A 57671-nucleotide genomic window follows, 5' to 3' on the forward strand; every position below is an offset into this window, starting at 1 on the left:
ATGCACACAATGAACAAAACTGCTGAATCAGTATGGGCTAACTGTCTTTTATTTATAAAAGACAACATCCAGGAGCAAGCTTACAAAACTTGGTTTGAGCCTATCAAAGCGGTAGAGCTTACTGATAGCGCGTTGTACATTCAAGTTCCCTCAAAATTCTTTTACGAATGGCTTGAAGAACATTATGTTAAACTACTTAAGGTAGCACTACAAAAAGAACTGGGAAAAAGTGCTAAGTTACTATATAAAATCAAAATGGAAAACCCTTACGGGAATAAACTTCCATTTACACAACAAATACCAAGTGCAGATAAAGCTCCTGTAAAAACACAGGAGATTGACGTACCTGTACAACAAAAAAATCCAGAATTAAAAAATCCATTTATAATTCCTGGAATACGTAACATTAAAATTGACTCTCAACTAAACTCTAATTATAGTTTTGACAATTTCCTTGAAGGCGACTCTAACCGCCTTGCAAGAAGCGCAGGAATAGCAGTAGCAAACAAACCAGGAGGAACTTCATTCAATCCTTTATTAATTTTTGGAGGCGTTGGATTAGGTAAAACACACCTAGCCCACGCTATAGGTGTTGAGATAAAAGAAAAACATCCAGAAAAAACGGTTTTGTATATCTCAGCCGAGATATTCACACAGCAATATATTGACTCCGTTAAGAAAAACACTCGTAATGATTTTATACACTTTTATCAACTGATTGATGTTTTAATTATTGACGACGTTCAATTCTTATCAGGCAAAGCAGGTACACAAGATGTTTTCTTCCACATCTTTAACTACCTTCATCAGAATGGCAAACAAGTCATTTTAACTTCTGATAAAGCTCCCGTAGATATGCAAGATATCGAACAACGTTTACTATCTCGTTTCAAATGGGGATTATCAGCAGAACTTAATCAACCAGATTACGAAACCCGCGTAGCAATCGTAAAAAGCATCTTATTCCGTGATGGGGTTGAAATGCCAGAAGACATTATAGAATACGTTGCTCGAAATATAAAATCAAATGTAAGAGAATTAGAAGGAGCAATTATTTCTTTAATAGCTCAGTCTTCATTCAACAAAAAAGAAGTTACTATTGATTTAGCAAAACAGGTAGTTGAGAAGTTTGTAAAAAATGTAAAAAGAGAAATCTCTATAGACTATATCCAAAAAGTAGTATCTGACTATTTCCAGTTAGATGTTGCTACGTTACAATCCACAACGCGTAAACGCCATGTTGTACAAGCACGTCAGTTAGCTATGTTTTTTGCTAAGAAGTACACAAAAGCTTCTTTAGCTAATATTGGCTCACAAATTGGAGATCGTGACCATGCCACCGTGTTACACGCTTGCAAAACAGTTGATAACTTGCTCACAACAGACAAACAATTTAAAAAGTTCGTAGACGACATCAACAAAAAACTTTCATTATAATGTCTCAAAAAATCTTGATGGTATGCCTGGGGAATATTTGCCGTTCCCCATTGGCTGAAGGAATCTTAAAATCTAAATTACCCAACACTTACCTAATAGATTCTGCTGGAACTGGCGGATGGCATGCTGGAGAGCAACCTGATAAACGTTCTATACAAACGGCTCGAAATAAAGGAATTGACATCAGTCAACAAAGGGCTCGAAAATTTCAAAAATTAGATTTTGAAATTTTTGATTACATATTTGTCATGGACAATCAAAATTACAAAGACATCATTAATCAAGCTACGACAGAAAATCAAAAAAACAAAGTACAATTAATTTTAGATGAAATTTTTCCTAACGAAAAAGTAGACGTACCAGACCCCTACTATGGCGGACAAGAAGGTTTTGAACAAGTTTTTAACTTACTTGAGCAAGCCTGTCAGAGTATTGCTGATAAATTATTACTAAAAAAGAGCTTCTAAAAGCCCTTAAACACCATTACAAACACAAACAAAAGGATTAAAAAACCTATTGCAATACTTCTACCTATTTCTTTTATTCTATCTTTGTCCATAATAAAAATACATTTTCAACAAAAGAATATAAAATCTATGAAACCAACAACTTTTCTTGGAAAATTATATCTAATACCAACAACTTTAGGCGAAATAAATCCTGAAGATGTTTTGCCTTATACTGTTAAAAGAAGTATTGATTTTATAAACCATTATATTGTTGAAAACGAAAAAACAGCTCGTCGATTTATTAAAGCAATACACCCAGAAAAAAAACAACCTGAACTTATCATTAACACTCTAAATAAGCATACACAAGAATCCGATCATATTACTTTTATTCAACCTTTGTTAAATGGTCAAAATATTGGACTAATGAGCGAAGCTGGATGCCCTGGCGTAGCAGATCCTGGTGCAGCTATCGTAAAACTTGCTCACGAACGAGGTATACAAGTAATTCCTTTAGTTGGCCCCAGCTCTATCCTATTAGCCTTAATGGCATCAGGAATGAACGGACAAAGTTTTGCTTTTACGGTTATTTACCAATAGACAAAGGCGAAAAAAAACAGGCTCTAAAAACATTTGAAAAGTTATCCTTTGACAAAAAACAGTCACAATTATTCATAGAAACACCTTACAGAAATAACAAATTATTAGAAGATTTGATTCTAATTTTACACCCTAATACTAGTTTATGTATTGCAGCTGACATTACATTACCAACTGAGTATATAAAAACGCTAACTGTAAAGGAGTGGAAAAAACAAAAGGTCGATTTACACAACCGACCTTCTATCTTTATTATTCATAAATATTATTAGTTAAAAGGTATAATGATGGGCTTTTGCTTTTTTATTAGCTTCCACGCAGCTTGTATCATACCCCCCGAATTCTTTTAGATACTCTGCAACAGAAGTACCATAGCCATCTCTACATTTACGATTTCCATTAGTTCTTAAAAATCTTTTTACTGACCCCACTCCTCCTAAATGAGCAGCTGCTAAAATTCCTGATTCAGTAATTACAATACCTCGGATTTCCTGACCTGAATAATTAGCAATTTCCTGACGAAGTTCCCATTTATTTCTTGCCAAATTAGCTAGAAATGCTTTTTCTTGTAATTTTTTACTGCTTAAAAATTGCGCCTGATCTTCTATCCCTAAGGCAGCAAGTGTTTCTTTTCCAAATTGATATTTTCCTAGATAGCCTAATGAATTTACTATGTTGTAAATCCCTCGCGATTCTCTTACACCTATATCTTGTGTAAAACCTACAAAAGTCTTACCTGTAAAAGGCACATCAAAAAATCGCTGTTCTACTTCTACTTCCATTGGCACTGTGTACAGCTCTTTATTTTCAAAAGCATGCAACCAAGGATACATTTCTATTTTGAAAGGTCTAAAACCTGAACTCAAAAGAACGATTGAACCAAATAATCCAAAATAGAATATTTGTTTTTTTGTCATAAAAATAAATTTCTTTTTAACTAAGTGCAGTAAAAAAACACTACTTACACTATCATCGCCAAAAAATTAACCCGACAAATTTACAATTAAAAACAAAATACACAACAAAAAAGTTTGTTAACTTTTTGAATATTAACATCAAAGCTTATAAAGACTTCGTTTATTCCTAGCAATTATTTTCTAAATTATTTTTAGATAAAATCTTTTAATACCATTTAAACTTAAAATATACTGGATTAAAAAGTAAAATTCTCGATATGTTTTTTTTCATTTTAAAAGAACTCGAACAAACGGTTGAGTATATGATTGGAATCATCGTTAGTTCGAGCGCGAAGCGCATCGAAAACTAACACTAATTTTTATTGTTTTTATAGGATAGTGTCTAAATCAACATTATGTGATTTCTCCCTTTGATCGAAATGAACAAGATTGCTAACTTTTTGTACGGTCTCAAGGTTAAGAAGATATAATATACTTTTCTACCATTTATAAGAATATTTTTCCAATCAAGCTCATCATTGTTTTATATAAAAAATGCAACCTTATCAAAGATTGCATTTTAAAATTATATTATTCTAAAAATATTATAATCCTAACTTATTTACCCATTCTGCATATTTTTTTGCATTTGCTTGGTGTTCTTCATACGTAACTGCAAAATCATGATATCCTTTACGTTCTACACTAGCACAAAAATAGATATAATCGTGCTTTTCTGGGGATAAAACGGCATCAACTGCTGATATGTCTGGCATAGCAATAGGACCTGGGGGTAACCCAAGGTTTTTATAGGTATTATATGGAGAATTTACAAATAGCATATCTCCTTTTACTCGTTTTATTACTTGATCAAAATCATTCGTGTTTTTTTTGATGGCAAAAATAATGGTTGGATCTGCCTGCAAAGGCATTTCTAATTTTAATCGGTTTAGATAAACACCGGCTACTCTTGGCCGTTCATCTTCTTTTACTGATTCTTTGTGTACTATAGAAGCTAAGGTAATAACTTGTTCTGGAGTAAGTCCAAGGGATTTTGCTTTTTTCATACGATCTGAATCCCAAAACTTATGATATTCTTCTAGCATTTTATCTCTAAATTTCTCAGCTCCAATATTCCATTTTATTTCATAAGTGTTAGGTATAAAAATTCCCAAAACATTATCTGATGTTAATCCATTTTTTTTCAAGAAAACAGGGTCTTGTATAACACGCATAAGACTCAAACTATCGGCCTCTATTTGCCCCGCTACACGAGAAACTAATTTCTCAAGAACTTCTTGATTATTAAACGAGAGATTTAAAGGTATATTATGACGCAGGGCTGTCACAATCTGAAAACTTCCCATTCCTTTTTTTAGTAAGAAACGTCCTGGAAAAACGTTTTGATTGTAAGAACGTTTTTCTGCTATTAATTTAAAGTTTTCTATATCGACTACCTCAGGTGTCATAATTTTAATTACTTCTTCGTAAGTAGCTCCAGTTGGGATAAAGATATACTTTTCGTTTTCTTCAAATTTTGTATTGCTTGTAAAGGCTTTAATGCAAACAAAAACGACCAGCACTAACCCTACTAGTCCTAACCCTAAAAATACTTTTTTGTTCAAAATAATTCGATTTTAATAATTTGGATTGATTAATTGAAAAAGGAGTTCATCTTGATAGCTTCCATTTTGAAAAATCCAATCTTTTTTAACTCCTATTTTCTGGAAACCAAAATTAGTAAAAAGCTTTAAACTGGCTTCATTAGAACAACCAATATTTGCATATATTTGATGTAATTGTAAATGTGAGAATGCGTATTTAACTAATATCTGTAGTGCTTCACTTCCTAATCCTTTGTTCCTATGTTTTTTATTTTCTATCACTATTCCTACTCCTGCTCTATGATTTTTAGGATCATAATCAAATAAATCAATCAACCCTACTGGTTTATACACTCCTAACTCGCATATTGCCAAACGTAATTGCTTTGCTTGATAAATATCTTGATCTGCGTTTTCTAAGTATTGTTTAATCAAAAAACGAGAATAAGGGGTTTGTGTATTACTAACTTCCCATATTGTTTCTTCATTTTCGATTTTATAAATAAATGACAAGTCTTCTGGTTCAAGTGCTCTTAGAAATATTTTTTCTCCTTTTAATGTAATCATAAGTTGTTCTTAATAAAATGGCAATTAAAAATAGCAATATTCTATGTCAATGTGATAGTATTATAAAAATTGACTCTTTTTGATTCTTTTAAACACTAATTTCTCCTTGAAAAACAAATTGAGCAGCCCCTGTTAATTGTATGTTTTTATATCCATTTTCACTTTTTTGAAATGCAATTTGTAATTGCCCTCCTTCAACTTGGATTGCTATTGAATTTGACGTTGCTTTTCCTAAATGATACATTGCTAATGCTACTGCTGTAGCACCTGTACCACAAGAAAGGGTTTCATCTTCTACTCCTCGTTCATACGTTCGAATTGCGAAACTATTTTCTCCTTTTTGAATTACAAAATTAATATTACTTCCTTCTTGCCCATACAAATCGCTATAACGAATTTTTGCTCCTTCTTTTTTAACTTCTAGTTCTTTTAAATCTTCTACTTCTTGTACGTGATGAGGAGATCCTGTGTTTAAAAAAACATATCCTGATTGTACTTTTACGGATGCTACATCTATCATTTGAAGTGAAACAAGATTTTCTTCTGTTATTCTTGCATGATGAATACCATCTACGGCAACAAAGGTGGTTACGTCTTGAATTACCCCTATTTTTTTAGCAAATGCCACAAGACATCTACCTCCATTTCCACACATAGAACTCTCATTCCCATCTGCATTGTAATATACCATCTTAAAATCTGTCGATTTGTCACTTTCTAATAACATCAATCCGTCAGCACCTATTCCAAAACGTCTATCACAAAGGAATTTGATAAGTTTGGTATCATTTTTGGGAAAACTCAAATCACGGTTATCTAATATGATAAAATCGTTTCCCGTTCCTTGGTATTTGTAAAATATGTGTTTCATTTGTTAAGATTTATTTATTATAAGTTGTTTATAAATCGACTATTTTTATAATTTCCTTTATTCGCACTGATTTATGCAACTCATATCCGATTTCTTTATAACCTCACCAAAGATACAAATATTAATAGGAAGTTAAAGATTGTTAAACGAGCGTTAAAGCTAAAAAATTGAAATAAGAAAATTATATTTTTACATTTAAATAAAACAAAGAAATAGAAGATGCCATGAGAAAATTAAGTAGTTTATTTTTAATTTCATTATTAAGTGGTACAACCACTTTAGGAGGTTACAAATTGTTTTTTGAAAACACTTCTACAGCCTCTTCCTTATCTATTGCCCCAAATTACACAAGAGCTGTAAGTATGGGAGCTGAAAATATAGATTTTACATCGGCTGCAGAAAAAGCTGTTCATACTGTTGTACACGTAAAAAATAAAACGGTTTATAATTTGCCTTCTGATCCTTTTATGGAATTTTTCTACGGGCATAGAGGTGGTCAACAACAAACGCAGGTGGGAACGGGTTCTGGAGTAATTATTAGTAAAGATGGCTATATTGTAACAAACAATCATGTAATTCAAAATGCAACAGAACTAGAGGTTACTTTAAATAACAACAAAACGTATAAAGCAAAATTAGTTGGTACTGATAGTAAAATGGATATTGCTTTATTAAAAATTGAAGCTGAAGGCGATTTACCTACTGCTATTTTTGGTAATTCCGAGCAAATAAAAGTTGGCGAATGGGTTTTAGCTGTTGGAAACCCTTATAACCTAACATCTACCGTTACAGCAGGTATTGTATCTGCTAAAGCCCGTGATTTGAGTAACCAAGGAATTCAATCGTTTATTCAAACAGATGCGGCTGTAAATCCAGGTAATAGTGGTGGCGCATTAGTCAATACAAGAGGTGAACTAATAGGCATTAACACTATGATTTCATCCCCTACTGGAAGTTACACAGGATATTCTTTTGCTGTACCATCTAATCTAGCTCGCAAAATTGTAGAAGACCTAATGGAATACGGCAATGTACAAAGAGCTGTTTTAGGTATTGAGGGTAGAGAATTGAATACCACAGCAGCAAAAGAGGTTGGGTCTAAAGAAACAACGGGAGTATACGTTGCTAAAGTTTCAAAAGGCACTGGTGCTGAGAAAGCAGGTATAAAATCAGGCGATATAATCAAAAAATTAGACGATAAAACAATCAATACATTTGCTGATTTAACTGCTTATATTAATACCAAAAGACCTAATGAAGAAGTAAAGGTAGGTTTTGTAAGAGATGGTAACCTACAAACTACTGTTGTAAAATTAGTAAAAAAAGAGTTGATTAATTATGACCTAAAAGGCTTAGAATTAGAAGATTTAGATGCTCATGATAAGAAACGATTTCGCTTAAGTTATGGTGTAAAAATAAAAGAAGTTACAAATGAAGAACTAACCGATTATGCGGAACAACTAAAAGGTGGAATCATCTTAAAAGTAGACAACATAAAGGCTACCGATATAGAAACGGTTACACGAGTAATAGCAAAAAAGGGAGAAACTCAAAAAACTCAGATTGAAATGTTAACAAATACAGGAGAATTATTACGTTTCCTTTTGTAAATAGTCTTCTCTATTAACCATTGAAAACCAACGTTAAAACGTTGGTTTTTTTAATAAAAAAAATCAAAAAAAAGTTTAGCAAAAGATTTTAAATAAATACTTTTGCAGGGTCTAATTTTTATAAAAAGAAATGAGCAATACAACTTATGAAAAAGAGTTAGCTTTTCAAGCTGACAGAAGAAAAGCAGCGGTTGAGTTTATCAAAATTGTAAGTGATTTATGGTATGACAAGTCAATCGAAATGGTTCTATTCAGAAACCAACTACTAGATCGCAATGTAAGCGAAATCATGAATTTACATGATTATGCTGGAGAGTTCGTTCAAAAACCAATTAATATTTTTGATTCTGTAGAAATTTTAAGAGCTATTCAAGCATTAGATTTCCCCCCTTCTCGTTTAGATATTGGTAAATTAACTTATGAATTTCACTTGGAAGACAATAAGTATAACGATGCTACTAGCTTTGTGGTAGACAAATTGAAAGATGCTAAGGCTTCGGATGAAATTAAACCTAAAGATGTTGTTCTTTATGGATTTGGTCGTATTGGTCGTTTATTAGCACGCGAACTTTCTTCAAAAGTAGGAAAAGGTCAACAATTACGTTTACGAGCTATTGTAACACGTGATAAAAATGATGCTGTTTTATTAGAAAAACGCGCTTCTTTATTACGTTATGATTCGGTTCATGGTGATTTCCAAGGTTCTGTAGAAGCTGATGCTGATAATAACACGCTAATCATTAATGGTGTTCCAGTACATATTATTACAGCTAATTCTCCGGAAGAAATAGATTATACAAAATATGGCATTCAGGATGCCTTGGTAATTGATAATACAGGTGCATTTACAACAGAAGAAGCATTAAGTCGTCATTTAACTTCGGTAGGTGTAGAAAAAGTTTTGTTAACAGCCCCTGGAAAAGGAGTTCCAAACATTGTTCATGGAGTAAACCACGAAGCTTATAATCCAGATGAAGTTAAAATTTGGTCAGCTGCTTCTTGTACAACGAATGCTATTACCCCTGTATTAGCTGCTATTGAGGAAACATTAGGCGTAGAAAAAGGTCATATTGAAACAATTCATGCTTATACCAATGATCAAAACTTGGTAGATAATATGCACAAAAAATACCGTCGTGGTCGTTCTGCTGCATTAAATATGGTCATCACTGAAACAGGAGCTGGAAGTGCTGTTGCAAAAGCATTACCAAGTTTAGCAGGTAAATTAACTTCGAATGCAATTCGTGTACCAGTTCCAAATGGTTCATTGGTAGTATTAAACCTTGAAGTAGGAAAAGCTACGAATCGTGAAGAGCTAAACAGTATTATGAAAAAATATGCTTTAGAAGGCAAATTAGTAGAGCAAATCAAATATGAATTAAATAATGAGCTTGTTTCATCTGATATTGTAGGAACATCAGCTCCTTCTATTTTTGATAGCAACGCTACTATTGTTTCTGCAGATGGTAAAAATGTAGTAATGTATGTATGGTATGATAACGAATATGGTTATAGCCATCAAGTAATTCGTTTAGCTAAATATATTGCTAAAGTAAGACGTTATACTTATTATTAATAGACAAACAAACAGAAAGTATATAAAGCCGTTTCTAAAAGAAACGGCTTTTTTAATGCCATTTGGCTGATTATTATTATTTTAAAATTTTTTAAATTTGAAAATAGAATCAATCAAAAAAATAGAAAATGAAAAAATTATTATTTCTGAGCTTTTTTTTCTATTCTTTAATAGTAGAAGCTCAAAAAAACATTTCACCCCCAATTCCCAAATCATTTAATTTAGGAATAGTTGATGAAATTACATCTAGTATCTTAAATGAAAAAAGAATTCTTAACATTTATCTTCCACAGGGCTATAACAAACAAGAGCGTTATCCTGTGATTTATGTTTTAGACGGAAGTGCTGACGAAGATTTTATTCACATAGCAGGTTTAGTACAATACTTTACATTTCCTTGGATTGAACGTATTCCTAAATCTATAGTGGTAGGAATTGCTAATAAAGATCGCAAAAGAGATTTTACATCAATTCCGAATCAACAAATCGTGAGGGATCGTTATCCTACTTCAGGTGGATCTGATAAATTCATGGCGTTTATAGAAAATGAATTACAGCCTTATATCTCCAAAAATTACACCACAACCAATGAAAAAACTATTATTGGTCAATCTTTAGGTGGTCTTTTAGCTACTGAAATTTTATTTAAAAAACCACATTTATTTGATCAATACATTATTATTAGCCCTAGTTTGTGGTGGAATGACGGAGAACTTTTAAAATTAAATCCTGATGTGTTAAAGGAAAATTTCCAACAAAATAAGTCTATTTATATTGGTGTTGGAAAAGAAGGACTAGGTCCTATTTTTGATAACCATGTAATGGAAGTAGATGCTAATTTACTTTTTGATAAAATAAAATATGGTAAATCTAAAACTGTAAAAGTTGTTTTTGACTATTTACCAGAGGAAGATCATGCAACAGTAACACATCCTGCTGTATTTAATGCTTTTAAGCTACTATATCCTAAAAAGAATCATTAAGATGAATTTACAACCGCAATTAGAAAATGAAAACGTTTTGTTGGTCCCTCTACAAAAAGAAGATCTTGATATATTGTATCATGTGGCATCAGATCCTTTAATTTGGGAACAACATCCTAAAAAAAATCGTTATCAAATAGAGGTATTTGAAATATTTTTCAAGGAAGCTATTGAATCAAAAGGGGCTTTTAAAATTATTGATAAAAAAGAAAATAGAATAATAGGTAGCTCACGATATTATGATCTTAATCTAGAGGATAAAAGTGTATTAATAGGCTATACTTTTTTGAGTAGAGATTATTGGGGATCTCTATACAATTCTCAAATAAAGAAATTAATGCTAGATTATGCTTTTGAGTATTTAGATAAAGTTTATTTTACGGTTGGCGCATCCAATATCCGTTCTCAAAAAGCAATTGAAAAAATTGGTGGCATAAAGAACAAGGAATTTTCTGTATTTTATGACAATCAATCTGAAGTTTTGAAATTTCAATATGTCATTCAAAAATCTATTTGGTTCAAAGACACTCAACAATTAAAAATTCAAAGCACTGAATTGCTCAAATAAAATTATGGCATTTATACAACATTTTCAAAACAAAGTATAAATGCCATTTTTTGTAGGTTTTAAGAAATTTGTTTTTTCTAAGAAAATAAAGTTTTTTCTCTCTACATAAAAGTAAAATTGGATAAATTTTACAACGGCTTTATGAATATTTAAAAATTTATTTTCTTTCTTTCCATTATCATAGTTATCCAATAAGTAACAAAAAAAACGAGAATCATTAGTAAAATAGATTCATATACATTGCATTCTTTTTGTCCTAAGAAAGGTATTAAGCCTACTATTATAATCCATTGAATAGCATAAAAATTAGTAAGGTTTTTACTCAAAAAAGCTATAGGTTTATAACTCTTTTCGGAAACATATTTAATTAAAATATCACAAATTTTCATCCATATAAGTACAAATCCTATATATAGCATGATTCCTCCAATTCTAGTATGCCAATAGTCACCTAAATGATAAACAGGACTTCTATAAGTAATTATTCCTCCTATTAAAAAAAGGAAAGTTCCTAAGTAAAAACTTTTCATCAAAACTTCTTTATCTTCTTTATGCAAGAAATAGTATCCCATTACATATCCTGTTAGAGGATATACTAACCATGGAAATAGAGGGAATGACACAGCATCACCCTTGTCACCCCAAAATAAGTCTAATATTCTGTCTATAAAAGGATAACCTGTTTGAATACCCCATACATAAGTTGAACAACTCCCTATAAGCAATATCAGAATTGCTATATATTTTACAGGTATTTTATACCTGCTTAATAAAGTCATGACCAAATAGGATAATCCCGCAAACTGTAGTATATCAATAACTAAGAAGTTATTTAATATGTTTTGGATCACATCGCCTTCTTTTGAAATTTCTTCAACAGTTTCTGTCTTTACGAATAAAGAAACAATACCAAAAAAAATGGCTGGAATTAATAATCTAAAAAAATTAAGTTTATACCCTTTCAAAAAAATAGACCCACTTCTTTTTAATCTTGACATAAAATCAAAGTTTCTAGAATAGGAAAAAGAAAGTCCCATACTAAACATAAAAACGGGAGCTGCCGGAGATTCACCTAATAGGGTAATTATTTTTCCGAAATAGGTATCTTTTTCTATTGCCGATAAAGTATGTGTATTGAGGATATGTACACAAACCATAAACACTGCTGCTAGTGCTTTGGCTAAATCAATAAATTTTAATCTTTTCATTTGATGTCTTTTAATTTAATTAATTTAATTTCATAATCTAAACTATCCATTTTATAGTCTTTTTTGTTCTTTAAATATCTAAAGCTTAGCACGCCTGTGTTATATTGTCCTGTTTGAATAGCATTAAGAAGGTTTAATTTTTCTTTGGAAACATAAAATTTATAGTTATTATTTCTATCTAACTTTATATCTTCTTTCACTAATTGTACTTTATAAGTACTATAGTCTGGTGTGGTATAAAGAGGAGAATAAAAAGTCCATGAAAAATAATCTGAAATAGGCTGATTTTTAACTGTAACTTCTAGTGCTTCGTCGTCATTTAGTTTTACATAAATACCTTCATAAAATATATCTTTTGATGGAAATAATGCGTTAGAATTTTTAGGATTCAACTTAACTTCTTGTTTTGAGGTATTAGGTGCCACACTTAGCGAATTGGTTAGATCTATTGAATTTTCAACCAATCCTTCAAAGAAGTTAACAAAAGAGGTGTTGGTATCAATCTTTTCTTCTTCGTTCTCTATTTCTTTGGATGAATTTGACGCAAGTTTATCTATAATGGGGGTTGTTTTAATATCATTTAATCTTTTATTGTAATCCGAATAGTATTCTCTTAGTATAATAATATAATCGTCATCGCTTATTTTTAAACAATTTTTTTTACCTCCTGTATTAGCGGCTGACAGGTTTATTTCATAATCTCCATTTGGACTAATTTCCATTGCTTCTGAAGCAATACTTTCTGAAAGTAAATTATAACCTTCATCTTGTTTATATACTTGTACACCTACATAAAAGGCTTTTCCTAAATTTCCTTTTATTACGTAATCATTTTTACTTGAAATAAATGCGGAATAATAATTTGTAGAAGGATTATCTCCTGCAATTTTACGATTTAACCCTATCCAGTTTGTAAATCTAGGGTTATCACTGTCATTATTTTCTAAATACACATCTTTACTTAAGGATAGAGCGTCTGTAAGGAAAATTAATGATTCTTTTTTAATTGATTCTACTTTGTGTCTTTTTGCAAATTTTTCTACTTTACTTAAAGTGTTATCAATTTTTAAATTTTGTGCATTTAAATAATTTAATCCTATAAAAAGGAGTGTTAGTAATCTCAAATAATTCATTTTTTATATTTAAAAGTTTTTATTATTTCTAATTATCAAATTTGTTATAAAAAATATATTTACAAACAATTTTTTCTTAGAGGAAGAGCTATATAATATAGCATGGGACGTTTATTCCAGATTCAATAAACCTGGTTTTAATATTATTTTATGTTGAATTAGTTTAAAAGTTTAATATTTTAAACCTTATTCTATTCATCTAGTAAAACGCGATTGATTTGAACAAATCTTTTAGCATAATAGGGTTCTTTAGTGGATGATATAATTACTCCTTGGCTAGTTGATGAATGGATAAATTTAATTTCATCTTCTATAACTTCTGTAATCATACCTACGTGTCCTACTCCTCTACCTCTTGTAGCAAAGAAAATTAAATCTCCTTTTTGGGCTTGACTTCTATCAATACGAACACCTGCTCGTTGCGCCATTTCTCTTGATGAGCGGGGTAAAGTCATTTCTATATTTTTAAATGTAGCAAACATTAAACCGGAACAATCAAAACCTCCATTACCTGTAGATCCGCTACGATAGCGAGCTCCTATATTTTCAGATGCTTTGGTTATCAAAAATTCTGCTTTAGATATATTTTCTTCTGACAAAGGAGCTACTACGGTAATAGGTATTTCTGGTTGTACTGCTTCTGATTCAATGATTAACTCATCTGTATTTTCTTCTTCTATTTGAGGTTTAATTTCTACTATCTTAATTTGTCCTTTTTTAGATGGAGCAGGTATTATATTTTCTGATGTTTTAACTGCTTCAACTTCTTTTTGAGGCACTGTTTCTTTAGATGTTACAACCTCTTTTATTGAATTTTGAGATTTTGTATCTATTGCTAGTACAGGTGTATTTTCAGGTATTGATTTTGTTTTTATAATTAATTTATCACCTATGGCTAAATTATTTTTTATCTGAGGATTTAAAGATTCTAATTCCGTAATGGAGATACCATATTTTCTTGAAATACCGTATTTTGTTTCTTTTATTTGTACCTCGTGTAATAACTCTATGGTATTACCACTTAAATTAGGAGAAATATCTGTTTTTCCTTGTGCAGTAAGAGTTTCTTCTTTTTTGTTTTTTTTATTTTTTTTCGGTTTTTCATCTATTAGATTTAACTCGTTGACTTTTTCTGTTGGAATTTTGATATGTTCTCCTATTTTTAGTCCTTGTAATTCAATATTAGGGTTTACTTCCTTTATTTTTTCTATGGTTGTGTTATATTTTTTGGAAAGGCTGTATAATGTTTCTTTCGTGAGTACTTCATGTTCTAGTATTTCAACTTGAGGTTGTTCTTTATCTTTAACTTTAGAAATCGGTATTTCTAAAATCATATTAAGCTGTAATGTTTTTTTTGCTTTTGGATTTAGTTCTATTATTTTACTTTGCTTTACGTTATACTTTTGAGCAATACTATAAACTGATTCACCACTCATTACTTTATGTTTAATTTTTTCTTGCCCAAAAACACTAACCGAGAACCACAAGAGGCTATAAATAATTTTTTTTTGAAAATCCATTTTTTACATTTAGGTGTATAAAAGGTTTGCCCTTTTTATTCGTTTCGCAATTTACATAATAAAAGTGGGTCCTTCCTTTAAATTTAACATTTTTTTAAAATCAAGAATACCTAATTTGTCTTTTAATATGGTATAATACCATTTAAACTTTGAAATTTCCTCATAATACTATTTTTTACCCTTGAGACTGTCCAAAAAGTTCGCAATCTTGTCATTTCGACCAAAGGGAGAAATCACATAACGTAGGTTATGAAACTCCTCCTTTCGTAGGAGTGACAACCGCATGTTGATTTAGACACTATCCTACAAAAGCAATAAAAATTAGTATTGATTCTCGATACGTTTCGCGCTCGAACTAACGATAACTTCGATTATATACTCAACCGTTTGTTCGAGTTATTTCTAAAATAAAAAAAACATATTGAGAACTTTATTTTTTAATTCAGTATATTTTAAGTTTAAATGGTATAATTTTAGTCACAATTAATATTTTAGGATTTCAAATAAATCAAAACTCTTGTATTAAATGAATGTTATTATTTTTTAATCTTATGTTTTAGTAATAGTATCTAATTCTTTTAATATAGATGGAATACGAAAATTTCCATGCATATTTTTCAAATGACCAACTGCTTTTCCTATTTCGATTCCAATGGTAGAAACATATAACGGTTTTTTACTTTCTCCTCTATATACAGGTTCTACCGTTGTTTTATTACTATGAAATGCGTTTTTAGCAACTCCTATGATTGGAATTTTTTTTTCTAATAATTCCCATACATATCCGCCTAATCCGTATTTTAAGGAGTCATCTACATAAATGTGTCCGTCTATTATGATAATCTCTAGTTTTTCTAAAGGTATCTTCTTTAATAGTGCTTCAATACATGGCAATTCTCTTTTGTAAAATTCTCCTGGTATATACTCTTCTATTCCTTGCTTTATATCTATAATAATTTCTTTAGGTTCTGCATCTTCCCAATTAAAAAGTACTCCAACACTTTTGGCTATATCATCTATATAATATACATCTATGGCTAGTATCATGTTATATCTTTGTATGTATTAGTTTGTTTTTATTCAATCTTTCAGAAAGTATTTTAACTAGTTTTTTATTTCTATATTTTTTAAATATAAATTAACTTAATTATATTTTTATAATTAAATCTAAAGTTATTTAGTGTTCGTAATGTTTTCTATAAAAATAGAAAAGGTATTGTTTTGTAATCTGTTTATTTCTAAATTTAGTTAAACTCAAATTACGCATTATAAATTTATTAGAACTAAAAATGTCTTTAACTCTAAAAAAGTACTCTTTTTTTCTTCTTTCCTCTTTTTATCTTCATTAAAAAGTAAGGTATAATTTGGGTTTAAAAAAAATTCAAGAATGTATTTTATTTGAATTAAATCAAGTTTAGACGAAATGAGCTCGATCAAATACCGAGCTCATTTTTATTAGAATTAATTATAAATTTGTTTAACCTTTTGGATTTTACTTATCTTTTTGAACAGTTCTCATTAATTCATTTTAAAAATATATTATTTCACCAATAATTTATGAGATGGTGCAAACTTAGTTAAATTAATATTTTGTACTGCTTGTTTGTATTCTTCAATAGTTGGAGTTCTACCTAGGATAGTTGACAACACTACTACGGGTGTTGAAGAAAGTAGAGATTCTCCTTTTTTAGCATCTGTATCTTCTACTACTCTCCCTTGGAATAAACGAGTAGATGTGGCCATAACGGTATCTCCTTTTGAAGCTTTTTCTTGATTTCCCATACATAAGTTACATCCTGGACGTTCTAGGTACAACATGTTTTCATACTCGGTACGTGCATTTGATTTAGGGTTATTATCATCAAATTCAAAACCTGAATATTTTTGTAATACTTCCCAGTCTCCTTCAGCTTTTAATTCATCTACAATGTTATAAGTTGGAGGTGCTACTACTAATGGTGCATTAAATTTTACTTCGCCTTTTTGTGCTTCTACGTTTTTCAACATTTGGGCTAATATTTTCATATCGCCTTTATGCACCATACAAGAACCTATAAATCCTAAATCGACTGTTTTGGTTCCGCCATAAAAAGATAATGGGCGAATGGTATCATGTGTATAACGTTTAGAGATGTCTTTATTATTTACATCTGGATCGGCAATCATTGGTTCGTTTACCACATCTAGATCTACTACCACTTCTGCATAGTATTTAGCGTTTGCATCTGGTTTTAATGCAGGTTCTTTTCCTGAACGAATCTCGCTAATACGCTGATTTGCTTTATCAATCAAGCCTTGTAATACTTTGTTTTTGTTGTCCATTCCTTTATCAATCATGATTTGGATTCTAGACTTTGCAATTTCTAAAGATTCTATCAGGGTTTCATCTTCAGAAATACAAATAGATGCTTTAGCTTTCATTTCTGCGGTCCAATCTGTAAAGGTAAAGGCTTGATCTGCTGTTAATGTACCTATATGAACTTCAATAATTCTACCTTGGAAAACGTTTTCGCCTCCAAACTGGTGTAACATTTGTGCTTGTGTTGCATGAACTACATCACGGAAATCCATATAATTAGCCATATTTCCTTTAAAAGTTACTTTTACTGATTCTGGAATTGGCATAGAGGCTTCACCTGTAGCTAAAGCTAAAGCTACTGTACCAGAGTCAGCACCAAACGCTACTCCTTTAGACATACGTGTATGTGAATCTCCTCCTATAATAATGGCTCTATCATCAACTGTAATATCATTTAACACTTTGTGAATTACATCAGTCATTGAATGGTATACTCCTTTAGGGTCACGTGCTGTAATCAAACCAAAATCGTTCATAAATTTCATTAATTTTGGAATGTTTATTTGTGCTTTTTTATCCCAAACGGAAGCGGTATGACATCCTGATTGGTAAGCTCCATCAACAATTGGCGAAATTACTGTTGCAGCCATTGATTCTAATTCTTGGGCAGTCATTAAACCTGTAGTATCTTGGGATCCCACAATATTAACTGTCACACGAACGTCAGAACCGGCGTGTAATATTGTTCCTGGTGTATTACCTACTGCATTTCTATTGAATATTTTTTCTACAGCTGTTAATCCTTGACCTTCTATAGAAACTTCTTTTGAAGGAGCAAAAACTACAGGTGCTGTTATCCCCAAGGTTTTTGCTGCAAAGGTTTGTAATTTTTTACCAAAAACAATAGCATAAGATCCTCCTGCTTTGATAAATTCCATTTTTTGTGGAGTAAATGATTTTGATAAATCAATTAATTCTTTATCTCCGTTGTATAATTTTTTTGTTTTTGTGTTGATTGTTAAAACAGTTCCTGTTTCAACAGAATAGACTTGTTCTAATACAGGCTCTCCATTTTCATCTCGAACTAGTTCTCCATTTGTGTCTGTCTTTTTTATCCAGTTTTTAAGATCAATACCAATACCTCCTGTTACATCAACTGTAGTTAAGAAAATTGGTGAGATTCCGTTAGTACCCCCTACAATTGGAGCAAAGTTTACAAATGGTACGTAAGGACTTGCTTGTTTACCTGTCCATAATGCTACATTGTTTACACCTGACATACGAGAAGATCCTACTCCCATTGTGCCTTTTTCTGCTACCAGCATTACGCTTTTATCTGGATGTTGTAATTTTAAAGCTTCTATTTCTTCTTGTGCTTTAGGAGAGATCATACATTTACCATGTAATTCTCTATCAGAACGTGAATGTGCTTGATTACCTGGAGATAGTAAATCTGTGGAAATATCTCCTATACCAGCTACGAAAGTAATAACTTTCATTTCCTCTGCCACTTCTGGTAACTTTGTAAAAAACTCAGCTTTAGCATAACTTTCTAGTATTTCTTTAGCTACTGTATTTCCTTTTTCAAAAGCTACTTTTAAACGATCCATATCTGCATCGTATAAGAAAACTTGTGTTTTTAATACTTCTGCTGCTTGTTTGGCTATTTCAGGAGTATTTCCTAAAGCTAAATCCAGCAATACTTCTATAGAAGGTCCTCCTTTCATGTGTGACAACAATTCGAAAGCAAAAGCGGGTGAAATTTCGGCAACTAATACTTCTCCTAAAATTATTTCTTTTAAAAAATCAGCTTTTACTTTTGCTGCTGGGGTTGTTCCTGGTAAGGTATTGTAAATAAAAAACTTTAGAGAATCTTCTCTATCTTGATTATTTACATCTTTAATTTGTAGTACAATTTCGTTTAATAATTCAGCTCCATCAATAGGTTTTGGATGTAATCCTTGTCCTTTTCGCTCTTCAATTTCTTTAAGGTATTCTTTATACAATTCCATATCTAATTACTATAAATATAAGGTTATTATTTTTGTTGTTCAAATTTACGAAATGTTCAGATTGCTTAAAAATTTTCAAAACAAATATCGCAATCTTTCATTATTTTTTACCAAAATATCAAATTAAGCACTTTATATTTAAAAATAAATAAATAAAACAGGTTGTATTTTAACGAAATACAACCTGTTTTAGTTTTATAAAATGTTTTTTTTATTATTTTTTGGCTTTTATATATTTAAATAACCAATCATAAAAGACATCTTTATGAAAATAGCGTTCTACACTGCCATGATTTCCATTGGGCTCTATGGTAAAAGTAGCATCTGCTTCTGGTATACATTTTTTTATAGCTTCATATACTTTTGAGGATTCTCTTAATGGTACTATAAAGTCTTTTGCACCATGAATAATCCATAAAGGAAGTTGTGCTAAGTTAAAACTATCTGCTGTATTACCTCCTCCACATATAGCAACGGCTGCTGTTAATTCATTTGGGTATTTTCCTGCAAAATGTAAGGTTCCATATCCTCCTAGGCTCATTCCACAAACATAAATACGACTTGCATCTACAGCGTAATTTTCTTTTGCATATTGAATGAGTTCTAGTACTTTATCAGGATTCCAAGCTCCTTTAGCTAATTGGGGTGCCATTACTACCGCATCAATCTTACGTCCGCGTTCTATAGCACGCAGAACGCCGTATCGTTTTACACGATTCAAATTGGTACCGGAGAGGCTTTTTCCGTGTAAAAAAAGTAATAAAGGTAATTTTTCTCCTTCTTTAGGGGCTTGTACCCAAAAAGGATATGAGGTTTTTCCTTTAACAGCCTCGATTTTTTTAGGTTTTTCTTGAAAGGATAAGAAAAAAAGTGCAATGATTACTCCAATCCATCTCATATTAAAATAATTTTTGAATAATACTTTCTTCTGAAATACCTTCTGCATCTGCTTTATAATTTTTCACAATACGATGTCTTAAGATTCCTACTGCTACGGCTTGTACATCTTCTATATCAGGACTAAATTTACCTTGTAGAGCAGCGTGTGTTTTGGCTGCTAAAATTAAATTTTGAGATGCACGCGGTCCCGCTCCCCAATCAATATAGTTCTTCACCAGATTGGGTGCTAAAGGATTGTCAGGACGTGTCTTGGATACTAAAGTTACAGCATATTCTATGACGTTATCGGTAACAGGTATTCTACGAATTAATTGTTGGAATTCAATAATTTCACTTGGGGTAAATAATGGATTTACGCTTGCTTTAAAATCTGACGTAGTACTTTTAACCACCATTACCTCTTCTTTAAAGGTTGGATAGTTTAACTTGATGGCAAACATAAACCGGTCTAACTGTGCCTCTGGTAAAGGATAAGTTCCTTCTTGTTCTATAGGGTTTTGAGTGGCTAATACAAAAAAAGGTAGCTCTAACTTATAATGGTGTCCTGCTACTGTAACTGATTTTTCTTGCATAGCTTCTAAAAGTGCTGCTTGGGTTTTTGGCGGTGTACGATTTATCTCATCTGCTAGAATAATATTAGAAAAAATAGGTCCTTTTATGAATTTGAAGGTCCGATTTTCATCTAAAATTTCACTTCCTAAAATATCGGACGGCATTAAATCTGGAGTAAACTGAATACGTTTAAAATCTAATCCTAATGCTTGCGAGATTGTATTTACCATTAATGTCTTTGCTAATCCTGGTACTCCTACTAAAAGTGCATGTCCTCCGGAAAATATACTTAGGACAATTTGGTTAACTACTTCTTGTTGTCCTACAATTACCTTGGCAATTTCTGTTTTTAATTCTTTTTGTTTTTGAACTAGTTGCTCTATAGCTGTTACGTCTGACATTTTATTTTAGATTTTTTGAATTTGATTTTAAAATTGAAAAACAGATAAAACCAAACTCATTTACAAAAAAACTTTTTCTTTTAAAAAAGTTAAAACTAATATTTTTATTTGATTTAAAAAAATTTGAAATAAAGCTAATCACTCATCTAAGCTCATTTTTCGTAAGATTTTTAGTACTTCATTAAAACCTCTAAATTGTTCTAGATAAAATTTCAATTGTTTTTCATCATAATTTTTTATTATAAATTGAACAATTTCGTTCACTTCTTTTTTCTCGTATAATGACGAATTATGGATATTACATAATGCTTTTAAGAATTTAATTTCCGACATTTTAAAAGCATCTTCTTTGTATTTATTAAAAATGGTGTAACTATTTGTTTTATTTAAAATATCAAAAAGAAATTCTTGTTTTCCTTCTTCTTTTTTTAATTGATAATATAACTCAAATGCTTCTTGATTTCCATAAAATATGGCATTAGTTGCGTTTGTCAACAAAGCTTGTCGGTATTTTTTAAAATCTTCTAAAGGAGCATATTTTTTTATTAATTCATAGTTATTTCGACTAAAAATATATTTTCCGTGTCGTGCTAGTAATAAGGCTAATTTATCGTTTTGTTCTAGTTTACGATATAATTCATCTAAAATTTCAACATAAGGGATATTAATTTCTTCATAATAATTACTATGAATTTGATCTAAAGCGTATTTTTCTACTTTTTCATTTTCACCTAATTCATTTAATGCTTTAATAAGTAAGAGGTTATAGTCGTTTTGAAATTTTACAGGTTCAAAAATTTTTACATACTTGGCAAACACCCCATGTTCTATATAAATAGGTAAAACAAATTCTCTTAAATCAAAGTTTTCTAATCTCCAATCTATTTTTTTTTCTAAAAAAGGTTTTGCTTTTTCTTCTAATTTATTCAAGAAAAATGCAAGTTTTAACTCGTTTGTTTTTGAAAATTTATAAATCTTATCTAGATAAAAGAAATTAGTATATTTTTTTCCATCTGTTATTTCAAAGACTATCAAAGCCTCTACTCTTTCACACCATAAGTCAAAATCTTTTAGGAGTAAAAGATTTGTAATAAAAGTTTCTTTTATTTTTTTGATAAAGGTTTCAATTCGAGTCGTATGTAAACAATAGTCATTATAAAATTGCCAAAGCTCTTTGGCTATATAATCAATATGCTTTAGATTTTCTAGGGTTTGATTTTTTAAAAGAATTTCAATATAAGGTTTTAGACTTATTTGAAGGGTATCTATAATTTTTTTTACCTCATTGGTTTGTACTGTTTTTCTTTTTCCTATAATAGATTTTATAGATTCATTAATAATATCTGTAAGTTTTTCTTCTGAAATTTGAATTTCTTCTTTAAAGAATTGATTTTTAAAAACAAAGGCTATTTCTTTATTTGTGTTCAATAAATTTGCTATCCAAATCCGCAAATCGGTATCTGAAATCGTTTCTAATAATTGGTCTGATTCGGATTGTTTTTTAAGGATTCTTTTTTTTGATGTTTCAGTTATTGTTTTTTGATTTTTAAGAAAAGAGGCTAATGCTATTATATGTATACAAACACTATTAGCTGAACAATCGCAAAGGGTTGTCTCAATTTCTTTTTTGGAATTGATTTTTATTTGTACATCATAACTTTTATCTTTTTGATCTACATAAGCAACAAACGAGTTGGGCTCTAACTCATCTAAATCACGAACAGTTAGTTTCTTTATCTCTTTTAGTTTTGTATTATTTTCTTTTAAAAAGGTAGAAAGAGTAGACATAGGCAACAATTATAACGAACACTTTTTTCTAAAAATAAATATTAAAAAAAAGAGTTAATTCTATAAAACTATAAAATTAACTCTTTTTTTGTATTATAATAAAATTTATTTTTTTAACCAATTATTAGTGAAGGTACAGTCACGATACTCTCCATTAATTTTAATATGGGTTTCTTTTATTTTATCTGCACTCCACTTCCCAATTTCTTTTAATTGTTTTTCTTTTAGTGCTAATTCTTTTAAACGTAAGTAATCTTTTGCATAATCAGCCGTATGTTCTTCAAAACGATTAGTTACGGTCATAATTTTAAAAAATTTTGCACCTGTTCTATCTTCATCTGTTACAGGATATGATATTTCACCGTCTTTTAAATTTGCTACTACTCCGTAAATAGAAGGATCCATTTTGGTCAATTCAAAACGAGTGTCTTGTGTTTTTGGGTTTGTTAAAACTCCTCCATCATTTTTAGTTTCCTTTTCATCTGAAAACTGGCGAGCTGCTTGGGAAAAAGTTAATTCTTTATTTAAAATACGTGATCTAATTTTTTCTGCTTTTTCTTTTGCTTCTTTTATGGCTTTATCAGATGCTTTAGGTGCAATTACTATATGTCGTAACTCTAAATCTTGTCCTTTAATTTTTTCTAATTGTATAATATGATAGCCAAATTCTGTTTCGAATGGTTCTGATATTTCTCCTTCTTGTAGACTAAAAGCTACATCTTTAAATTCCTTAACAAATTGTGTTTTTCTATTCATTTTATAGTAACCTCCACTATTTTTAGATCCTGGATCTTCTGAATATAAAACTGCTTTCGTAAAAAAACTAGCCCCATTTTCTAATATTTCTTTTTTTAATGATTTTAGTTGATCAATGATGGCTTGTTTGGATTCTTTAGAAATTTCAGGTTTTATTACAATTTGAGCCAATTCCATTTCTGCTCCAAAAACGGGTAGTTCTTCTTTTGGTATTTTTTTATAGAAATCACGTACTTCTTCAGGGGTAATAGTTACACGATCTACAATCTTTTTTTGCATCTCTGCGGTTAATTTATTTGACTTAATAATATCAAATAACTCAGTTCTCAAATCTTGTTCGTTCGTTTTTCTATAATATTCAACTACTTTTTCTATTGAGCCTAATTGTTGTTTAGCATAGTCTAATTGTTCCTCTAATTTTTGATTTATTTCTGCATCTGTTACCTTTATACTGTCTTGAACTGCTTGATGAGCATATAACTTATCTTCTAATAATTTGCCTAGCATTTGACAACGAGAAATTTCTTTTGTATTAATTCCTTGTTGTTTGAGTTCTATATAGGTTTTATCAATATCTGAATCTAAAATTATATAATCTCCAACTACTCCAACTACACCATCTACTTTTGTTTTTTGAGCAGTAGTCGAAAAAACGGCAATGAATAAAGTTAGAAAAACACTTACTTTTTGAATTAATTTCATTTTTATTGCTTTATTACTTTTTATTTAGATGTTTTTAACTTTTCAAAAACATTGTTATTTATATTAACCTTAAATTCTTTTTTGAGTTCAGAAACCCAATTATCTTCCAGAAACTGCTGATAATCACTAATAACTTTTCCTTTAGTTTCTTCCAATTCTTTTTGTCTAGCTGGTAAAATTTTCAGTACTTTTGTAACGTAAAAATACTCTTTTTCTTTGTAAATTTTAGTAACTCCTTCTTTTAAAATAATATTAGGATTGTTTCCTTCTTCAACTATTTCTTTTTTAGGTATAACATTAATTATTTCTTTTGTATTTAATTTTTCTTTTAATACATCAATAGTAGCATTTTCCTTTAACAACTTTTGAGCTTTTTTAACAAATTCTTCATTAGTTGAGGATACGGTTATCACTTCTGCTCGATTTTTCCATTGATATTTTAATTTATTTTCTTGGAAATATTTTTTAAGACCAATTGTATCTTGTTTTGCTTTATTCCAAATTTCTTTTTCCATTAAATCAAATAACAATAAACCATCTCTGTATTCTTCTACTATATTTGCAAATTCAGGAAATTCCTTTTCTAAATTTTCATTATAGTAAATATTTAATTGGTTATCTATAAAATTAGAATATGCTTGATCTATTAATTTTTCAATTGGTTTTATTTTGGTTTTTATTTTTTGTTGTGAATTTAGTTCGTTTATAAAAAGAGTTCCTTCAATTGATTTATCGGCTATTTTTACTAATTCTTTATCAAATAGTTGCTTTTTATTTTCTGGCATTTGCCATTCTGGATTATAATAACTATCTGTTATAATATTTTTAATTTCTAAAAACATTTTTTCATTACGTTTTACAGAATATTTTTGACGTAATTTAGAAGTTAATGCTGAAACTATTATTTTGGAGCGATCATCTTTTCTAATTTTAGCATCTAGCTCTCGTTCCATCTCTTGTAATTTCTTAATGGGGTGTTTTTCAATAAGTTTAACTATGTGCCATCCGAATTGGCTTTCGAAAGGTTCTGAATAATCACCTATTTTTTTTAGTTCAAATGCTTTATCTTCAAAAATATCTGAACTTAACTGACCTGAACTAAAACGAGGCAAAGTACCTCCTTTTGGAGCAGAACTCTTATCTTCTGAATACTGATTTGCCAAAGTAGCAAAATTTTCTCCTTGTTTTAATTTTGAATAAATATCATAAATTGAATTTTTCGACTTTATAATATCTGCATCAGTATTGTTCTGAGGTCTTAAGATCATAATATGAGCTACCGTTACTTCTCCTCTATTTTCTCTTATATCTTGTACTTTTAGTAAATGGTATCCGAACCTTGTACGTACTGGCATCGAAATTTCTTCTATTTTTGTTTTATAAGCTGCAGATTCAAAAGGATATACCATTCGAAAAGCAGAAAAATATCCCAAATTTCCTTTATTTTCTTTAGCTGATGGATCTTGAGAATACTGAATTGCTAAAGATTCGAAAGATTCTCCTTTTAAGGCTTTATTTCTAACTTCTTGAATTTGTTTATATGCTTTTAGTGTATCTTCAGGAGTTGCATTTTCATCACATAATATCAGAATGTGACTTGCTTTTACTTCTTTTTGTATTCTGGTATATGCCTCATCTATTAATGCCTTTGTAACTTTAGTATCAGAGGTATAATTTTTAGCCAATTGATTTCTATAGGAACGTAATTCGTTTTTATATTGTGTTCCGTTTTGTAATTCTAATTTATTTGCTTTATTAATTTTTAGCTTATAAGCCACATATAAATCTAAATAAGCATTCAAATCTTTTTGTGACTCATCTTTAACTAGATCAATATTTTTATTATAAACGCGTAAAAACTCATCTGTATAATATGGTTTATCATCAATTGTAAACAATATATCTTTATTGAGATTTTGCGAAAAACCTGTAGTAGAAATTATTAATAATGCAGTAGTTAAAAACTGTTTTAGATTCATTATCCTATTGTTTTTTATAAATAGCAAAGCAAAAATAAGAATTAGAACACATTAAACAAGTAAAGATAAATCTATTAACAAAAAATTATTAACAAAAAAACACCTCCTATGAGGTGCTTTTTAACCAAGCTTTTATATTTTATTACATTTTTACAATGATAAATTCGCTTCTTCTATTTTCTTGATGTTGTTCTTCTGTACAAGAAGATTGATTAGTTGGTTCACAACCGCAATTATTTATTAATTGTGATTCTCCATAACCACGACCTGTTAAACGATCTTTTGCAATACCTTTTTTGATGAGCCAAGCCACTGTTTCTTTTGCTCTACGATCTGAAAGTTTTGCATTATAAGCTGCGGTTTGACGACAGTCAGTATGTGATCGAACGTCTACTTTCATGGTGGGGTATTGTTTCATCACTTCTAAAATTTTAGCTAATTCTACTGCTGCATCAGGACGAATAAATGATTTATCTAGATCAAAATAAATAATTTTAATTTCAAATATTTTGGCTAAATCGGATCCTTCTTTTATTTCTTTTACTTTTTTGGCAGTATCTATAGGTAAATTTGTTTTTCCTGTTTTATTTGGAATTTCTACTGGTTTTTCTTTGGTTTCATAATCTTCTTTTTCTGCTCGTACATAATATTTTTTACCCGCAGGAATTTTCTTAAAATCATAAAATCCTTTGTTGTCTGCTAGAACTTTTTCTATTTCTTTAAATTTTTCATCATATAATGTTACGGTTGCTTCTGGAATTGCTTCTCCTGTTTCGGAGTTTGTAACAATGCCTGTTAGTTGGTGTTGGATTTCTAAATTTAATGGGGATTTTTCTATAAAACTATAGATGTCATCTAAACCTTTGCCTTCTGAACGGTTTGAGGAAAAGAAGCCTTTTCCTTTTTCGTCTATGATAAAAGCAAAATCGTCCATGGGACCATTTATTGGGGATCCAACATTGGTTACTAAATTAGTAACCATTCCTTTATCATCTAATTGTGTTGCGTAAATATCTAATCCTCCTAGTCCTTGTTGTCCATCGGTTGCATAATATAATACTCCTTTATCGCTTATAAAAGGAAAGGTTTCTCTGGCTTCTGTATTGATTGTATTTCCTAGGTTAATAGGGGTTCCATAACTGTTTTCTCCTAAAATAGCTACCTTGAATAAGTCGGATTGCCCGTATGTTCCGGGCATATTAGAGGCAAAATATAAGGTTTTTTCGTCAGGGGATAAGGCGGGATGTGCTACACTGTATTGATCACTATTAAATGGTAGTTCTGTTATATTAATCCATTCTCCTTTTGTATTTAAATTAGCTCGATAGATCTTTAAATTGATGACTTTTTTATCGTCTTTTCCTACTTTTCCTTCATTGAAATTATTACGGGTAAAGTAAACTGTTTTTAGATCTTTGGTGAAAACGGGAGAGTCTTCGTGATATTTGGAATTGATTTCTTTTGCAAAACGAGCTGTATTAATAAGATCGTCTCCTGTTTCATTTTTATCAGCAGCATACAGGTTGGTAAATGATTTTCCTGTCCATTTTGCTTTTGTTTTGAAAACTCCAATGGTATCTCTAGTGGATGCAAAAAGTACTTTGTTTCCATAGAATGCTGTACCATAATCGGAAGAACTGCCATTAATGCTTACTGGTTTTATTTCAAAACGTCCAGAATTTTTTGCGATAATATTTTTATAATCTTTTTGATTATTATAAATACTGGCTCTTGTATCTTTGGATGTTAATTGATAAAATTTATCCATATATTCATCGGCTTTTTTGTAATTTTCTACCGATTTGAGGGTTTGTGCATAACGATAGTAATATTCAGGTTCTACTGTTTCACCTAAAGCAAATAATTCAGTATACCATTTATGGGCTTCTGTAAATTTAGCATTGTAGTAATAGGAATCTCCTAAGCGTTGAAATAACTCTTTTGATTTATATCCTTTTTGAGCTACTTTTAAATAGGTGCCAATTGCATCGACGTATGCTAAACCATTATAGTGATTACTTGCTTTTATGATTTTTTTCTCTTGTGCATATATTCCATTCAAAGACAATCCTAATACAGTAAATAAAATTATTCTTTTCATAATAATAGTTTTAGAAGAAACGTGGGGCTACCACTTTTTCTACACGTTTAAACAATTCATAACGTAAAAATATTTCGTGTGAACCAGAGTTAAAATTTCCTAATCTGGTAACATCTCGATCGTAGGCATATCCTACTAACCAAGAATCGTTAATTTGAAATCCTGCCATAGCGCTCCATGCTGCACTCCAACGATAGGCGGCTCCCAATGAAAATTTTTCATTAAACCAAAAATTCCCTGATAAATCGACTTGTAATGGGGCTCCATTTACATATTTAATCATCGTTGTGGGTTTAAATTGTACTTCACTACTTAGGCGAAATACGTGTCCTGCTATTAAATGAGGGTGCATACGTTCACTGGCTACGTATTGAACATCGTTATCATAGTATTTTTGTTCTAATATAAAAGGGATGGATAGTCCTACATAGGTCTTATCTGAATACCAAAATGCTCCTGCTCCTATATTGGGGAAAAAACGATTGTCTACATTTTGTCTTATCAAACCATCTGATACATTATGAATCTTTGTCTTATTAAAATCAACACTAAAAAAATTAGCTGTTCCTTTTATTCCAAAAGACAATTTAGAGTTTTCTGTAGTGTTAATATTATAACTTAGGTCTACTGATATTGCATTTTCATCTGAAGGACCTATTTTATCGTTTATAACGCTTACTCCTAATCCCATCCTATTGTTAAGACCTAAGGGGGTACTCATTGCAACTGTATTTGTCTTTGGGGCTCCTTCTAATCCTACCCATTGGGAGCGGTGCATTACTAAAGCACTAAAACAACCGCGGGTACCTGTGTAACCGGGATTTACATTGGCAGTGTTATACATATATTGTGTATACTGTGCTTCTTGTTGAGCAAAACTAATTCCACTCATTAAAAGTAGTAAATATATAATTTTGTTTTTCATATCATATTCTTTTTTAAATATCCTCCGCCCTAAAGACGGAGGTATATTAATTCTTTATCTATTGATATATAAATAACCTGCTTTTTCTTGGGGCATACCTTTAGTATCTTCGTACTTAAACATATAATAGTATGTTCCTTCTGGCAATTCTTCTAATTGTTTGATCGTAACTCGTCCTGATGATATGCCTCGGAATGATCGATCATTATTATTATATCCTTTTGCCTCATATACTAATACTCCCCATCGGTTGTAAACTTCTACTGAGTTATTAGGAAATTTATCTATTCCGTCTATAAAGAATACATCGTTATTCCCATCTCCATTAGGAGTCATGTGGTTGTAAATAACAAATTCCTCTTTGTTTGATGGTTCTACTCTTACAGTTACTGTAGCGGTATCACAAATACCTGGTTTAATTAGTAAACATGCTTTGTAATCAAAAGTATAGGTTCCAGCTGGTGTACCTGCTGGTACAATTACTCTTCCTGTAGCAGCATCTAAATATGGCACTGGAGATTTTGATGGCACGGTAATTACTGGCTGTGCTAAAGTAATTTGACTTAGCACTACATTATTAATTGTTGCAGAACCTTGACTTAAGTTGTTTATGCTGTCATTAATTAAAACATTTCCTGCTACTAAACCTGATCCTCCATTAGTTGTTACAAATTCATCATTATTTGCGTCAACTTTAGCTGAAACATCTATAACAACTGTTTGTGTAACACAATTTGGAATTAAAGCACCATTTTCACAAACAGTATAAGTAAAGGTATATGTATTATTGTCAACCGTATTATCTACTGTAATTGTTCCATTAGAATTAAGTGTTATTCCTTGTGGTAATCCTGTTATTGTGACTGTTACTTGACCTACTCCTGTTCCTATGGTAGATGATAATGGTTTTCCATTAAATGTGTCATTATTATAAATTGAAATTGTTCCTGTAGTTCCTGACACTATTAATTCTTTATCTGGTCCTCCCAATACTATCGGGTTTTTAACTTCTACTATAGCATTTGCGATGTCACAGTTTGCTGGGTTAGCTCCGTTCTCACATATTTGATACTCTACTTGGTATATACCACTTGGTGTGGTAGCGCCTATTGTAATGGTACCATCGGCATTTAATGTTAAGCCTGCTGGAACGTTTACTCCTGTTAGGCTTACTTGACCTGCTGCTGTACCTATGGTAACGTTTGATCCGTTTAACTTATCGTTTAACGTTACATTGGGTGTATTACTTCCTGAGGTAACGGTTACTTTGGCATCGTCTATAGCGTCAATAGTATTTTTAACTTCTACTATAGCAATTGCTTTATCACAGTTTATTGGATTAGCTCCGTTTTCACAGATTTGATACTCTACTTGGTATGTGCCACTTGGTGTGGTAGCGCCTATTGTAATGGTACCATCGGCATTTAATGTTAAGCCTGCTGGAACGTTTACTCCTGTTAGGCTTACTTGACCTGCTGCTGTACCTATGGTAACGTTTGATCCGTTTAACTTATCGTTTAGCGTTATATTGGGTGTATTACTTCCTGAGGTAACGGTTACTTTGGCATCGTCTATAGCGTCAATAGTATTTTTAACTTCTACTATAGCAATTGCTTTATCACAGTTTACTGGAGTTGCTCCGTTTTCACAGATTTGATACTCTACTTGGTATGTGCCACTTGGTGTGGTAGCGCCTATTGTAATGGTACCATCGGCATTTAATGTTAAGCCTGCTGGAACGTTTACTCCTGTTAGGCTTACTTGACCTGCTGCTGTACCTATGGTAACGTTTGATCCGTTTAACTTATCGTTTAACGTTACATTGGGTGTATTACTTCCTGAGGTAACGGTTACTTTGGCATCGTCTATAGCGTCAATAGTATTTTTAACTTCTACTATAGCAATTGCTTTATCACAGTTTACTGGAGTTGCTCCGTTTTCACAGATTTGATACTCTACTTGGTATGTGCCACTTGGTGTGGTAGCGCCTATTGTAATGGTACCATCGGCATTTAATGTTAAGCCTGCTGGAACGTTTACTCCTGTTAGGCTTACTTGACCTGCTGCTGTACCTATGGTAACGTTTGATCCGTTTAACTTATCGTTTAGCGTTATATTGGGTGTATTACTTCCTGAGGTAACGGTTACTTTGGCATCGTCTATAGCGTCAATAGTATTTTTAACTTCTACTATAGCAATTGCTTTATCACAGTTTATTGGATTAGCTCCGTTTTCACAGATTTGATACTCTACTTGGTATGTGCCACTTGGTGTGGTAGCGCCTATTGTAATGGTACCATCGGCATTTAATGTTAAGCCTGCTGGAACGTTTACTCCTGTTAGGCTTACTTGACCTGCTGCTGTACCTATGGTAACGTTTGATCCGTTTAACTTATCGTTTAACGTTACATTGGGTGTATTACTTCCTGAGGTAACGGTTACTTTGGCATCGTCTATAGCGTCAATAGTATTTTTAACTTCTACTATAGCAATTGCTTTATCACAGTTTACTGGAGTTGCTCCGTTTTCACAGATTTGATACTCTACTTGGTATGTGCCACTTGGTGTGGTAGCGCCTATTGTAATGGTACCATCGGCATTTAATGTTAAGCCTGCTGGAACGTTTACTCCTGTTAGGCTTACTTGACCTGCTGCTGTACCTATGGTAACGTTTGATCCGTTTAACTTATCGTTTAGCGTTATATTGGGTGTATTACTTCCTGAGGTAACGGTTACTTTGGCATCGTCTATAGCGTCAATAGTATTTTTAACTTCTACTATAGCAATTGCTTTATCACAGTTTACTGGAGTTGCTCCGTTTTCACAGATTTGATACTCTACTTGGTATGTGCCACTTGGTGTGGTAGCGCCTATTGTAATGGTACCATCGGCATTTAATGTTAAGCCTGCTGGAACGTTTACTCCTGTTAGGCTTACTTGACCTGCTGCTGTACCTATGGTAACGTTTGATCCGTTTAACTTATCGTTTAGCGTTATATTGGGTGTATTACTTCCTGAGGTAACGGTTACTTTGGCATCGTCTATAGCGTCAATAGTATTTTTAACTTCTACTATAGCAATTGCTTTATCACAGTTTACTGGAGTTGCTCCGTTTTCACAGATTTGATACTCTACTTGGTATGTGCCACTTGGTGTGGTAGCGCCTATTGTAATGGTACCATCGGCATTTAATGTTAAGCCTGCTGGAACGTTTACTCCTGTTAGGCTTACTTGACCTGCTGCTGTACCTATGGTAACGTTTGATCCGTTTAACTTATCGTTTAGCGTTATATTGGGTGTATTACTTCCTGAGGTAACGGTTACTTTGGCATCGTCTATAGCGTCAATAGTATTTTTAACTTCTACTATAGCAATTGCTTTATCACAGTTTACTGGAGTTGCTCCGTTTTCACAGATTTGATACTCTACTTGGTATGTGCCACTTGGTGTGGTAGCGCCTATTGTAATGGTACCATCGGCATTTAATGTTAAGCCTGCTGGAACGTTTACTCCTGTTAGGCTTACTTGACCTGCTGCTGTACCTATGGTAACGTTTGATCCGTTTAACTTATCGTTTAACGTTACATTGGGTGTATTACTTCCTGAGGTAACGGTTACTTTGGCATCGTCTATAGCGTCAATAGTATTTTTAACTTCTACAGTTATATTGGCTGTTTTACAGTTTACTGGAGTTGCTCCTGTTTCACAAATTGTATAAGGAATTGTGTATGTACCACTTGCTGTACCTGGCTGGATCGTTACATTACCATCTGCATCAATACGGATAGGACCTGTTGTAACAGGAGTTACATCTGTGTTGGCTGTGGTTACTGCAATGCCATTTAACGTATCGGCTCCGTTTCCATTATTGGCTAAAACGCTTCCTGCTACTGTAGTTGCTGTGGCAGAAGTGGCTACGGTTCCTAAATTATCATCCTTAGCTATTAATTCGTTTTTAACTTCTACAGTTATATTGGCTGTTTTACAGTTTACTGGGGTTGCTCCTGTTTCACAAATTGTATAAGGAATTGTGTATGTACCACTTGCTGTACCTGGCTGGATCGTTACATTACCATCTGCATCAATACGGATAGGACCTGTTGTAACAGGGGTTACATCTGTGTTGGCTGTGGTTACTGCAATGCCATTTAACGTATCGGCTCCGTTTCCATTATTGGCTAAAACGCTTCCTGCTACTGTAGTTGCTGTGGCAGAAGTGGCTACGGTTCCTAAATTATCATCCTTAGCTATTAATTCGTTTTTAACTTCTACAGTTATATTGGCTGTTTTACAGTTTACTGGGGTTGCTCCTGTTTCACAAATTGTATAAGGAATTGTGTATGTACCACTTGCTGTACCTGGCTGGATCGTTACATTACCATCTGCATCAATACGGATAGGACCTGTTGTAACAGGAGTTACATCTGTGTTGGCTGTGGTTACTGCAACGCCATTTAACGTATCGGCTCCGTTTCCATTATTGGCTAAAACGCTTCCTGCTACTGTAGTTGCTGTGGCAGAAGTGGCTACGGTTCCTAAATTATCATCCTTAGCTATTAATTCGTTTTTAACTTCTACAGTTATATTGGCTGTTTTACAGTTTACTGGGGTTGCTCCTGTTTCACAAATTGTATAAGGAATTGTGTATGTACCACTTGCTGTACCTGGCTGGATCGTTACATTACCATCTGCATCAATACGGATAGGACCTGTTGTAACAGGGGTTACATCTGTGTTGGCTGTGGTTACTGCAACGCCATTTAATGTATCGGCTCCGTTTCCATTATTGGCTAAAACGCTTCCTGCTACTGTAGTTGCTGTGGCAGAAGTGGCTACGGTTCCTAAATTATCATCCTTAGCTATTAATTCGTTTTTAACTTCTACAGTTATATTGGCTGTTTTACAGTTTACTGGAGTTGCTCCTGTTTCACAAATTGTATAAGGAATTGTGTATGTACCACTTGCTGTACCTGGCTGGATCGTTACATTACCATCTGCATCAATACGGATAGGACCTGTTGTAACAGGGGTTACATCTGTGTTGGCTGTGGTTACTGCAACGCCATTTAATGTATCGGCTCCGTTTCCATTATTGGCTAAAACGCTTCCTGCTACTGTAGTTGCTGTGGCAGAAGTGGCTACGGTTCCTAAATTATCATCCTTAGCTATTAATTCGTTTTTAACTTCTACAGTTATATTGGCTGTTTTACAGTTTACTGGGGTTGCTCCTGTTTCACAAATTGTATAAGGAATTGTGTATGTACCACTTGCTGTACCTGGCTGGATCGTTACATTACCATCTGCATCAATACGGATAGGACCTGTTGTAACAGGGGTTACATCTGTGTTGGCTGTGGTTACTGCAACGCCATTTAATGTATCGGCTCCGTTTCCATTATTGGCTAAAACGCTTCCTGCTACTGTAGTTGCTGTGGCAGAAGTGGCTACGGTTCCTAAATTATCATCCTTAGCTATTAATTCGTTTTTAACTTCTACAGTTATATTGGCTGTTTTACAGTTTACTGGGGTTGCTCCTGTTTCACAAATTGTATAAGGAATTGTGTATGTACCACTTGCTGTACCTGGCTGGATCGTTACATTACCATCTGCATCAATACGGATAGGACCTGTTGTAACAGGGGTTACATCTGTGTTGGCTGTGGTTACTGCAACGCCATTTAATGTATCGGCTCCGTTTCCATTATTGGCTAAAACGCTTCCTGCTACTGTAGTTGCTGTGGCAGAAGTGGCTACGGTTCCTAAATTATCATTTTTAGCAACAAGAACATTAGTTATTTTTAAGATTTTAGCATCAGAAACCTTTTCACCACATACAAAATTAGATTCTTTTATGACTAATTTGTATTGATAGTTATTCATACTAACTGGAGGTGTAGTAAGGGTAAGTGTAGCTGTAGTAGCACCGCTATATACTCCACCATTAGAAACATCTGTCCAAGTAACGCCATTATCTTGAGATTCTTGCCATTGATAGCTAGTAGTACCAGTACCTGGGGTTACTGCTGCTGTAAAAGTAGCATTAGACCCAAAAGCAATAGTCTGATCGCTAGGTTGTGTAGTAATTGTAGAAGCAGTGCCTATTGTGGTTACATTAATTATTGTAGTACCATTATAACCTGCTGTAGTAACAGTCCCGTCAGGATTAACCGTAGGATTACCTACACCATACACACCGCCATCACCACCATCAGCAGTAACATTATTATAGTACTCATTTGCATCGGAACAACCATCATTATCTGAATCTAAATCTAATAAATCAGGAGTACCATCTTTATCTGTATCTAAATCCCTACAGGCAAAGAAAATCATTTCAACACCGTCAAAACCAGTACCAAACCCTCCGTCTTGATTAAACATCATCTTAAATGAAGATACATTACTTGTTAATTGTAAAGATCCTGCGGCTGTTCCATCTACATCATTTAAAGTACTTTCACCACTCCAAGTAGCAGAAGATAAAATACCTACGCCTCCATCTTCCATCGAATTAGCTGTAACAAAGAAATCATTTGTTCCGTTGATTAATTTTTCCCATGTAAGACCATTTTGTAATGTTATTAAAGCACTATTTTGCTTTTGAGGAATAACAGAGTCTCTACCTCCTACACGATCAAAATGAATTTCTGGACGCTTTACTACCAAAGGATTTCCTAAAGCATCTTCAAAACTAACTGTAAGTTCTGTACCAAAACCTACATTTCCTACAAGGGATTTTTGACTTGCTAATGCTCTTGACCAAAAAGGTTGTGCATTAAATGTATCATTTGACCAACCATTTGAAGTACCAGAACCATTTCCAACTGGATTTGATGCTTTTACTCTAACAATAACCCCATTTCCTAAATTTTGTGTTGCCTCTGAAGTACTAATTACATTCCATGTTGCAGTTCCAATAGGAGTACATATTCCTTCCTGTGTATCTAAAATACCATCATTATCATTGTCTAAATCTACCGAATCATAGACACCATCATTATCAATATCATTAATAATAACAGTAGCGGTAGCGGTAGTACAATTTGCAGGTACAGCTCCTATTTGACAAATGGTATAATTAATAGAATAGGTTCCGGCAGTTGTTCCTGCAGCTACTGTCACGTTACCTGCTGTATCTATAGATAAAGGTCCATTTGTTGAGGAGGTAACAACAGCATTTCCAATAGTCACAGGTACGCCATTTAAAACATCGTTACCTAATACGGATCCTCCTTTATCTACAAAAACTTCATTACTTGCTACAAGAGTATTCCCTATTTTTAGAGCTTTTACATCCGATATTTTCTCACCGCAAACATAATTAGACTCTTTAATTACTAGTTTATATTTGTAATTATTCATGTTTATTGGAGGTGCAGTAAGAGTAAGGGTAGCTGTAGTAGCACCGCTATATACCCCACCATTTACAACATTAGCCCAAGTAGCTCCATTATCTTGAGATTCTTGCCATTGATATTTAATAGCAGAAACACCCGTTGCAGTTGCCGAAAAAATTGCATTAGCCCCCAAGGCTATTGTTTGATCGTTAGGCTGCGTTGTTACATTTAAGTTAGTAGTCGAACCTGCTAACACAACATTTGTATAAGAGCCATTGTAACCCGCTACATTTACAGTACCATTACCGTTAACAGCAGGATTACCTGTTCCATATACTCCATTATCACCACCATCTATAGTTGCTGAATCATAATACTCATTTGCATCAGAACAGGTGTCATTATCTGAATCTAGATCTAAATGATTTGCTATACCATCATTATCTGAATCACAAACTAGATAATAGGTTTCCACATTATCAACTACACCATCTGTAGAAATTCCTGCGGTAAAATTTCTCAACCAATTTTCGTTACCTGAAAGATTTACATTATTAGTCCATGATCTTTGATAATTCGTTCCTGTAAGATTTCCATTTGAATCATAGGCTCTAGTGTTCAATGTTATGGTTAAAATATTTTCAGTACTATTCAAAGAAAATGTAACCTTTTGATGATACCACTTATTATTATTTGCAGCAGTTGTAATATCAATAGTGTTATCCCCTGCCGCTACAAGTGTCCCTGAAGCGACGAAAGGGGCAGCATCAACCTTAAATAAAGCATTGGCTCTATATGTATAAAACCCCCTTAAAGTCGTTCCCGTATTTGCCCATAAATTATCTGTAACACCATTGCTAATATATACACCTGGTTCATTTCCAGCAGCTCCATTGGCTTGAAAAAAATCGTATTCGATAACAAAAGATGGATATATTGTAAGCTGATTTAAATTTTTTCTAAATTCAAAACTATTTACATCAACAGTTGTTGTAAAGGTAGAGGGTGTTTTAGGTGTTCCTAAATCTAAAGTATAAACTCCTCCTGACTGTGTACTCGAAAAAGTAGCTGCGTTAAAAACTTTATTAGCATTTCCTAAACTTAGAGGAAAAGGATTAGCTGATCCTGTAGTTGCAGATGCAGCATAATTCCCCGAAGGTGTTACTGGTGAATATGAAGGATAGTTAAGAGAATAAGCATTTGAAGTACCTGTAGCATTCATTTGTAAAATCTCTCCCAAATTAGTAGAAAAATTATTAGGTTTTTTTCTTCCATTTGTATAAGTTCCTGTAATCCCGACACTGTTCATCCCAGAAATAACTGAAGACAATGTACCATTTACCCCTGATTCAAAATCAGATAACATTCTTTCCATTTTGAAACTGGGTGATGGACATGATCTAGATTCAAGAATATCTAATATTCCATCGTTATCATCATCTAAATCAACAGAATCGTCAATACCATCATTATCCGTATCAGTTAATGCTAAAAAAACAGTCTTACTGACACTCTTCTTGATCTTTCCATGATCTGAAAAACCTGACAAAACACCATTAGACAACAAATTAACTTGTCTCATAGTATTTAAAAAAGGCATAGAATACACCGCTATAGGTTTTCTATTTTTTACGTCAGCAAAATAAATTTCATTAACTGTACCTTTCAAAAAATCTTTCTTTTTGAAACTATATCCATATTGTGAATATGACTTTTGAACAGGTAAAAAGAATAATGTGGTAAGACAAATTAGAAAAATTAAGCTTCTAAATTTATGTCTAAATGTTTTTGGTATTTTTTCGACCATATATTAAATTTTAAATTTTAGAATAAGGTTTTAAAAATATGTTTTTCACATATTATATTACTTAAAATATTATCTCTTTAATGTTCTAAAATAAACTTATTATTATTAAGACTAAAAAGATATAACCAAAAGCTATATTGATTTCAATAAGACTTTTACCTTCTTGATAAGGTTAAATACAACCTACAATACCCGTAATAAACTAAAAAATTAATGTAATCGAAACGTTCTATCTTTTAAAGATCGTAAGACTATAATCTCAAAATTATGACCCATTTTTTAGTAAAACAATTCACTTAGAAAAATAAATTGTAAAGTAATTATTTAAACTTTATTTTTTATCCCATATCATATTTTTTTGTTATTATACACTAATTTATTCTTTTTTAAGCCACACAATGTATATTGCTATATTTCGTATCAGAAGATATTCAAATTATGATACTACCTTGTTAATATTTTATAAGAACACTAAGGATCTAATTCAATAAGCACATAAAATTAGCAAAGTAGTAAGATTAATTTATTTTTCAACATCTAAAATAGAATCATAAAGCAACATCTTATATACATTGTTTTATAGGATATGGTTTTTATTTTTTTAGTATTTTTATTTTATGGTTCAGACAGTAATAAATTAATATTTAATACTTTTTTAAAAAAAATAAAAACCGATATTCTTTTTTATATTCAAATTTTAAAACAAAAAAATGAGAATCTGATTTTTTAATCCTTTTCTCATTTTTTGATAAGTACTTAATTAATAATTATTTTTTTAGATACTATCCTTTTGAGTTTATCTTGAATTTTGACGATATATGTTTGAGTTTGAATATGATCAACCGCTAATGTATATTTGGATTTTTCATTTGATTGTAAAGATGTACATTTAATACTTTTTCCTGTGAGGTCTAACAAACATACCTCTTGCAAATCGTGTTCTTGTTTATTGTCTATAATAATAGATCTTTGTTCTTTGTTATAATAGACAATTAAATCTTGAGCCAACTTTATTTCATCCGTATTTAAAACTTCTGATTTTTTATCAAATACAATTTCATAAGTTTCGTAATCTTCCCCTTTTTTTACGATAAACTCAACAGGATCTCCGTCTAAATCGTAGTATTGATCGTCTTTTATATTATGCAAATAGACTTTAGAATTTTCTATTCCTTCTTCTGATGCTTTTTGAATTCTAAAAACACAATCTTGGTCAGATACCGATTTTAACGAGTATTTTGTATTTTTATTAAATGGTCTACAATCATGGATAAAGGTTTCTTTATTGATGGTTAAGTTAATATCTTTAGTGTATCTTGAAGGAGCTCTGGAGTCTCCTCTATCAACACCTTCCTCACATCCATTCATTAATACTAATGCTAATTCTTTAGTAGCTATTCCTCCACAAAAAGAAACTTTTAATTTAATGTTTGGATTAACTACCCTTTCTTTTGTGTAATCAATTCCTGCAACATTGGGAATTACAGGATAGAACTCATTTATATTTTTATTACTAGTTCTCTCAAATTGTGAAGTTGTACTTGTTACATTTTCTTTTACAAATACCCTATGATTGTTTTTTATTGTTAATTCACCATTTGCTTTCCCTCTAACCATAAATCCTTGAGCAACAGGGGAAAAACGCCTTTTGTAATCATGTCCAGGCGAACTATAAATAGTTCCCTTAGTACCGGCAGAATCATAGGTATAAAAAACTGCAGGAGTATAAACACTTGTAGTAGCATTATAAACGCCATATCCTCCTCTATATTCTCCTAGATAGTGAGAATTAACAGTTTTGTCATGTTCCCAAAATAAGGCTGTTCCATCAGAAAAAGGAATATTATCAACATCATTAAGAAATAAGTTTAAATCTATTGCGCTAGGATATGGATTTCCTGTTAAAGTAAGTTTTCCATCTGCCACTGGTACTTTTATATCTCCGGAATTTGGTTTTCCTCTAAAATCATAACGTTGATTACTCCCTGAATTATTCTGAGTTAGTCCCGTCATGGGAATCATATTATCGGTTCCCATTGTCCCTTTCATTGAAAAGCCTTCTCCTGCTTTTATATCAATAGCATCTCCTTTGAATACCCACCCGTTATACACACTAGATTGTTGATAGGTATGTATCCATCTTTTAGCAATTGTTAGTCCTCCATTTGTTGAAACACCATCAAGTCCTGAAGTTATAATGGCATCTGACTTTCCTAACGAATTAAGAGGTAACTTTAATCTACTAATTCCAAATTTAGAATTACCTATTCCTGAACTGGGTTCTCCAACAGGAGAGCACCAATAGTTGTATTGAAAATTATTAACCGTCCCTTCTTGAAAAACAGAAAGATTACCCAAACCTGTGTTAGTAGAAACTCCAGAGGATGTTTGCATCAGTTGACCGTCCTTTCTCAAAAAGAAATTTCCTTCAGAATTAGCTAAATTAACATTTCCTTGAACCGTTACAAGAACGCCTTGTACAAAAAAATATTTATTAGAATCCCCTCCCACATACAATTGCGAATAGTTTTTACTAAATAAAAAAAATAAAAAATAAAAAAGAAAAATAGTTTTTTTTCTCATAACATACATATTTAAGCACTATAACCCAAAGCATCTAATCCAAATATCATCCTATTTTTTTTCTATAGGAATGATACAACCACAAAAAAAATGCCATAATAACAAGGACACTTTCACTACACCCAACACTCAAACCTACAGGAGGAACATCATCAAAAGGAGTTGGAGGGGCATTTTTAAGGTCTACAAAAAGCTTCATATGATTCTTTTTAAACAAATTACATTGTAAAAGTAATTCTTTTTTTATTTTTTTCTTTTCTTTTTTGCTAGAAAATTTTCTACACAAAAAAAACTAACAGAAAGCTATCCTATTGAAAATCATACAAAACAAAGTTTTCAAGTTCTTTAAAATAGCATAGATTCTCTATTTCTATTATATGCTTTTTAAAACCTCAATCAAAAATAATCAAGACATATTATTTGTAAAAAACACCCAAAAAAGACTATCCATTTTTCAATCAATATGTTTTTTTATTCAAATTCTAACTTTTATTCAACAGTATAAAGTAGAATTTTACAAAATATTTTCTGTGAAATAATTTAATAATTCAACATTATTCGTGAGATCTAATTTACCTAAAATCCTTTTACGTAAGGTTGATATGGTTGATTCTTTTATATCTAAATGGTATACCATTTCTTTATTTCCCATACCACTTAACATACATTCTAATATATCGAGTTCTCTTTCTGTAAGTGTTTCAAGCCTTTTTACTTTTTCTTCATTTAGGGGTGAACTTACAAAGCCTCCTGTATTAAAAACCGTTTCGAGTGTATGTATAAAAGCAGATGCTTCTGACTGTTTGGTTAGAATGGCGTTTACTTCTTTTTTTAAAATATTAAATTCTTTAAATGATAATCCACTCGTAAAAACAACAATCTTTGCTTGAGCTGATTTCGCTCTGATTTCAGAAATCTTTTGAGTTAAATTTCCATCGGCATAATTTACATCTAACAATAGAACGTCGTATTGATTTTGTTCTATTGTCTCTAAAACTTGTTGAATTGAATTAGCATAAGAAAATACTGCTTTCTCAAATGCAGGTCTCACCAATACTTCTATCCCACGGCACACTACTGCATGATCATCTGCAATCAAAATTTTCTTTTCTCCTTTTATATTCATTATTTTTTAAAATTCAGATTAAACTTAATTTGACTTCCTTTATTTATTTCACTTTCAACAGAAATTGTGCCATTACTTGCTTTTATAATATTTTTACACAAATACAACCCCAATCCGAGACTTAAGGCATCGACAGACTTATTATTCTTGCTTTGATACTCTAAATCAAATATTTTTTCTTTTTCTTCTTTTGAAATTCCTATTCCATCATCTTTTACTGTAAAAGAAAAGGATTGTATTTCTCCGTTTTTTTCCAATTTTGCTATAATTTCAATTTTTGATTTCGCAAATTTTACTGCATTACCAACTATATTGTAAACTAACTGATAAAACTTGGCTTTATCGTATTGTACAATATAACTGGCAGGTAGTTCATTTTTAAAAACTAAATCAATATTCTTTGAGGAAGCAAAAATTTTTAATGAATTAATAATTGCTGTTGTTTCATCAAACATATTAACTTCTTCCAATTTCAATTTTATCTCTCCTTCATCATTTTTCACCAATTCTACTGCTTGATTGGATATATGAGTTAATGTATTGGAGGTGTAAACTACAGTATCAAAAAACTCCTTTAATTCTGTATCTTTATTTTTATTTCCCATAAATGCCCCATATAAATTAATAATGCTTACAGGTGTTTTTATTTCATGGGTTAATGTTGAAATAATACGATTTTTCAAAAATAAATCTTTTGTTATTTGGTCTTTTGCTTCGGATAATTTTCTTTTAACCTTAAATGTATCTCTTATGTATTTTAATAACACAAATAACATAAATAAGATTAAGATCATAACGGTCATAATTAAATAGAAACGAACTTCTTTATTCACTTTAGCTTGTTTATCTATTTTTACTGAATTATCATCTAATACGTCATCTATCATTAATCTTAAATTATCATTTACTTGACGATAAGAAGAAACTAGTGTTTGATTTTTCTGAATTAATTTCTTTTCTGCTCTTTTAATATTAGACAAACTTTTACCAAGAGCTCCAAATTGTTTATTATAATGTCTTTGAGATTCTAATAAAACATTTTTAAATTGTTGTTTGATATCTCCTGAAACTACTTTTTTACCAAATTTAAGACGTAGTATACTATTAATTTGTTCTTTTTGTATATCATTTTGTCCTTTTAAGGCACTGCCTAGCCTAGAAAACAAACCTTTTTTCTTTACGCTATCAACTTTTTTGTCTGTTTCAAATTCTACACTGTTTAAAACATCTTCAAACTTATAATTACTTGGCTTTAAGAATTCATCTAAATTGACTTGTTCAGAAATTGTTGCACGTTCATTTATTATTGAATCTGTTTTTTGCTTTAAATCAATTAAGTTTTGATTAAGAGTTACGTTTTTTTTAATCTTCTCTTTTAGTTTTACACTTTGATTATGATCCGTGATAAGATCGTTCAAATGTTTAGCCATTAAAACAAGACTTTCGTTATATTTTTTCAAATCTGGCAATTCTCTAAAAAGAATATATTTATTGAAGTATAACTGAGTTCCTTCGATCAAATCTGAAAGCTTTTGTGCTTTGTCTTTAAATTTTCTATCAACTTTATCTTCTTTTGTAATTACCAACAATTGTTTTTCCCCTTTATATTCCAAAAAAACTAAATAAAAAAATAGTATTTGCAATAAAAGTATTACAATAAGACTTAAGTAAGATTTATTTTGAAGCTTATTCATGTTTATTTATTAATTTTGCAGACTTGCAGGCTTTTTTAACAAAAAATTACAATTCAAATTTTTAAAAAAAAGCAAGTTTTTTACATTTATTTAACGCAAAAATACTTAATTTTTTCTTTTAACAATGAGTTTCAACACTGAAATACAACGCCGAAGAACATTTGGAATCATATCGCACCCCGATGCGGGGAAGACTACTTTAACTGAAAAACTCCTACTTTTTGGAGGAGCTATTCAAGAAGCTGGAGCTGTAAAAAGTAATAAAATCAAGAAAGGAGCTACTTCTGACTTTATGGAAATTGAACGTCAGAGAGGAATTTCTGTAGCCACTTCAGTATTAGCTTTTAATTATAAAGACAAAAAAATTAACATTCTTGATACGCCAGGTCACAAGGATTTTGCTGAAGATACTTTTAGAACACTAACCGCTGTTGATAGTGTTATTGTTGTAGTTGATGTGGCTAAAGGGGTTGAAGAACAAACGGTAAAATTAGTTGAAGTTTGTCGAATGCGTAATATCCCAATGATTGTTTTCATTAACAAATTAGATCGAGAAGGTAAAGATGCTTTTGACCTAATGGATGAAGTAGAAAAAAAATTAGGTCTTCATGTTACACCACTAAGTTTCCCCATAGGTATGGGGTATGATTTCCAAGGAATTTATAACATCTGGGAAAAAAACATTAATTTATTTGAAGGCGATAGCAGAAAAAACATTGAAGAAACCATTGCATTTGAAGATGTTAACAACCCTGAGTTAGAAAAAATAATAGGAGAAAAAGCAGCTCTTAAATTAAGGGAAGAACTAGAACTTATTGAAGAAGTATATCCTTCTTTTGATCGTAACGCATATCTAAAAGGCGATTTACAACCTGTATTTTTTGGTTCTGCATTAAATAACTTTGGTGTTCGTGAGTTACTCGATTGTTTTATTGAAATTGCCCCTTCTCCTAGACCTAAACATTCAGATACTCGAGAAGTAAAACCTGATGAAAATAAATTTTCAGGATTTGTATTTAAAATACATGCCAATATGGATCCTAAACATAGGGACCGTTTGGCATTTATTAAAATCGTTTCAGGAACTTTTGAAAGAAATAAACCTTATTTACATGTTCGTCATGGTAAAAATTTAAAATTTTCTAGTCCAAATGCTTTTTTTGCTGAGAAAAAAGAGATTGTAGACATATCATACCCTGGCGACATTGTAGGCTTACATGATACTGGAAACTTTAAAATTGGCGATACCCTTACAGAAGGAGAACAAATGAATTTTAAAGGAATTCCTAGTTTTTCCCCTCTTCATTTCCGTTATATAAACAACGCAGATCCTTTAAAAGCAAAACAATTAGAAAAAGGAGTTGATCAATTAATGGACGAAGGAGTAGCTCAATTATTTACTCTTGAAATGAATGGAAGAAAAGTAATTGGTACTGTAGGAGCACTTCAATACGAAGTAATACAATACAGATTAGAACATGAATATGGTGCTAAATGTACTTATGAGAACTTCCCTGCTTTTAAAGCTTGTTGGATTCAACCTGATGACCCTAAAAACGAAGAATTTGCAGAATTTAAACGTATTAAACAAAAATTTTTAGCAAAAGATAAATATGGTCAAATGGTTTTCTTGGCTGATTCTGATTTTTCAATTCAAATGACTCAACAAAAATACCCAAGTGTTAAATTACATTTCACTTCTGAATTTGAATAAAACGGGGAATTAAAACTAAAATAAAGCGGTTCAAAAAAGCTTAAGAATATTCTTTTTATCAAATAGAAAGTCAGATAAAACGAACATAAAATCAGATTATCTTTTTTGAACCGCCTTTTGCTGTTAAATCATACTAAATAAATCATTTACTACAGGGAATAACAGTTTTTATTATGCTTTTCCTGTAGGACCAAAATTTAAAGGAATTTGAGGTTGTTCACTCTCTTTAATATCTCCATGTGTATTTTCAAATCGGTGAATATTTTCTATTAAAGCTTGAGTTAGACGCTTAGCATGCTCAGGAGTTAATACAATCCTAGATTTTACCTTTGCCTTTGGCATACCTGGCATAATATTAATAAAATCTACTACAAACTCTGTATCAGAATGATTAATTATAGCTAGGTTAGAATAAGTTCCTTCAGCAATTGTCTCATCTAATTCTATATTTATCTGTCCCTCTTGCTCTTGATTAAGATTGTTCATTATATTTTTATTTAAATGTTACGCAGTATTATTAGAACAATAATAGTAAAAAAATTTCAAGAGTTTACACGGTTCGGATTTATATTTAGTAGAATACTCAAATTATTGAATTTACATTCTTCTTGAAAACCTATTAATCATTTTATAGTTGTTTCTCATAAATACAATACTAAAAACAAATACATTTCATCTATTTCCAATACCTGTTTCTCTTAATTTTGATTCATTAGATTCTAGAAATAATTCTTATTATTCTAAAAATAATAAGAATTGCAACTATTGCACCAGTGATCATTTGCTTAGTCGTTACACCTCCGTAATTCTCTTCCGATGACCCTCTATTGTAAACTGGCTCAGGAATATCAATACCTTTTAAGGCCTTATCAATATCAGATTGACTATACCCCATAGATAATAGATTTTGAATAATTCCTTTCTTTGAAAAACCATTTTCAACTTGTCTTTTAATTTCGGAAGCTATATTTTTACCTTCTAGTTCCATAAGTTTTTTTTTACAAATGTATAAATTAAGAATAAAAAAAGCTGTTCATCACTGAACAGCTTTTAAAATTTATCATTAAATAAATTAGAAATTATATTCTTCTTTAGTAATCATTAATTCATCATACTCTTCTTTAGAACCTACAATTGTATTATCATAGTCTCTCATACCTGTACCAGCTGGGATTCTGTGACCTACAATTACATTTTCTTTAAGACCTTCTAAAGTATCAATTTTTCCAGCTACGGCTGCTTCATTTAACACTTTTGTTGTTTCTTGGAACGAAGCTGCTGAAATAAATGATTTAGTTTGTAACGAAGCTCTTGTAATACCTTGAAGAATTGGAGTAGCTGTTGCTGTAATTACATCTCGAGCCACAACTAAATCTTTATCTTCTCGTTTTAACAATGAGTTTTCATCACGTAATTGTCTTGGAGTAACGATTTGTCCTGGTTTTAGATTAACAGAGTCTCCTGCATCTTCCACCACTTTCATACCATATAATTTATCATTTTCTTCAATAAAATCTTTCGTATGAATCAATTGCTCTTCTAGGAATAATGTATCTCCAGGATCATTTACTTGTACTTTTCTCATCATTTGACGAATAACCACTTCAAAGTGTTTATCGTTGATTTTTACCCCTTGTAAACGGTAAACTTCTTGAATTTCATTTACTAAATATTGTTGTACAGCTGATGGCCCTTTAATTCTTAAAATATCGTCTGGTGTTATTGCTCCATCAGATAAAGGCATACCCGCTCTTACGAAGTCATTTTCTTGTACTAAAATTTGATTAGAAAGTTTTACTAGATATTTCTTTATTTCACCAAATTTAGACTCAATAACGATTTCACGGTTACCTCTTTTAATTTTTCCGAATGATACAACACCATCAATTTCAGATACCACTGCTGGATTAGAAGGATTACGAGCTTCAAGTAATTCTGTAATTCTTGGTAAACCTCCTGTAATATCACCTGCTTTAGACGAACGACGTGGAATTTTTACTAATACTTTACCTGATTTAATTTTTTCTCCATCTTCTACCATTAAGTGAGCACCTACTGGTAAATTGTAAGAACGAATTAATTCTCCATCGTTTCCATAAATATGTAACGTTGGAATTAATTTTTTATTTCTAGCTTCAGAAATTACTTTTTCTTGGAAACCAGTTTGCTCATCTATTTCAACTAAGTATGATTGTCCTTGTTCTAAATCTTCATAGCCAACTTTACCTGTAAATTCAGAGATGATTACCCCATTATAAGGATCCCATTTACAAATTGTATCGCCTTTAGCTACTACCTCACCATCCTTTACAAAAATACTCGAACCATAAGGAATATTGTGAGTACTTAATAAAATACCTGTGTTTTCGTCTACTAATTTTAATTCTGTAGAACGAGAAATTACGATATCAACTTCTTCTCCATCTGCATCTTCCCCTTTAACTGTTTTTAAATCTTCAATTTCTAAACGTCCAGGGAATTTAGCAATGATACTAGATTCTTCAGAAATACCTCCAGCAACCCCTCCAACGTGGAACGTACGAAGCGTTAACTGTGTACCTGGCTCACCGATTGATTGTGCTGCAATTACACCTACCGCTTCGCCTTTTTGAGTCATCTTACCTGTTGCTAAGTTACGACCGTAACATTTAGCACAGATTCCTTTTGTAGCCTCACAAGTTAACGGAGAACGTACTTCTACTGCCTCAATTGGAGAAGCTTCAATCTCTCTAACGATTGCTTCTGTGATTTCACTACCTGCAGCTACTAAAACTTCAGAAGTTAAAGGATTTACTACATCTTGTAACGCCACGCGTCCTAAGATACGTTCACCTAAACTTTCTACTATATCTTCATTTTTCTTTAAAGCTGTTACTTCAACTCCTCTTAATGTACCGCAATCTACTTGATTTACAATTACATCTTGAGCAACGTCATGTAAACGACGTGTTAAGTAACCTGCATCCGCTGTTTTTAACGCCGTATCCGCAAGACCTTTACGAGCACCGTGTGTAGAGATGAAGTATTCTAAGATAGATAATCCTTCCTTAAAGTTCGATAAAATCGGGTTTTCAATAATTTCACCACCCCCAGCAGTTGATTTTTTAGGCTTAGCCATCAAACCACGCATACCGGTTAACTGACGAATCTGCTCTTTCGAACCACGGGCTCCAGAATCAAGCATCATGTATACCGAGTTGAAACCTTGTTGATCCTCACGGATATTTTTCATAGCCGCCTCTGTCAATTGTGCATTGGCAGAAGTCCAAATATCAATTACCTGATTGTAACGTTCATTATTTGTAATAAGACCCATGTTATAGTTCATAGAGATTACCTCTACTTGTTCTCTAGCCTCTGTAATTAATGATTGTTTTTGGTCAGGAATCTTAATATCTCCTAAAGAGAATGACAATCCTCCTTTGAATGCAAATCCATACCCCATATCCTTCATATTATCTAAGAAGGCTGCTGTTGTAGGCACATTGGTAACTGCTAAAATTTTTCCGATAATATCACGAAGTGATTTTTTAGTCAATACCTCATTGATATAACCAGCTTCTTCAGGTACTACTTCATTGAATAATACACGTCCTGCTGTTGTCTGGATAATTTGATATGTTAATTCTCCATTTTCATTGAAGTCTTTGGCTCTTACTTTTATACGAGCATTTAATTCTAAACGTCCTTCATTTAATGCTATATGTACTTCTTCAGCAGAATAGAAAGTTAGACCTTCTCCTTTAATTGTTAATTCAGGTGTTGACAAACGTTCTTTTGTCATATAATACAACCCAAGAACCATGTCCTGAGATGGAACCGTAATAGGAGCACCATTTGCAGGGTTCAAGATATTGTGAGAACCTAACATCAATAATTGCGCTTCAAGGATTGCTTCTGGTCCTAATGGTAAGTGAACCGCCATCTGGTCACCATCAAAGTCGGCGTTGAATGCCGTACATGTTAACGGGTGTAACTGGATTGCTTTTCCTTCAATTAACTTAGGTTGGAATGCTTGAATACCTAAACGGTGAAGCGTAGGAGCACGGTTAAGTAATACTGGGTGTCCTTTGATTACATTTTCTAAGATATCCCATACTACAGGCTCTTTTTTATCAATGATTTTCTTAGCCGACTTAACTGTTTTTACAATACCTCTTTCAATCAATTTACGGATTACGAAAGGTTTGTAAAGCTCAGCAGCCATATCTTTTGGCAAACCACACTCATACATTTTTAACTCAGGCCCAACGACAATTACCGAACGAGCAGAATAGTCAACACGTTTACCTAATAAGTTTTGACGGAAACGTCCTTGTTTACCTTTTAACGAGTCAGATAATGATTTTAGTGGTCTGTTAGATTCTGTTTTAACAGCAGAAGCTTTTCTTGTATTATCGAATAATGAATCTACCGCTTCTTGTAACATACGTTTTTCGTTACGTAAGATTACTTCAGGCGCTTTGATTTCCATTAATCGTTTTAAACGATTGTTACGAATAATTACACGACGATATAAGTCATTCAAGTCAGATGTTGCAAAACGTCCACCATCAAGTGGCACTAATGGGCGTAATTCAGGTGGAATAACTGGAATTACTTTTAAGATCATCCACTCAGGTAAGTTCTCTCTGTTTAGATTTGCTTCACGGAAAGACTCAACTACTTGAAGACGTTTTAAAGCTTCCGTTTTTCTTTGTTTAGATGTTTCATTATTAGCTGCGTGACGCAATTGATAAGATAACGAATCTAAATCAACGCGCGCTAATAGATCCATAATACATTCAGCACCCATTTTAGCGATGAATTTATTAGGATCATTGTCATCTAAATATAAATTTTCTAATGGAAGAGAATCTAAAATATTCAAGTATTCTTCTTCTGTTAAGAAATCCATTGCTTGTAATGATTCCCCTTCAGCATTTTTAGCAATACCTGCTTGGATTACTACGTAACGCTCATAATAAATGATCATATCTAATTTCTTAGATGGTAATCCTAATATGTAACCAATTTTGTTAGGTAACGAACGGAAATACCAAATATGAGCAATAGGCACTACTAAATTAATATGTCCTACACGGTCACGACGTACTTTCTTTTCTGTAACTTCAACCCCACAACGGTCACAAACAATTCCTTTATAACGGATTCTTTTGTATTTACCACAAGCACATTCATAGTCTTTTACAGGACCGAAGATACGCTCACAGAATAAACCATCACGCTCAGGTTTATGTGTACGATAATTGATAGTTTCAGGTTTTAATACTTCTCCACGAGATTCAGCCAAGATAGATTCTGGCGATGCCAAACCGATAGAGATTTGATTGAATCGTTTGATGGTATTTTTATCTTTATTTCTATTTGTTGTCATAGTCGATTTTTTAAAAGTTTTCAGTTTTAGTGTTTGTTTCAGCCACAGTATTCTATGGCTGAAACGAACTACTGATTTATTCTTCTAATCTGATGTCTAAACCAAGACCTTTTAATTCGTGCATTAATACATTGAATGATTCAGGTAATCCTGGTTCTGGCATAGTTTCACCTTTAACGATTGCTTCGTAAGTTTTCGCTCTACCTATTACGTCATCGGACTTCACAGTCAAGATTTCACGTAACGTACTTGATGCTCCATAAGCTTCAAGTGCCCAAACCTCCATCTCTCCAAAACGCTGACCACCAAATTGAGCTTTACCTCCTAATGGTTGTTGCGTGATTAATGAGTAAGGACCAATAGAACGAGCGTGCATTTTATCATCAACCATGTGACCTAACTTCAACATATAGATAACACCTACGGTAGCTGGCTGATGGAAACGTTCTCCTGTACCACCATCGTATAAATAAGTATGACCAAATCTTGGCACACCAGCTTCGTCAGTTAAAGCGTTGATTTCATCGAGAGAAGCACCGTCAAAAATTGGAGTAGCATATTTTCTACCTAATTTTTTACCAGCCCAACCTAATACCGTTTCATAAATCTGACCAATGTTCATACGCGAAGGTACCCCTAGTGGATTCAATACGATGTCTACAGGTGTTCCATCTTCTAGGAATGGCATATCTTCTTGACGAACGATACGAGCCACAATACCTTTGTTACCGTGACGACCTGCCATCTTATCACCCACTTTTAGTTTACGTTTCTTAGCGATATAAACTTTTGCTAATTTTAGAATACCTGATGGTAACTCGTCACCCACTGTAATAGTAAATTTCTCACGACGTAAAGCTCCTTGAAGGTCATTTAACTTAATCTTATAATTGTGAATTAAGTCATTAACCATTTCATTTGTCTCGTCATCAGCAACCCACTGTCCTTTTGTTAAGTGTGCAAAATCCTCAACTGCTTGTAACATTTTTTTAGTGTATTTCTTACCTTTTGGTAGTACTTCTTCACCTAAATCATTCATTACACCTTGAGAGGTTTTACCATCAACTATCAAGAATAATTTATCTATTAAACGATCCTTTAATTCAACAAATTTTGTTTCATATTCCATTTCAAGAGCTGCTAACTCATCTTTTTCAGCAGAGCGCTTACGCTTGTCTTTTACAACTCTTGCAAATAATTTTTTATCTAAAACAACACCATGTAATGAAGGAGATGCTTTTAATGAAGCATCTTTTACATCACCTGCTTTATCTCCGAAGATAGCTCTTAATAATTTCTCTTCTGGAGTAGGATCAGATTCTCCTTTAGGTGTAATTTTACCGATTAGAATATCACCAGGTTTCACCTCGGCACCAATTCTAATCATACCGTTTTCATCTAAATCTTTAGTAGCTTCTTCTGATACGTTTGGTATATCATTTGTTAATTCTTCGTTACCTAATTTTGTATCACGAACTTCTAATGAATAGTCATCAATATGGATTGATGTAAAGATATCATCACGAACTACTTTTTCAGAAATTACAATTGCATCCTCGAAGTTGTATCCTTTCCAAGGCATGAAGGCTACTTGTAAATTTCTACCAAGTGCTAATTCACCATTTTGTGTTGCATAACCTTCACAAAGTACTTGTCCTTTCACAACTTTGTCACCTTTTCTTACAATTGGTTTTAAGTTGATAGTAGTACTTTGGTTCGTTTTACGGAACTTAATTAATTGGTATGTTTTTTCATCTGGATCAAAGCTTACTGCTCTTTCAACATCTGTTCTTTCGTACTTAATCGTGATTTTATCGGCATCTACATACTCAACAACTCCATTTCCTTCAGCATTAATTAATACTCTTGAGTCGGAAGCTACTTGACGTTCTAATCCCGTACCAACAATTGGAGATTCAGGACGTAACAATGGTACGGCCTGACGCATCATGTTTGATCCCATCAACGCACGGTTCGCATCATCGTGCTCTAAGAAAGGAATTAACGAAGCCGAAATAGAAGCAATCTGGTTAGGAGCAACGTCTGTATAATGAACGGCATTTGGTTCTACTACAGGGAAATCTCCTTCCTCACGAACAATTACTTTATCAGTAGTAATTACTCCTGTGTCATCCATTTCGATGTTAGCTTGTGCTATTAACTTTCCTTCTTCTTCTTCAGCACTTAAATAAACAGGTTCTGAAACTAAATCTACTTTTCCGTCTTCTACTTTACGGTAAGGTGTTTCAATGAATCCCATTCCGTTAACTTTAGCATACACCCCTAATGAAGAGATAAGACCAATGTTTGGTCCCTCTGGAGTTTCAATAGGACATAAACGACCGTAGTGTGTATAGTGAACGTCACGCACCTCGAAACCTGCTCTCTCTCTAGATAAACCTCCAGGTCCTAAAGCTGATAAACGACGTTTGTTTGTAATCTCTGCTAATGGATTTGTTTGATCCATAAACTGAGATAACTGGTTCGTACCGAAGAAAGAGTTGATTACTGAAGACAATGTCTTGGCATTAATCAAATCTATAGGTGTAAACACCTCGTTATCACGAACGTTCATACGTTCACGAATAGTACGCGCCATACGCGCTAAACCAACGCCAAACTGAGCCGATAATTGTTCCCCTACTGTACGTACACGACGGTTAGATAAGTGGTCAATATCATCAATCTCAGCTTTTGAGTTAATTAACTCAATTAAATATTTTACAATGGTAATGATATCTTCTTTAGTAAGCACTTGCTTATCCATAGGAATATCAAGACCTAATTTTTTGTTCATTCTGTAACGACCTACATCACCTAAGTTATAACGTTGGTCAGAGAAGAATAATTTCTCGATAATACCACGAGCTGTTTCTTCATCTGGTGGTTCAGCGTTACGTAACTGACGGTAGATGTGTTCTACAGCCTCTTTTTCTGAGTTTGTAGGGTCTTTTTGTAATGTATTGTGAATGATTGAATAGTCAGCAGTATTTAAATCTTCTTTGTGCAATAAGATAGATTTTACATTAGCATCAACAATTTCTTCTACATTGTCTTTATCTAAAAGCGTATCACGATCTAAGATAATTTCGTTACGCTCGATAGATACCACTTCACCAGTATCCTCGTCTACGAAGTCCTCATGCCAAGTGTTTAATACACGTGCAGCTAAACGACGTCCAATATATTTTTTTAAACCTGATTTAGATACTTTAATTTCTTCAGCAAGATCGAAGATTTCTAAGATATCTTTATCACGCTCAAAACCAATTGCACGGAAAAGAGTTGTTACAGGTAATTTTTTCTTTCTATCGATATATGCGTACATTACGCTGTTGATATCTGTAGCGAATTCAATCCAAGATCCTTTAAAAGGAATTACTCTGGCAGAGTATAATTTTGTACCATTGGCATGGAAAGATTGACCAAAGAATACACCAGGCGAACGGTGTAACTGAGAAACCACTACACGTTCTGCACCATTAATAACAAAGGTACCGCTTGGTGTCATATAAGGGATAGTACCTAAATATACATCCTGAACGATAGTTTCAAAATCTTCGTGTTCTGGATCAGTACAGTATAATTTCAGACGTGCTTTAAGTGGCACACTGTATGTAAGACCTCTGTCTATACATTCTTCAATTGTATAACGAGGAGGATCAACAAAATAATCTAAGAATTCTAATACGAACTGATTACGCGTATCAGTGATTGGAAAGTTTTCCATAAAGGTGTTGTACAACCCCTCGTTGCCTCTTTCATCAGATTTCGTTTCTAATTGAAAGAAATCCTTGAACGACTTCACTTGAACATCCAAAAAGTCTGGATAGTTAGGAATGTTTTTTGTCGAGGCAAAATTCAATCTTTCAGTATGATTTAATATCATCTATGGACAAAATTATGATTAAAAAAAAAGTAATTTTCTGTTAGTCTATTTAACATTTTAAACGATCAATACTTTTTTATTTATAACCTTACACATCTTTTGAAAACAAGCGTATTGATAAACTTTAGTTTCTTTCTTCGTGTTGGGTTAAAATTCGTATAAGTATTATTTTATAAATAAATAAAGATATTATACGAAAAAATGGTTTAGACCTTTGAGTGGTTTACTCAAGGTCTAAACCTATAATTTATACTATGTATAATTATTTAAGCTCAACTACAGCTCCAGCTTCTTCTAAAGCTTTTTTCAAGCCTTCAGCTTCATCTTTAGAAACACCTTCTTTAACGTTAGCAGGAGTTGAATCTACTAAATCTTTAGCTTCTTTTAATCCTAAACCTGTTAATTCTTTAACAGCTTTTACTACTCCTAATTTAGAAGCTCCAGCTTCTTTTAATACTACTGTAAATTCTGTTTGCTCAGCAGCAGCTTCAGCAGCAGGACCAGCCATAACAACTGCAGCAGCAGCAGGCTCGATACCGTAGTCATCTTTTAAGATTGCAGCTAATTCATTTACTTCTTTAACTGTTAAATTTACTAATTGTTCTGCGAATTGTTTCAAATCTGCCATTTTTTCTATCTTTTTTAAATGATTTGTAAAATTTATATAATTTAATTAGTGCGCTAATTATTCAGCTGTTTCTTCACCTTTTTGCTCTGCGTTGTTAAGTAAAGCAGAAATGATTCGTTTAGCTGGCGATTGTAATAATCCGATGATGTCTCCGATAACTTCTTCTTTCGATTTAAGAGCTGCTAAGGATTCTAATTCTTTATCACCGATATATACTTCTTCATTGATATAAGCTCCTTTCAATAAAGGTTTGTCACCTTTTTTGCGGAATTCTTTAATTACTTTAGCTGGAGCATTAGCAATGTCAGCAATTAATATTGAAGTATTTCCTTTTAAAGTAGTTGGTAATTCACCAAATTCTTTATCAGAAGCTTCCATTGCTTTAGCAAGTAAAGTATTTTTAACAACTTCTAATTTAATACCTGCTTTGTAACAAGCTTTTCTTAAATTTGAAGTAGTTTCTGCATTTAAACCAGAAATATCTGCTAAATAAACGATATTTGTTCCAGCTAACTGTGCAGTTAAATCTTGAATCGCTAATGATTTTTCTTCTCTAGTCATGATACTAAATTTTTTTAACTACCAATTACACTGCTTTAGGATCTAAAGCAATAGCTGGACTCATAGTACTTGATAAGTGGATAGACTTAATATAAGTACCTTTTGCAGCAGTTGGTTTTAATTTAATTAATGTTTGAATAATTTCGTGAGCGTTCTCTTGAATTTTTTGAGCATCAAAAGAAACTTTACCGATAGCAGCGTGAACGATACCTGTTTTATCAACTTTAAAGTCAATTTTTCCAGATTTCACCTCTTCTACTGCTTTACCTATTTCCATAGTAACAGTACCTGTTTTCGGGTTTGGCATTAAACCACGAGGACCTAAAATACGACCTAATGGACCTAATTTACCCATTACAGCTGGCATAGTGATGATTACATCAACATCTGTCCAACCGTCTTTAATTTTTTGTAAGTATTCATCTAAGCCTACATGGTCAGCACCAGCAGCTTTTGCTTCAGCTTCTTTATCTGGAGTCACTAAAGCTAATACTCTTACGTCTTTACCTGTACCGTGTGGTAATGAACACACACCTCTCACCATTTGATTCGCTTTACGAGGGTCTACTCCTAATTTAACAGCGATATCAACTGATTCATCAAATTTTGCAGAAGCAACTTCTTTGATTAATGCAGAAGCATCTTTTAAAGAATAAGCTTTATTCTTCTCAATTTTAGAAGCAGCAACTTTTTGCTTTTTCGTTAATTTTGCCATTTTCTCTTAGTTTAAAGGAGAATCTCCAGTTACAGTAATACCCATAGATCTAGCTGTTCCAGCTATCATGCTCATTGCTTTTTCAATTGTGAAAGCATTTAAATCAGGCATTTTGTCTTCAGCGATCGTTTTAATTTGATCCCAAGAAACGCTAGCAACTTTTTTACGATTTGGTTGCCCAGATCCTGATTTAATTTTTGCAGCTTCTAATAATTGGATAGCAGCAGGTGGAGTTTTTACAACAAAATCAAACGATTTGTCTTTGTACACAGTAATTTGTACTGGTAATACTTTGCCTGGTTTATCTTGTGTTCTAGCATTGAACTGCTTACAGAACTCCATGATGTTAACCCCAGCAGCTCCCAAAGCAGGTCCAACCGGTGGCGACGGGTTCGCAGCACCTCCCTTTACTTGTAGTTTAACTACTTTACTAACTTCTTTAGCCATTTTAAAAAAAAATTAAGCACATCGATCATTGGAAGCGATTGATGTGAATTATATAAATAAATATTATACTTTTTCTACTTGAACGAAGCTTAATTCTAGAGGTGTCTTTCTTCCGAAAATTTTAACCATTACCTCTAACTTACGTTTTTCTTCATTTATATTTTCAATAGTACCATTAAATCCATTAAATGGCCCATCAATAACTTTAATTGTTTCACCAACAGAATACGGTATAGAACCATGATCTACAGTAGTTGCTAATTCATCTACTTTTCCTAACATCCTATTAACTTCTGATTGACGCAGAGGCACAGGATCTCCTCCTTTCACTTCACCTAAGAAGCCTATTACACCTG

The 57671-nt window shown here is 32.2% G+C and carries 36 protein-coding genes and 1 pseudogene (1 of these 37 running past the window's edge); 8 read left to right on the forward strand and 29 right to left on the reverse strand.

Annotated features, from left to right (window positions below):
• Window positions 1-9: 9 nt before the first annotated feature.
• The 3 genes and pseudogenes from dnaA to ACUXZJ_RS00015 all read left to right on the forward strand — a co-directional run bounded on the left by dnaA (window position 10) and on the right by ACUXZJ_RS00015 (window position 2758).
• Entirely contained in the window at window positions 10-1437 is a 1428-nt protein-coding gene (gene dnaA / locus ACUXZJ_RS00005) for a chromosomal replication initiator protein DnaA (protein WP_060383869.1), read from the forward strand.
• Window positions 1437-1904, forward strand: coding sequence for a low molecular weight protein-tyrosine-phosphatase (locus tag ACUXZJ_RS00010; RefSeq protein WP_060382862.1), 468 nt, complete (start codon window positions 1437-1439; stop codon window positions 1902-1904). The genes dnaA and ACUXZJ_RS00010 overlap by 1 nt, the downstream gene beginning before the upstream one ends.
• Before the next feature lie 129 nt (window positions 1905-2033).
• A pseudogene (locus ACUXZJ_RS00015) lies at window positions 2034-2758 on the forward strand (SAM-dependent methyltransferase).
• On the opposite strand, the gene ACUXZJ_RS00020 reads toward ACUXZJ_RS00015, so the two are convergent.
• The 4 genes from ACUXZJ_RS00020 to dapF all read right to left on the reverse strand — a co-directional run bounded on the left by ACUXZJ_RS00020 (window position 2759) and on the right by dapF (window position 6424).
• The gene (locus ACUXZJ_RS00020; protein WP_060382864.1) at window positions 2759-3403 is read right to left on the reverse strand and encodes a hypothetical protein; all 645 of its coding nucleotides are present in this window, start codon (window positions 3401-3403) and stop codon (window positions 2759-2761) included.
• A gap of 584 nt (window positions 3404-3987) precedes the next feature.
• Window positions 3988-5007 carry an endolytic transglycosylase MltG gene (gene mltG, locus ACUXZJ_RS00025; protein ID WP_060382865.1) on the reverse strand — a complete coding sequence of 340 codons (1020 nt, stop codon included), beginning with the start codon at window positions 5005-5007 and terminating at the stop codon, window positions 3988-3990.
• A gap of 12 nt (window positions 5008-5019) precedes the next feature.
• Window positions 5020-5553, reverse strand: coding sequence for a GNAT family N-acetyltransferase (locus ACUXZJ_RS00030; RefSeq protein ID WP_060382866.1), 534 nt, complete (start codon window positions 5551-5553; stop codon window positions 5020-5022).
• A gap of 88 nt (window positions 5554-5641) precedes the next feature.
• Window positions 5642-6424: a diaminopimelate epimerase gene (dapF, locus tag ACUXZJ_RS00035; protein WP_060382867.1), complete on the reverse strand. Its 783-nt coding sequence runs from the start codon at window positions 6422-6424 to the stop codon at window positions 5642-5644.
• Between the two features lie 224 nt (window positions 6425-6648).
• On the opposite strand from dapF, the gene ACUXZJ_RS00040 reads away from it, so the two are divergent.
• From ACUXZJ_RS00040 to ACUXZJ_RS00055, 4 genes are all read left to right on the forward strand, one after another.
• A complete protein-coding gene (locus ACUXZJ_RS00040) occupies window positions 6649-8034 on the forward strand; it encodes a S1C family serine protease (RefSeq protein ID WP_060382868.1) in 1386 nt (461 codons plus the stop codon).
• A gap of 130 nt (window positions 8035-8164) precedes the next feature.
• Window positions 8165-9610 carry a glyceraldehyde-3-phosphate dehydrogenase gene (locus tag ACUXZJ_RS00045; protein WP_060382869.1) on the forward strand — a complete coding sequence of 482 codons (1446 nt, stop codon included), beginning with the start codon at window positions 8165-8167 and terminating at the stop codon, window positions 9608-9610.
• A gap of 128 nt (window positions 9611-9738) precedes the next feature.
• Window positions 9739-10593, forward strand: coding sequence for an alpha/beta hydrolase (locus ACUXZJ_RS00050; protein WP_060382870.1), 855 nt, complete (start codon window positions 9739-9741; stop codon window positions 10591-10593).
• Between the two features lies 1 nt (window position 10594).
• Window positions 10595-11161 carry a GNAT family N-acetyltransferase gene (locus ACUXZJ_RS00055; protein WP_235604498.1) on the forward strand — a complete coding sequence of 189 codons (567 nt, stop codon included), beginning with the start codon at window positions 10595-10597 and terminating at the stop codon, window positions 11159-11161.
• A 149-nt stretch (window positions 11162-11310) separates the two neighbouring features.
• Here ACUXZJ_RS00055 and ACUXZJ_RS00060 read toward each other — a convergent pair whose 3' ends face one another.
• The 16 genes from ACUXZJ_RS00060 to ACUXZJ_RS00135 all read right to left on the reverse strand — a co-directional run bounded on the left by ACUXZJ_RS00060 (window position 11311) and on the right by ACUXZJ_RS00135 (window position 43984).
• Window positions 11311-12369, reverse strand: a complete 1059-nt coding sequence (locus ACUXZJ_RS00060; RefSeq protein WP_063743135.1) for an acyltransferase family protein — start codon at window positions 12367-12369, stop codon at window positions 11311-11313.
• Window positions 12366-13502, reverse strand: coding sequence for a hypothetical protein (locus tag ACUXZJ_RS00065; protein WP_063743136.1), 1137 nt, complete (start codon window positions 13500-13502; stop codon window positions 12366-12368). Before ACUXZJ_RS00065 ends, ACUXZJ_RS00060 begins: the two co-directional genes overlap by 4 nt.
• A gap of 191 nt (window positions 13503-13693) precedes the next feature.
• Window positions 13694-15022 (reverse strand): C40 family peptidase, encoded by a 1329-nt coding sequence (locus ACUXZJ_RS00070; protein WP_063743137.1) that lies wholly within the window; start codon window positions 15020-15022, stop codon window positions 13694-13696.
• Between the two features lie 549 nt (window positions 15023-15571).
• Window positions 15572-16069 carry an endonuclease V gene (locus ACUXZJ_RS00075; RefSeq protein ID WP_060382876.1) on the reverse strand — a complete coding sequence of 166 codons (498 nt, stop codon included), beginning with the start codon at window positions 16067-16069 and terminating at the stop codon, window positions 15572-15574.
• A gap of 492 nt (window positions 16070-16561) precedes the next feature.
• Window positions 16562-19333, reverse strand: a complete 2772-nt coding sequence (locus ACUXZJ_RS00080; protein ID WP_446195488.1) for a bifunctional aconitate hydratase 2/2-methylisocitrate dehydratase — start codon at window positions 19331-19333, stop codon at window positions 16562-16564.
• A 214-nt stretch (window positions 19334-19547) separates the two neighbouring features.
• Window positions 19548-20231 (reverse strand): carboxylesterase family protein, encoded by a 684-nt coding sequence (locus ACUXZJ_RS00085; protein ID WP_060383870.1) that lies wholly within the window; start codon window positions 20229-20231, stop codon window positions 19548-19550.
• A gap of 1 nt (window position 20232) precedes the next feature.
• Window positions 20233-21186: an AAA family ATPase gene (locus ACUXZJ_RS00090; RefSeq protein WP_060382878.1), complete on the reverse strand. Its 954-nt coding sequence runs from the start codon at window positions 21184-21186 to the stop codon at window positions 20233-20235.
• 138 nt (window positions 21187-21324) lie between these two features.
• Window positions 21325-22974, reverse strand: coding sequence for a hypothetical protein (locus ACUXZJ_RS00095; RefSeq protein WP_060382879.1), 1650 nt, complete (start codon window positions 22972-22974; stop codon window positions 21325-21327).
• Between the two features lie 105 nt (window positions 22975-23079).
• The gene (locus ACUXZJ_RS00100) at window positions 23080-24432 is read right to left on the reverse strand and encodes a peptidylprolyl isomerase (protein ID WP_060382880.1); all 1353 of its coding nucleotides are present in this window, start codon (window positions 24430-24432) and stop codon (window positions 23080-23082) included.
• A 20-nt stretch (window positions 24433-24452) separates the two neighbouring features.
• Entirely contained in the window at window positions 24453-26411 is a 1959-nt protein-coding gene (locus ACUXZJ_RS00105; RefSeq protein WP_063743138.1) for a peptidylprolyl isomerase, read from the reverse strand.
• Window positions 26412-26553: 142 nt separating this feature from the next.
• Window positions 26554-28512, reverse strand: a complete 1959-nt coding sequence (locus tag ACUXZJ_RS00110; RefSeq protein ID WP_060382882.1) for an OmpA family protein — start codon at window positions 28510-28512, stop codon at window positions 26554-26556.
• A 10-nt stretch (window positions 28513-28522) separates the two neighbouring features.
• Entirely contained in the window at window positions 28523-29437 is a 915-nt protein-coding gene (locus ACUXZJ_RS00115) for a PorP/SprF family type IX secretion system membrane protein (protein WP_060382883.1), read from the reverse strand.
• 54 nt (window positions 29438-29491) lie between these two features.
• Complete coding sequence (locus ACUXZJ_RS00120; RefSeq protein ID WP_446195492.1) at window positions 29492-38581, reverse strand: T9SS type B sorting domain-containing protein; 9090 nt, start codon at window positions 38579-38581, stop codon at window positions 29492-29494.
• Window positions 38582-39337: 756 nt separating this feature from the next.
• On the reverse strand, window positions 39338-41164 hold the full coding sequence (locus ACUXZJ_RS00125) for a T9SS type A sorting domain-containing protein (protein WP_060382885.1): 1827 nt from the start codon (window positions 41162-41164) through the stop codon (window positions 39338-39340).
• A 514-nt stretch (window positions 41165-41678) separates the two neighbouring features.
• Complete coding sequence (locus tag ACUXZJ_RS00130) at window positions 41679-42290, reverse strand: response regulator transcription factor (protein WP_060382887.1); 612 nt, start codon at window positions 42288-42290, stop codon at window positions 41679-41681.
• Complete coding sequence (locus ACUXZJ_RS00135) at window positions 42290-43984, reverse strand: sensor histidine kinase (RefSeq protein ID WP_060382888.1); 1695 nt, start codon at window positions 43982-43984, stop codon at window positions 42290-42292. Before ACUXZJ_RS00135 ends, ACUXZJ_RS00130 begins: the two co-directional genes overlap by 1 nt.
• Window positions 43985-44108: 124 nt before the next feature.
• On the opposite strand from ACUXZJ_RS00135, the gene ACUXZJ_RS00140 reads away from it, so the two are divergent.
• Complete coding sequence (locus ACUXZJ_RS00140; protein ID WP_060382889.1) at window positions 44109-45698, forward strand: peptide chain release factor 3; 1590 nt, start codon at window positions 44109-44111, stop codon at window positions 45696-45698.
• A 171-nt stretch (window positions 45699-45869) separates the two neighbouring features.
• Here the strand turns inward: ACUXZJ_RS00140 and ACUXZJ_RS00145 are convergent, their stop codons facing one another.
• From ACUXZJ_RS00145 to nusG, 9 genes are all read right to left on the reverse strand, one after another.
• Entirely contained in the window at window positions 45870-46184 is a 315-nt protein-coding gene (locus ACUXZJ_RS00145) for a DUF3467 domain-containing protein (RefSeq protein ID WP_060382890.1), read from the reverse strand.
• A 226-nt stretch (window positions 46185-46410) separates the two neighbouring features.
• Window positions 46411-46686, reverse strand: coding sequence for a hypothetical protein (locus tag ACUXZJ_RS00150; protein WP_060382891.1), 276 nt, complete (start codon window positions 46684-46686; stop codon window positions 46411-46413).
• An 84-nt stretch (window positions 46687-46770) separates the two neighbouring features.
• On the reverse strand, window positions 46771-51075 hold the full coding sequence (rpoC, locus tag ACUXZJ_RS00155) for a DNA-directed RNA polymerase subunit beta' (protein WP_060382892.1): 4305 nt from the start codon (window positions 51073-51075) through the stop codon (window positions 46771-46773).
• A gap of 76 nt (window positions 51076-51151) precedes the next feature.
• Complete coding sequence (rpoB, locus tag ACUXZJ_RS00160; protein ID WP_446195497.1) at window positions 51152-54964, reverse strand: DNA-directed RNA polymerase subunit beta; 3813 nt, start codon at window positions 54962-54964, stop codon at window positions 51152-51154.
• A gap of 262 nt (window positions 54965-55226) precedes the next feature.
• Complete coding sequence (gene rplL / locus ACUXZJ_RS00165) at window positions 55227-55592, reverse strand: 50S ribosomal protein L7/L12 (RefSeq protein WP_060382894.1); 366 nt, start codon at window positions 55590-55592, stop codon at window positions 55227-55229.
• 57 nt (window positions 55593-55649) lie between these two features.
• Window positions 55650-56153, reverse strand: a complete 504-nt coding sequence (rplJ, locus tag ACUXZJ_RS00170) for a 50S ribosomal protein L10 (protein ID WP_060382895.1) — start codon at window positions 56151-56153, stop codon at window positions 55650-55652.
• A gap of 25 nt (window positions 56154-56178) precedes the next feature.
• Window positions 56179-56868, reverse strand: a complete 690-nt coding sequence (gene rplA / locus ACUXZJ_RS00175) for a 50S ribosomal protein L1 (RefSeq protein ID WP_063743142.1) — start codon at window positions 56866-56868, stop codon at window positions 56179-56181.
• Window positions 56869-56874: 6 nt separating this feature from the next.
• The gene (rplK, locus tag ACUXZJ_RS00180; protein WP_060382897.1) at window positions 56875-57315 is read right to left on the reverse strand and encodes a 50S ribosomal protein L11; all 441 of its coding nucleotides are present in this window, start codon (window positions 57313-57315) and stop codon (window positions 56875-56877) included.
• A gap of 63 nt (window positions 57316-57378) precedes the next feature.
• Window positions 57379-57671 carry the 3' portion of a transcription termination/antitermination protein NusG gene (gene nusG, locus ACUXZJ_RS00185; protein ID WP_060382898.1) on the reverse strand. 259 nt of this gene lie beyond the right edge of the window, so only the last 293 of its 552 coding nucleotides appear in the window; its start codon lies off the right edge, out of view; it ends in the stop codon at window positions 57379-57381.

The sequence above is a fragment of the Flavobacterium sp. TN-1 genome (assembly GCF_052828645.1).

Excerpts from the sequence above, each read along its gene's own strand:
- ACUXZJ_RS00150 (WP_060382891.1), bottom strand. The coding sequence starts at position 46,686 with ATGGAACTAGAAGGTAAAAATATAGCTTCCGAAATTAAAAGACAAGTT.
- ACUXZJ_RS00080 (WP_446195488.1), bottom strand. The coding sequence starts at position 19,333 with ATGGAATTGTATAAAGAATACCTTAAAGAAATTGAAGAGCGAAAAGGA.
- rpoC (WP_060382892.1), bottom strand. The coding sequence starts at position 51,075 with ATGACAACAAATAGAAATAAAGATAAAAATACCATCAAACGATTCAAT.
- rplJ (WP_060382895.1), bottom strand. The coding sequence starts at position 56,153 with ATGACTAGAGAAGAAAAATCATTAGCGATTCAAGATTTAACTGCACAG.
- ACUXZJ_RS00100 (WP_060382880.1), bottom strand. The coding sequence starts at position 24,432 with ATGAAATTAATTCAAAAAGTAAGTGTTTTTCTAACTTTATTCATTGCC.
- ACUXZJ_RS00055 (WP_235604498.1), top strand. The coding sequence starts at position 10,595 with ATGAATTTACAACCGCAATTAGAAAATGAAAACGTTTTGTTGGTCCCT.
- ACUXZJ_RS00140 (WP_060382889.1), top strand. The coding sequence starts at position 44,109 with ATGAGTTTCAACACTGAAATACAACGCCGAAGAACATTTGGAATCATA.
- ACUXZJ_RS00065 (WP_063743136.1), bottom strand. The coding sequence starts at position 13,502 with ATGAATTATTTGAGATTACTAACACTCCTTTTTATAGGATTAAATTAT.
- ACUXZJ_RS00050 (WP_060382870.1), top strand. The coding sequence starts at position 9,739 with ATGAAAAAATTATTATTTCTGAGCTTTTTTTTCTATTCTTTAATAGTA.
- dapF (WP_060382867.1), bottom strand. The coding sequence starts at position 6,424 with ATGAAACACATATTTTACAAATACCAAGGAACGGGAAACGATTTTATC.
- ACUXZJ_RS00120 (WP_446195492.1), bottom strand. The coding sequence starts at position 38,581 with ATGGTCGAAAAAATACCAAAAACATTTAGACATAAATTTAGAAGCTTA.
- ACUXZJ_RS00105 (WP_063743138.1), bottom strand. The coding sequence starts at position 26,411 with ATGAATCTAAAACAGTTTTTAACTACTGCATTATTAATAATTTCTACT.
- rpoB (WP_446195497.1), bottom strand. The coding sequence starts at position 54,964 with ATGATATTAAATCATACTGAAAGATTGAATTTTGCCTCGACAAAAAAC.
- ACUXZJ_RS00145 (WP_060382890.1), bottom strand. The coding sequence starts at position 46,184 with ATGAACAATCTTAATCAAGAGCAAGAGGGACAGATAAATATAGAATTA.
- rplK (WP_060382897.1), bottom strand. The coding sequence starts at position 57,315 with ATGGCTAAAGAAGTTAGTAAAGTAGTTAAACTACAAGTAAAGGGAGGT.
- ACUXZJ_RS00020 (WP_060382864.1), bottom strand. The coding sequence starts at position 3,403 with ATGACAAAAAAACAAATATTCTATTTTGGATTATTTGGTTCAATCGTT.
- rplL (WP_060382894.1), bottom strand. The coding sequence starts at position 55,592 with ATGGCAGATTTGAAACAATTCGCAGAACAATTAGTAAATTTAACAGTT.
- ACUXZJ_RS00030 (WP_060382866.1), bottom strand. The coding sequence starts at position 5,553 with ATGATTACATTAAAAGGAGAAAAAATATTTCTAAGAGCACTTGAACCA.
- ACUXZJ_RS00040 (WP_060382868.1), top strand. The coding sequence starts at position 6,649 with ATGAGAAAATTAAGTAGTTTATTTTTAATTTCATTATTAAGTGGTACA.
- ACUXZJ_RS00115 (WP_060382883.1), bottom strand. The coding sequence starts at position 29,437 with ATGAAAAACAAAATTATATATTTACTACTTTTAATGAGTGGAATTAGT.
- ACUXZJ_RS00130 (WP_060382887.1), bottom strand. The coding sequence starts at position 42,290 with ATGAATATAAAAGGAGAAAAGAAAATTTTGATTGCAGATGATCATGCA.
- ACUXZJ_RS00045 (WP_060382869.1), top strand. The coding sequence starts at position 8,165 with ATGAGCAATACAACTTATGAAAAAGAGTTAGCTTTTCAAGCTGACAGA.
- ACUXZJ_RS00125 (WP_060382885.1), bottom strand. The coding sequence starts at position 41,164 with ATGAGAAAAAAAACTATTTTTCTTTTTTATTTTTTATTTTTTTTATTT.
- ACUXZJ_RS00085 (WP_060383870.1), bottom strand. The coding sequence starts at position 20,231 with ATGAGATGGATTGGAGTAATCATTGCACTTTTTTTCTTATCCTTTCAA.
- ACUXZJ_RS00110 (WP_060382882.1), bottom strand. The coding sequence starts at position 28,512 with ATGAAAAGAATAATTTTATTTACTGTATTAGGATTGTCTTTGAATGGA.
- dnaA (WP_060383869.1), top strand. The coding sequence starts at position 10 with ATGAACAAAACTGCTGAATCAGTATGGGCTAACTGTCTTTTATTTATA.
- ACUXZJ_RS00075 (WP_060382876.1), bottom strand. The coding sequence starts at position 16,069 with ATGATACTAGCCATAGATGTATATTATATAGATGATATAGCCAAAAGT.
- ACUXZJ_RS00010 (WP_060382862.1), top strand. The coding sequence starts at position 1,437 with ATGTCTCAAAAAATCTTGATGGTATGCCTGGGGAATATTTGCCGTTCC.
- ACUXZJ_RS00070 (WP_063743137.1), bottom strand. The coding sequence starts at position 15,022 with ATGGATTTTCAAAAAAAAATTATTTATAGCCTCTTGTGGTTCTCGGTT.
- ACUXZJ_RS00090 (WP_060382878.1), bottom strand. The coding sequence starts at position 21,186 with ATGTCAGACGTAACAGCTATAGAGCAACTAGTTCAAAAACAAAAAGAA.
- ACUXZJ_RS00095 (WP_060382879.1), bottom strand. The coding sequence starts at position 22,974 with ATGTCTACTCTTTCTACCTTTTTAAAAGAAAATAATACAAAACTAAAA.
- ACUXZJ_RS00060 (WP_063743135.1), bottom strand. The coding sequence starts at position 12,369 with ATGAAAAGATTAAAATTTATTGATTTAGCCAAAGCACTAGCAGCAGTG.
- rplA (WP_063743142.1), bottom strand. The coding sequence starts at position 56,868 with ATGGCAAAATTAACGAAAAAGCAAAAAGTTGCTGCTTCTAAAATTGAG.
- ACUXZJ_RS00135 (WP_060382888.1), bottom strand. The coding sequence starts at position 43,984 with ATGAATAAGCTTCAAAATAAATCTTACTTAAGTCTTATTGTAATACTT.